The organism is Marinobacter sp. tcs-11 (assembly GCF_002049515.1).
Lineage (GTDB): Bacteria > Pseudomonadota > Gammaproteobacteria > Pseudomonadales > Oleiphilaceae > Marinobacter > Marinobacter nauticus.
Genome location: NZ_LLYU01000002.1, coordinates 115,344 through 172,822, shown reverse-complemented (window position 1 = coordinate 172,822; position 57,479 = coordinate 115,344). Strand labels below are relative to the sequence as shown.

The following is a 57,479-nucleotide window of genomic DNA, read 5'->3' as shown; positions in this document are numbered from 1 at the left end:
AATTTGTTGGGGAAGCAGACATCCTGGTGGCCGCAGTGGGCAAACCGGGCATCATCAAGGGCGAGTGGGTCAAACGCGGCGCCACCGTCATTGATGTGGGCATCAACCGGATGGATGATGGCAAACTCTGTGGCGATGTCGATTTTGACGCTGCAGCAGAGCGTGCGGCTTACATCACCCCGGTACCGGGCGGCGTCGGCCCCATGACCATTGCCACCCTGCTGGAAAACACCCTTTACGCCGCCGACGTGCTGCACGCCGACACCTGACGCGCCATCCCACGAACTCTTCGTCAGCGGGGGCAACCCCAATAAAAAACCCCGCCGAAGCGGGGTTTTTTATGGACGGGCGTTTTACTGCCCGTATTTGGCCTTGGCCTTCTGACGGTAAGCGTGCAGCAGCGGCTCAGTGTAACCGGCCGGCTGTTCGCGACCCTTCAGAACCAGATCCACAGCGGCCTGGAAGGCGATGCTGTCATCAAAGTTCGGAGCCATGTTGCGGTATGCCGCATCACCAGCGTTCTGCTTATCAACAACCGCAGCCATGCGCTTCATGGTTTCCATGATCTGCTCTTCAGAGCAGATGCCGTGGTACAACCAGTTGGTCAGCAGCTGCGAAGAAATACGCAGTGTCGCACGGTCTTCCATCAGGCCCACATCGTTGATGTCAGGCACCTTGGAGCAGCCCACACCCTGGTCGATCCAGCGTACAACGTAGCCAAGGATACCCTGGGCGTTGTTGTCCAGTTCCTGCTGAATGTCCTCGGCGCTCAAGGACGACGGATCCTCCATCACCGGCACAGTCAGGATGTCGTCCAGAGACGCGCGCTGACGGTTGGCCAGCTCTTTCTGCACATCAAACACGTTCACCTGGTGGTAGTGAGTGGCATGCAAGGTAGCGGCTGTCGGAGACGGAACCCAGGCGGTGTTGGCACCAGCCTTCGGATGACCGATCTTGGCCTCCAGCATGCCTGCCATCAGATCCGGCATGGCCCACATACCCTTACCAATCTGGGCAACGCCAGACAGACCGGCTTCCAGGCCGATGTCCACGTTCCACTGCTCGTAGGCGTTGATCCAGGCGGCCTGCTTCATCGGCCCCTTACGGATGAAGGGACCCAACTCCATGGATGTATGAATCTCATCACCGGTGCGATCCAGGAAGCCGGTATTGATAAACACGGTGCGCTCTTTGGCCGCGTGGATGCAGGCCTTCAGGTTCACCGTGGTGCGACGCTCTTCGTCCATGATGCCCACTTTCAGGGTGAAGCGCGGCAGACCAAGAGCGTCTTCAACACGACCGAAGAATTCATTGGTGAACGCCACTTCTTCCGGGCCGTGCTGCTTGGGCTTAACAATGTACACAGAACCCTTGGTGCTGTTCTGGAATTTGCCGTCGCCCTTCAGGTCGTGGATGGCGATCAGGGACGTTACCAGGCCGTCCATCAGACCCTCGGGGATTTCGCTACCATCCTTCAGCAGAATGGCCGGGTTAGTCATCAGGTGACCAACGTTACGAACGAACAGCAGGCTGCGGCCCTTGAGGGTCAGCTCGCTGCCATCGGCGCCAGTGTAGGTGCGATCGCCATTCATGCGACGAGTCATCATCTGGCCGCCCTTCTCGAAGGACTCTTCCAGATCGCCCTTCATCAGACCAAGCCAGTTCTTGTAGGCGACAACCTTGTCATCAGCATCTACCGCGGCAACGGAGTCTTCGCAGTCCATGATGGTGGTCAGGGCCGATTCCATCAGAACGTCTTTAACGTGGGCACCGTCATCCTTGCCGATCGGATGGCTGGCATCGATCTGGATTTCGAAATGCATGCCGTTTTTCACCAGCAGAACGCCGGTGGGAGCATCGGCAGCGCCGGTGTAACCCACAAAACCGGCCTCGTCTTTCAGGCCGGTCACGTCACCATTCTGAAGTTTAACCGCCAGCTTGCCGCCATCGATGTAGTATTTTGCGGCGTCTTTATGGCTGCCGGAAGCCAGAGGCGCAGAGCCATCCAGCAGGTTGCGGGCCCACTCAATCACCTTCGCGCCACGAACCGGATTGTAGCCACGACCTTTCTCAGCACCATCTTCCTCAGAAATAGCGTCAGTACCGTACAGGGCATCGTACAGGCTACCCCAGCGGGCGTTAGCCGCGTTCAGGGCGAAACGGGCATTCATGACCGGCACTACCAGCTGCGGGCCAGCCATGGTGGCGATTTCCGGATCCACATTGGAGGTGGAGATTTTGAAATCCGCCGGCTCATCTACCAGATAGCCGATGTCTTTCAGGAACGCCTTATACTCGGCCATGTCCAGTTTCTGGCCCTTGTGCTCGCGGTTCCAGGTATCCATTTTTTCCTGGATTTCGTCACGCTTGAGCAGCAGCTCGCGATTGCGCGGAGCGAGCTCGTTCACGATCTTGTCGAACTCGGCCCAGAACTTGTCAGCGTCAATACCGGTGCCCGGAATCGCTTCGTTATTTACAAAATCGTACAGATTCTTGGCGATCTGGATGCCGCCAACTTGAACGCGTTCTGTCATCGTTGCTTGCCTCAATGGGTTTGTAGTTCCCGACTCCCCTGATGGCGCCTGAAAGCGCGGGGACGTTCTGATTAGAGCGCCGCATTGTACGTGAAATTCCCTACAAGGTCATTCCCACCGGTACAATGCGACATTGCGCGAATCAACTCAGTCCTGGCTCCGGCGCCAGGTGGTTCCTTCTCGGCTGTCATCCAGGATAATGCCCTTCTCCAGCAGATCATCGCGAATGCGATCAGCCTCCGCAAAGTCTTTGGCTTTGCGGGCATCGGCACGGGCCTGAATCATGGCCTCGATGTCCTCGGCGGTCAGCTCACTGCCGGTATCCGCCTGAAAGAAGGCTTCCGGGTTCTGCTGCAGCAGACCGAGCACAGCACCCAGCCGCACCAGAACGGCCGCGCTGCGCTTGGCGGCTTCTTCATCACCTTCCCGGCGGTAATGATTGATGTCATTCGCCACTGCATGCAGCACGGCAATGGCGCCAGCAGTATTGAAATCATCATCCATTACCTCGGCAAAACGACGGTCGTGGTCCGTTTCCGCTACATCCGCTTCTTTCGCCGGCACGATACCCCGCAGGGCATGATAGAGCTTGGTCAAGGTTCGCCCGGCCTCCGCCAGGTTGTCTTCGGAGTAATCCACCTGGCTGCGGTAGTGGCTGGACACCAGGAAATAGCGAACCACTTCCGCCGGGTACTTTTCCAGAATCTCGCGAATGGTAAAAAAGTTGCCCAGCGACTTGGACATCTTTTCCTTGTTCACCCGAATGGCGCCAGCATGCATCCAGGTGTGCACAAAGGTGTGGCCAGTGGCACATTCTGACTGGGCGATTTCGTTTTCATGGTGAGGGAACAGCAGATCCGGCCCGCCACCGTGAATATCGAAGGTATCACCCAGGCACTTGGTGGACATGGCGGAACACTCAATATGCCATCCGGGGCGCCCTTCGCCCCACGGCGACTGCCAGCTCACCTCGCCTGGCTTGGCGGCCTTCCAGAGCGCAAAGTCCGCAGGGCTGCGCTTGGCTTCCTGCACATCCACTCGAGCACCGGCTACCAGATCTTCCAGCTTTTTCTTGCTCAGTTTGCCGTAATCCGGGAAAGACTCCACGGCAAAGTACACGTCGCCATTATCGGCAGCGTAGGCGTGGCCACCGGCGATCAGCTTCTGGATCATGGCAATGATGTCGTCGATAAAGGCAGTCGCCCGAGGCTCATCATTGGGTGACAGCACGCCGAGCTTCGCCTCATCCTCGTGCATGGCCCGGATCATCCGGTCGGTCAGGTCGGTATACACCTCACCGTTTTCATCCGCCCGGCGCAGGATCTTGTCGTCGATATCGGTAATGTTCCGCACGTAGTGTACGTCGTATCCGCGATGCCGCAGGTACCGAGTCACCACGTCAAACGCCACCAGCACCCGGGCATGGCCCAGATGGCAATAGTCGTAGACCGTCATGCCGCACACGTACATACGAACCTTGCCAGGCTCCAGGGTTTTGAACGCTTCCTTTTGCTGTGTCAGCGTATTGTAGATACGCATTACTTGCCTCCCTTACCCCAGGAATCCCGCAGCGTTACGGTACGATTGAACACCGGCTTGCAAGCTTTTTCAGTCAGTTCCTGGTCGCAGAAAAAGTATCCCTCGCGCTCGAACTGGTACGGCAGATCGGTGCGGGGCTGAGCCAGACTTTTCTCAACGCGGGCACCTTTGAGAACGACCAGAGATTCCGGGTTCAGATGATCCAGAAAATCGCCTTCCTTGTCGCTGTCCGGAGACTCGTGGTTGAACAGGCGGTCGTACAGATTGATATCCGCCTCCACGCTGTCGCTGGCCGACACCCAGTGAATCACGCCGTTGGGTTTGTAGCCCTCTGGGTTCACGCCCAGGGTATTCGGGTCGTATTCGCACTTGAGCTCGACAATCTCGCCGCTGTCATCACGCACAACTTCTTTGCAGGTCATCACGTAACCACCGCGCAGCCGCACCGCCTGTTCCGGGGCCAGCCGCTTCCACTTGCGTGGCGGCTCTACCTCGAAATCTTCCCGGTCAATAAACAGGGTCTGACTCCAGGTCACTTCCCGCTCGCCCATATCCGGATTCTGTGGATGCACCGGCAGAGTCAGGGTCTCCGTCTGGTCAGCCGGGTAGTTGGTCAGGGTGACCTTGAGCGGACGCATCACGCACATGGCACGAGGCGCACGGTTATTCAGATCTTCTCGGATAGCGTGCTCCAGCATACCGACATCCACGGTGCCACCGGCCTTGTTCACGCCGATCATGTCGCAGAAGTTGCGAATGGACTCCGGTGTGTAACCACGACGGCGCATGCCGGAAATCGTCGGCATCCGGGGATCGTTCCAGCCGTCCACCACGTTTTCATCCACCAGCCGCTTCAGTTTGCGCTTGCTGGTAATGGTGTAGTTCAGATTCAGCCGGGCAAATTCGATCTGGCGCGGATGACAGGGAATGGTGATGTTATCCAGCACCCAGTCGTACAGTGGCCGGTGATCCTCGAATTCCAGGGTACACAGGGAATGAGTAACGCCTTCCAGGGCATCGGAGATCGGATGGGTAAAGTCGTACATCGGATAGATGCACCACTTGCTGCCGGTCTGGTGATGATCCGCGTAGCGAATCCGGTACAGAATCGGGTCCCGCAGGTTGATATTCGGGGATGCCATATCAATCTTGGCCCGCAATACCAACTCACCGTTCTGGAACTTGCCGTCGCGCATGTCCCGGAACAGCTGCAGGCTTTCCTCTACCGGGCGATCCCGGTATGGGCTGTTCTTGCCGGGCTCTTTCAGCGAACCCCGATATTCGGCCATCTGCTCCGCATTCAGGGCACAGACATAGGCCTTATCTTTCTGAATGAGCTCTTCGGCAAAGGCATAGAGCTGATCAAAGTAATCCGACGCGTAACACACCTCGCCGGCCCACTCGTAGCCCAGCCACTCCACGTCCTGCTTGATAGCGTCGATATACTCCTGGTTTTCCTTTTCCGGGTTGGTGTCGTCAAAGCGCAGGTTGCACACACCGTTAAAGGTTTCGGCAATGCCGAAGTTCAAACAGATCGATTTGGCATGACCAATGTGCAGATAGCCATTAGGCTCCGGGGGGAAGCGGGTGACCACCTTGCCGGTGTGCTCCCCTTTGGCGATGGCGTCTTCAATCAGGCTCTGGATAAAATTGTGGGCTTTCTTCGACTCGGCGCTCATACAATCTCTGTTAACAGGGAATGAATCATGGGAGCTGTCCGGATGCTCCGTTTAAACCGCCTATTATACTCACAAATCCATGCCGGACTCATGCACCGGACGAAACTCTTGAGTACAATAGCCACTTTAAACATTCCGATCCCCAAACACAGGAAACCCTGATGATTCTGCTGCAGACAAACTTCGGTGATATCAAACTGGAACTGGACTACGAGAAAGCCCCGGAAACCGCTAAAAACTTCGAACAATACGTTCGCGACGGTTTCTATGATGGCCTGATTTTTCACCGCGTTATCAGCAACTTCATGATTCAGGGCGGCGGCTTTGAGCCTGGCATGACGCCGCGCAAAACCCGCGAACCTATCCAGAACGAGGCTGACAACGGCCTGAGCAACATGGTCGGCACCATTGCCATGGCCCGCACCATGGACCCCCACTCCGCCACCGCCCAGTTCTTCATCAACGTTGAGAACAACGGTTTTCTGGACCACACCGCCAAGAACGCAGAGGGCTGGGGCTACTGCGTATTCGGCAAGGTGGCCGAGGGCATGGAGACCGTCAACAAGATCCGCGCCGTTCGCACCACCATGCGCGCCGGCCACCAGGACGTCCCGTTTGAGGACGTAGTGATTGAAAAAGCCGAGGTTCTGGAGGACGCGTGACCACGCTGTTTATCTCGGATCTGCACCTGGAAGAATCGCGCCCGGATATTACGGGTGCGTTTCTGACCTTCCTCAGAGACAAAGCCTTGGGCGTTGAGCGTCTATACATTCTTGGCGACTTTTTTGAAGCCTGGATTGGAGATGACGAGCGAACCCCGCTGCAGGAACAGGTAGCGGCGGCCTTGCGGGAGGTGCGGGACACAGGCACCGATATTTACCTGATGCACGGCAACCGGGACTTCCTCATTGGCGAAGATTTCTGCGCGCGCGCCGGCGCCACCCTGCTGGATGATCCGACGGTAGTGGATCTGTATGGCACACCCGCCCTACTGATGCACGGTGACAGCCTCTGCACGGCCGATGTGGAATATCAGAAGTTCCGGGCCAACATGCGTAACCCGCAAACGGTGAAGATGCTTCTCTCCCGCCCACTCAAAGATCGTCAGCTGATGGCACGGCAACTGCGGGAAATCTCCATGGCGAAGAATCAGGGCAAGGCTGAGACCATCATGGATGTGACCCCCGAGGAAGTGGTGAAAGAACTGGAGGCCCATGATGTTCAACTGATGATTCACGGCCATACCCACCGTCCTGCCATTCATGAGCTGGAAGCCAATGGCAAGCCCGCACGCAGGATTGTATTGGGAGACTGGGATAAGAATATCTGGTGGCTGAAAGCTCGCCCGGGGCAGGAACCCGAGCTGCTCAAGAGGCCTTTGTAGCCATCGTGTCGGTGATGGGCTCCCGGTAGGTTTCCAGCCGTTTTAGCCAACCGGGCAGCCAGCGCTCCCGCTCAATCGGATTTTCGGCATTTCGGGCGCGGCGGGTCAACACCTCCCCCGCCGCCACCCGGAACGCATCAAGGGTCGATTGCCCCGGCTCCGGATCCATGGCGAGGAGCACCTGCAACAACCCCCAACCCTCACCTTTGTAGCGCTCGGATTCAGCAAGCCCTTCACCTTTGAAATTGACATAATCCATCAGTGCATAGACGCCACCCGGGGTAGCGCTCAACTCCTCAAGATAACCCTGAACAACTTTCTGATGATGATCGGGAACCTCATCCAGAATAGTGCCCAGCGACTCCTGGGCGCGGCGAAAGATGAATTCTGCCTGCAAACCCTGAGTGCCTGCCAGAAACTCCCGAAGTTCGGCAACGCGGATCGAATCCTGCATCTGCATAAAGGCCGCGCGATCCGGCCAGGGAGCATCCAGAGGATCAAGCCCGCGCAACCAGTCCGGCACCGACGCCTGTCGCTGACTCATGTAGGCAATCAACTGCGGAAAGCTCTCGACAAAACGGCCCTCAACCCCCTCCGGATACCAGATGAAGTGTCCTATACCCAGGGACGGGAAGGCTTCCCCCTCGTTCCAGTGCACCAGGCACTGGAACCGCCCCGCACACTCATTCTGGAAAATCCTCTGGCCGACCCAGTCCAGTTGAGCCGGCTCCAGGGCCTGGGAAATATCCACACCCGAAACCGCCCGCCGGGAGGAACCCGAGGGATCATCAGGCGCACCCTGCTCTTCCCCGGAATCACAGCCGGCCAGCAGCAGAGAGCCTGCCAGCGCCATCGCCAGACAAGAAAGCCTTGAGGTCACAGCTCCTCCATTGACGGCACCACTACGCCGTATCCTTGACCTTATGTTCAGCCAATTCTGCCTTGATGGCCTCAGGGATGGGAACAGACTTTTCATTTTCGTAATCGAAGTGAATCAGTGTCGCGACACCACGGGCGATCTGCTTGCCATCCTGCCAGGCCTCCTGAACCACCTGGAACGAGCTGTTACCAATGTTGCCCACGCCGGTTCTGATCTCAACGGGCATGTGCCAGTAACTCTGGGCCAACAGGTCGATCTCCAGCCGGGCAATGATCAGCGGCCAGGTTTTTACGTCCAGCGACGGGTGGAAAATCCGAAATATCGGAGTACGTCCCTGCTCGAACCAAACCGGCAGGGAGGTATTGCTGATATGACCAAGCGCGTCTGTATCACTGAATCGAGGCTGAATGTCGAGGGTAAACATGGGCATAGTCCTGCTATGAAAGAGCGCAAACTATACACACAAATTTTGTCGCAAAAAAAATCCTGTGGCGTTAACCACAGGATTTTCCGCTAGTACTTTAGTCGCAGTTACTGCTCCACAAAAGCCCGCTCAATCACATAGTGGCCCATGTCGCCACCACGGGCTTCGCGGAAGCCCATGTTATCGAGAATGGCACAGGTGTCCTTCAGCATGCTCGGGCTGCCACAGATCATGAAGCGGTCCTGCTCCACGTCGAAATCCGGCAACCCCAGATCCCGTGTGATCTTGCCGGTTTCCATGGCATCCGTCAGACGACCCTGGTTGCGGAAGGGCTCCCGGGTCACGGTCGGGTAATACACCAGCTTGCCACTGACCATCTCACCAAAGAATTCGTTCTCCGGCAGTTCTTCAATCTCTTGCTGGTACGCCAGCTCGGAGATGTAGCGCACACCGTGGGTGAGAATCACCTTGTCATAGGCTTCGTAAACTTCCGGATCCTTGATGATGCTCATGAACGGTGCCAGCCCGGTGCCGGTGCTGATCAGCCAGAGATTTCGGCCCGGCAGAAGATTGTCCAATACCAGCGTACCCGTTGGCTTGCGGCTGACCAGAATCTCGTCACCCACTTTGATCTGTTGCAGGCGCGAGGTCAGCGGGCCATCAGGAACTTTGATAGAGAAAAACTCCAGCTCTTCTTCATAGTTCGCACTGGCAATACTGTAGGCGCGCATCAACGGTTTGCCATCTGTCTCCAGACCGATCATTACAAAATGACCGTTCTTGAAGCGGAAGCCGGGATCCCGACTGGTCTTGAAGCTGAACAGCGTATCGTTCCAGTGGTGCACACTGGTTACGGTTTCTTTCATCAGGTTGCTCATGGGAGCCCTCGCCTATTAACGTCAGTCCATCAGGAATTGAGAATAGTTTAACCTTTTGCTTGAAATCGACAAAACGGGCTGTTTTCATAAGGCTATTCGATTTTTCCGATAAACAGCTTCCACCGGAAGAGACCCTATGAAATACAGCTTTCGTCAGCTCGAAGTTTTCCTGGCCGCCGCCCATTTCCAGAACATCACCCGGGCTGCCGAATCGCTGGCCATGTCCCAGTCCGCCGCCAGCAGCGCCCTGAAAGAACTGGAGAGCCAGTTCGATATCCAGCTCTTCGACCGCGTGGGCAAACGGCTGCAATTGAACGAACTCGGCCGACTCTACCGGCCCAAGGCAGAGTCCCTGCTGGCGCAGGCCACGGAACTGGAACAGGCGTTCAGTAAACATTCAGAAGTCGGCGCCCTGAAAGTCGGCGCTACCCTGACTATAGGGAACTATCTGGCCGTGGGCGTGATGGCCAAATACATGAATACCCCTACCCGCCCGAAAGTTTCACTGGAGGTGGCCAACACCAGCTCCATAGCCCGCCGGGTCCGGGACTTCGAACTGGATATCGGTCTGATTGAAGGCGAGCTACAGTCCCCGGAGCTGGAGGTAATTCCCTGGCGGGAAGACGAACTGACGGTATTCTGCTCTCCGTCACACCCCCTGGCCCGAAAACAGGCTCTGACCGACGAGGACCTTCGTCAGGCGGTCTGGATTATGAGGGAACCGGGATCTGGCACGCGGCAGAGCTTCGAACGGGGGATGCACGGCCTGTTGCCAGACCTCAACATCCTGCTGGAACTGGAACATACCGAGGCCATCAAACGGGCCGTCGAGGCGGATCTGGGCATCGGATGCCTGTCCAAAGTAGTTCTGGCCGACGCTTTCAAACGCGGTAGCCTGGTCCCCCTGAGCGTCCCCGACTATCGGAAATTCGACCGTCAGTTCTACTTCATTCTGCACAAACAGAAATACCGCAGCGCCGGAATCGCCCGCTGGATGTCACTTTGCCAGGAGCTTCAACCTGCCAGAACCGGGCCGCTGTGAAAGCGGAACTCGGAATCCGGAGATTCAATCAGCTTTTGCTCGATGGCCAGGAACTGCACAACGCGTTCATCCACCGGGCCACCATTGGCCTGCTCGGCCAGCGTCAGGTAATCCTGGTAATGACGTGCCTCGGATTTAAGCAGGCTGTTGTAGAACTCAGCCAGCTTTTCATCCAGCGAGGGAGCCAGGGCAGCAAAACGCTCACAGGATCTGGCCTCAATAATGGCGCCGACGATCAAGACATCGACCAGCCGCCCGGGATCCTCTGTTCGTACCGCTTCCCGCAGGCCGGCGGCATACCGTGCCGGTGACAGATGGGCATAGGTAACCCCCCGCTTTTTCATGATCGCCAGTACCTGCTCGAAGTGCCTCAGTTCCTCTCGGGCCAGACGCGACATCTTGTTGAGCAACTCGGTGTTGTCCACGTAACGGTACATCAGACTCAGCGCCGTGGACGCGGCCTTTTTTTCACAGTGCGCATGGTCGATCAGCAGCAGGTCCTGGTTTGCCAGGGCGCTGTCAATCCAGGTTTGCGGGGTACGGCACGGTAGGAAATCGTGAATTTCTTGCAGGGCGTCGTTCATATCGCGGTTCAGGCTGAAAATTCGGGAGGCCGGAGTATAGCGCACTTAACAGATTCCTCCGACCTCTGTCCAACTTAACTTTATAAGGGGTTTCCTATAGAATGCAGCGCCAGATCAAGGAGTCTCTGAATAAATCCTGAAACCCCATCAGTGATTTGAGGCGTTATTCAGAGGCTCCTGCGGCCTTTTCGCCAAAAAACTCCCGCCGGGCACCACGCCCACAGCGCGGAACATTCCAACTGATGAGGGTCCATATCGTGTTAGAAGCCTATCGTGAACACGTTGCCGAACGTGAAGCCCTGGGTATTCCCCCCAAGCCCCTGAACGCCGAGCAGACCGCCGCCCTGGTTGACCTGCTGAAGAACCCGCCGGCCGGTGAAGAAGAAACCCTGGTTTACCTGCTGGAAAACCGCATTCCGCCGGGCGTAGACGAAGCTGCCTACGTTAAGGCTGCATTCCTGTCTGCCATCGCCAAGGGCGAAGCCTCTTCCCCGCTGGTCAGCAAAGAATACGCTGTGAAACTGCTGGGCATGATGCAGGGCGGTTACAACATCGAGACCCTGGTTGAGCTGCTGGACAACAGCGAGTTGGCCGAACTGGCCGGTGAGCAGCTGAAGAAAACCCTGCTGATGTTCGACGCCTTCAACGATGTGAAGGAAAAGATGGACGCCGGCAACGCCGTTGCCAAGTCTGTGGTTGAGTCCTGGGCCAACGCCGAGTGGTTCACCAACAAGAAGAAGGTTCCCGAGAGCACCAAAATGGTGGTGTTCAAGGTGACCGGCGAAACCAACACCGACGACCTGTCTCCGGCCCCGGATGCCTGGTCCCGCCCGGACATCCCGCTGCACGCCCGCGCTGCCTATAAAATGGAACGTGACGGCCTGAAGCCGGAAGAGCCCGGCGTAACTGGCCCGATGAGCCAGATCGACGAAATCAAATCCAAGGGCCTGCCCGTTGCCTTCGTTGGTGACGTAGTGGGTACCGGTTCTTCCCGTAAGTCTGCCACCAACTCTGTTCTGTGGTTCTTCGGTGAAGACATCCCGGGCGTGCCGAACAAGCGCGCTGGCGGTGTCTGTATCGGTAACAAGGTTGCCCCGATCTTCTTCAACACCATGGAAGATGCCGGTGCTCTGGTATTCGAGGCCCCGGTTGACGACATGAACATGGGCGACGTCATCGAAATCCGCCCGTACGAAGGCAAGATCCTGAACGAAGCCGGTGAAACCATCTCCGAGTTCAAGTTCAAATCTGATGTGATCCTGGACGAAGTTCAGGCCGGCGGCCGTATTCCGCTGATCATCGGCCGTGGTCTGACCAACAAGGCCCGCCAGGCTCTGGGCATGGGCGCTACTGACATCTTCCGTCTGCCGAAAGATCCTGAAGCTGGCGACAAGGGTTTCACCCTGGCCCAGAAGATGGTTGGCAAGGCATGCGGTCTGCCGGAAGGCAAAGGCGTTCGCCCGAACACCTACTGTGAGCCGCACATGACGACCGTAGGCTCCCAGGACACCACTGGCCCGATGACCCGTGACGAGCTGAAAGACCTGGCGTGTCTGGGCTTCCAGGCAGACCTGGTGATGCAGTCCTTCTGTCACACCGCCGCTTATCCGAAGCCGGTTGACGTTGAAATGCAGCACACCCTGCCGGACTTCATCCGCACCCGTGGCGGTGTTTCCCTGCGTCCGGGCGACGGCATCATCCACTCCTGGCTGAACCGCATGCTGCTGCCGGACACTGTGGGCACTGGTGGTGACTCCCACACCCGTTTCCCGATGGGCATCTCCTTCCCGGCCGGTTCTGGCCTGGTGGCCTTTGCCGCTGCTACCGGCGTTATGCCGCTGGATATGCCGGAATCCGTTCTGGTTCGCTTCAAAGGCGAAATGCAGCCTGGCATCACCCTGCGTGACCTGGTACACGCCATCCCGCTGTACGGCATCAAGCAGGGCATGCTGACTGTTGAGAAGAAAGGCAAGATCAACGAATTCTCCGGCCGTATTCTGGAGATCGAAGGTCTGGAGCACCTGACTGTCGAGCAGGCGTTCGAACTGTCTGACGCCTCTGCCGAGCGTTCCGCTGCCGGTTGTACCATCAACCTGTCGGAAGACTCCGTGGCTGAGTACCTGCGCTCGAACATCGTAATGCTGCGCTGGATGATTGCTGAAGGTTACGGCGATCCGCGTACCCTGGAGCGTCGCGCCCAGCAGATGGAAGAGTGGCTGAAAGATCCGAAGCTGATGCGTGCTGATAAAGACGCGGAATACGCCCACGTGATCGAAATCGATCTGGCTGACATCAAAGAGCCGATCGTGTGCTGCCCGAACGACCCTGACGATGCCAAGTTCCTGTCCGAAGTGGCTGGTGACAAGGTAGACGAAGTGTTCATCGGTTCCTGCATGACCAACATTGGTCACTTCCGTGCCGCTGGCAAGCTGCTGGAGCAACACAAGGGCGCCCTGAGCACCCGTCTGTGGATGTCTCCGCCCACCAAGATGGACCAGCAGCAGCTGATGGAAGAAGGCTACTTCAACACCTACGGCACCGCCGGTGTTCGCACCGAGATGCCGGGCTGCTCCCTGTGCATGGGTAACCAGGCACGTGTAGCACCGAAGTCAACGGTCCTGTCTACCTCTACCCGTAACTTCCCGAACCGCCTGGGTGATGGTGCCAACGTGTACCTGACCTCCGCGGAACTGGCTGCTGTGGGCGCGGTACTGGGCAAACTCCCGACTCCGGCGGAGTACATGGAGTACGCCAAGGACCTGAACAGCATGTCCAAAGAGATCTACAAGTATCTCAACTTCGACCAGATGGAAGAGTACACCCAGAAAGCATCTGAGGCTTCCGTAGCCTGAGATCTTCTGAGGTAACCTACCTCTGATCTGAAAACGCCAGCCTTCGGGCTGGCGTTTTTTTGGTCCTGACACACAGGCCCGGCCACCCCCATGACCGGCGACACTCCATTGTTCAAGGACAAAAAAAGGGCTCCCGAAGGAGCCCCTTATTCAGTGCACGTGAATCATCACCGTTCGATGTGCTGGTACTCACCGGCATCGGAAGTGGCCAGAGTTACCACAACGATAGCGATAAACGCAGCAACGAAGCCCGGGATAATCTCATACACACCCGGGCCACCCATGAACTCACCATTCCAGCCCAGAGAGATCCAGATCATCACGGTGGCTGCACCCACAATCAGGCCAGCCAGTGCGCCTGCACCGTTGGTACGCGGCCAGGTCAGAGCCAGAATGATCAGCGGACCAAAGGCAGCACCGAAGCCCGCCCAGGCGTTACTGACCAGCCCCAGAACCTGGGAATCCGGATCAGACGCGATAAAGGCTGCCACCAGGCCAACCGCCACAACACAGGCCCGGCCAACATTGACACACTCTTTATCCGTGGCTTCCTTGCGCAGGAACAGACGGTAGAAGTCTTCGGTCAGCGAGGCGGAGGAAACCAGCAACTGACTGGAGATGGTACTCATGACTGCCGCCAGCAGAGCGGCGTACAGGAAACCGGTAATCAGCGGGTGGAACAACAGATCTGACAGAACAATGAAAATGGTTTCCGGATCAGCAACGTCCAGGCCATTACGTACAGCGTAGGCACGGCCAAACACACCCAGCGCGATCGCGCCAATCAGGGAGATGCCCATCCAGGACATACCGATATTACGGGCAGTCCCTACCTCACCCACGGTACGGATAGCCATGAAACGTACGATGATGTGCGGCTGGCCGAAATAGCCGAGCCCCCAGGTAACCGCCGACAACCAGCCAATCACCGTGAGCCCTTCCGTCCACGACAGGAGCGTTGGATCCACACTGTTCAAGGTCTCGGAAGCCTGGGCGAAACCACCACCGCCTTCGCCGAACAGCACTACTGCAGGCATGATGACCAGAGCGAGCATCATGATGCAGCCCTGCACGAAGTCCGTCATGCTCACCGCGAGGAAGCCGCCAACAACGGTGTACGCCAGCACCACACCCAGGGTGATCACAATACCGGCGGCGTAGTCGCTCATGCCACCGAAGTTAAAGATACCAGCGAAGGCGCTTTCAAACAGCTTGCCGCCGGCAACCAGGCCAGAGGCGGTATAAACCGCGAAGAACAGCACGATAACGATGGCGGATACTGTGCGCAGCGGCAGAGCCTTGGTTGGGAAACGGTTGGCCAGAAACGCCGGGATGGTGAGTGCATTGCCATAATGCACGGTCTGCTCCCGCAGCCGGGGTGCAACCACAACCCAGTTGATGAAAGCACCAACAAACAGACCGATACCAATCCAGGCCGAGGCCAGACCGGTAACATAGAGGGCGCCGGGCAAACCCAGCAGCAACCACCCACTCATATCTGATGCGCCGGCTGACAACGCCGCAACTTTAGGACTGAGGGCACGGCCCCCCAGCATGTAATCCTCAGCAGTGGCTGATGATGTGCGCATGGCCCAGAGGCCAATTACGATCATCAGGGCGAAATACGCAAATAGACTGATCCAAACTCCAATAGCCATATGGCTCCTCCGGTTTTATGAGTCGGATAAGATCCGCTCGATTGGCACAACACCAGATCAAAGATCGGCACTGTGTGCCGTTTTTTTGTATGTCTCGGATTCGTCAGACCTGTAGCAAGAATCAACTTGCCGGGATTCCTCATTGAATATAGCTGATCGCCAGATCTTTGCGACCAGCCAGCTCAGCTCCGGAGCCTCGGTCCTCGGGCGATATAAATTAGTATTACTACGGATTCGAGGCTTACAAAATCCTACGATTATTTTGCAGAATCCTACGGGACTGACGTCAAAACCTACGAATCCACGCCTGAATCAGGCCACATGTTCATTCAGTTGTAGCCTGGAAGGTGTAATGCCCCGATGTTTTCTGAGCGCGTTGGTCAGCGCACTCTGCGATGAAAAGCCGGTGCGATAGCTGATTTCAGAAACCGAAAGCGAGGTCGAGGAGAGTAGTCCAACCGCCTGATCGAGGCGGGTTTGCAGCAGAAACTGATGCGGCGTAGTCCCGGTAACCTGCCGGAAAATCTCATGAAACCGGCTCACACTCAGGCATGCGACACCGGCCAGATCCTGGACGGTTATCTTGCGGTGAAGATTGCCGACGATATAGCGGCGGATGTCCTCGGGATTGAGACTGTTTCTGTTACTGGAAACGGGGGGGCGGTCGACGATGCGCTCAGCCATGCAATGGAGAATACTGGCGGCGAGGTGCTGATGCAGCGCCCGGTTATCCGGTGAACGGTCGAATTCACCGGCGGCAAACTGGACCAACCCCTGAATACGGTTATCCATCTGTACCGTACGCGGCTTCTCAAACAGCCGCATCAACTTGTCGTAGTCCGAGTGCAGTGGTGTCGACAGTGCTGCGCAGAAGGGATCAACATTGATGACCAGCACGTGGTTTTGCTGATCACCACAATAATCGTGGCGCGCCTCTGTAGGTACCAGACAGGCTTTCCAGGTGTCGAGGCAGGCACCGGATCCATCAATGCTCAGCTCCGCCTGCCCGCGCACACCGACCACGATCTGGTGGTGTTCATGGTGATGCTGTTGGGCAGCCGTGGGTAGCTTCAAAAGTTTCGCGTTGAGCATTACTACTGAAAGCCGTTATCGAGAATGTTCCTCAATTAAAGCAGAACATTACAAAAAGTGCACGAAAACACCGGGATTCGCCAGCGATCTGTCTGCTGTCAGTCAGAAACCGGCAGTTTTGCCAATGCGGTCAGGAGGGCTGATACACTCTCGGATACCTGCTCGAGGGGTAAGGCGGCGTTTACCACATGGTAGCGCCCGGGCATTTCCGTCGCGCGCTCCAGATAGGTTTCCCGTATCCGCTGAAAAAATGCCTGCGCCTCCCGCTCAAACCGGTCAAGCTCACCGCGCTTTCGAGCACGAGCCATACCGGTTTCCACAGGTGCATCCAGCAGAATAACGTGGTCCGGACGCACCTCACCCTGAACCAGAGCCTCCAGCAACGCAATCCGTTCTCGGGCAACGCCACGACCACCACCCTGATAGGCGAAGGTAGCATCGGTAAACCGGTCACAGAGAACCCACTTACCGGCGGAAAGTGCCGGGAGGATTCTGTTATGGAGGTGCTGAGCCCTGGCGGCAAACATCAGCAGCAGCTCGGTGGTTTCGTGTACTGACTCCTCTCTGGGGGCCAGCAACAGCTCACGGATGCTTTCTGCCATAGGGGTGCCACCTGGCTCACGGGTCACAATGTAATCAATACCAAGCCGTTCCAGGGTTTTCGCAGCGTTATCCAGCTGTGTTGACTTGCCAACCCCTTCGGTACCCTCGAATGTAATGAATCGCCCTCTGGCCAAAATCATTGCTCTCCGTTACTGCTGGTTTCTGAATCCGGGGCCGGGAATGAACGGTAATCTTCCCGGCGGTTCAGCTGGAACTCACGCACGGCTTTCTGGTGCTCGGCAAGCGTACGGGAAAACTTGTGACTGCCATCCCCCCGGGCGACAAAGTACAGGGCATCGCCGTCATCCGGATGCAACGCGGCATGAATGGATTCTCGTCCCGGTAACGCAATAGGCGTTGGCGGCAGGCCATCAATGCGATAGGTGTTATAGGGCGTCCAGGTACGAAGGTCACTACGGCCAATCCGGCCCCGGTACTTGTCACCCATGCCATAGATGACGGTTGGATCCGTCTGCAGGCGCATCCCCTTCTGCAGGCGCCGGACGAACACACCGGCCACCTGTTGTCGCTCGCCGGCCACTCCGGTCTCGCGCTCCACAATCGAGGCCATGATCAATGCCTCATAGGGACTATCATACGGGAGCCCTTGCTCACGGTTCTGCCATTCTTCCTCAAGGACCCCGGTCATGATGTTGTAGGCGCGCTTGAGAACATCGAGATCGGTTTCACCACTGTGAAACAGGTAGGTATCCGGGAAAAACCAGCCTTCGGGATGCTGCCCTTCGGCTCCCAGAGCCGCCATGATCTCCTCATCCGTCCAATCGGTGGTCTGCCTGGTGAGCCTGTCGGTGCGCGCCAGCGCTGCCCGCATCTCGGCAAAGGTCCAGCCCTCGATAAACTGCACGGACCAGAGTTTTACCTTGCCTTCCACCATCAGGTTGATCATGTCGACAGGGGTCATGCCAGAGGTGAACTCGTAGTCTCCCGCCTTGATCAGGGTCTGCTCTGGGTTCAGGCGCCCGTGAATTCGCAACCAGAGCGGGTCATCCACAAACCCTTGCGTAGCCAGCTCCCGCGCCACTTGGCCAAACGCCGTGCCGGGCTCGACAGAAAACAGGGTCGGCTCGTCAAGGACAACCGGGGTCTCAAGTGTTTTCAAACCCTGCCAGAGCCAGAGACCACTGCCGGTAACCGCCAGAACAGCAAGAGCAACAATACCTACGAGTAGCTTTTTGAACACGCGCATCAATCCGGTCGCTTATGAGGATCGCAAATTGTCGCAAGCCGGTTGCCCACAGGCAAATCAAGGCCCGCCAGATTGCGAACCGGAACAACTCCAAGCACGCTGTTGGTCAGGTACAGACCCTGGCATTCGCGGCCCAGCAGGTCCTCCACCTGCAGCTCACATTCCCGGAAAGGCTCACCCGCGGCATGCAGGCATTCGATCACTTTTCGGCGCATCACACCGGAAACCGCCAACGAGGCCGCCGGAGGCGTTCTCCAACCATCTGGGCCATGCAGAAATAAATTGGTCCGGGTACCTTCAACCACATGCCCTGCCGCGTTGGTCATCAGCAACTCAAATGTTGGATCCTTCATTTCCCGGGCCGCCATAACCTGCTCCAGCCGATTGAGGCTCTTGATGCCAGACAGGAGTGGATTGACCGTCAACGGTACCCGGGAGAAGTCCACCATGACCCCGGTTTCGGGCGGCAGCGGAGGAAGAACGGAATGGAACAGATACAGATGAGGGCTGACATCAGCTGCCGGCCGATACCCGCGGCCACCGCTGCCACGGGTTACCACCAGCTTGAGCACCCAGTGGCTGCCGCCATGAATGGCCCCATAGCGCTGCATTGCGCCGGCAACCGCAGACTCAAGTTCGGGCCGACTCAGAGAAATACCCAGGCGCCCGGCATCCCGCACCAACCGGTCAAGGTGATAGACCAGCAAAGGCGCGGAATCCCCGTTCACCCTGATGGTTTCGAACAGGCCATCTCCATATGCCAGCCCCCGGTCACCAGGGAGCAGGCAGTCGTCGTCTGCCCAGTAGAGCTTCAACACCCGGGCTCAACCCTCGTAGCGGCTGACGATCAGGGTCCCGTTGGTGCCGCCAAAGCCGAACGAATTCGACAGCGCGACCTTCACATCGGCATCTCTGGATTTGTGCGCCACAAAGTCCAGATCACAACCTTCATCCGGATGATCAAGGTTGATGGTAGGCGGCAACACCCCGTCCCGGACTGCCAACACCGAGAATATAGCCTCAACGGCACCCGCGGCGCCCAGCAGATGTCCGGTCATGGATTTGGTGCTACTCATGGCCAGTCTTTCCGCATGGCTGCCAAACACCGATTTGACTGCAGCCACCTCAGCCACATCGCCAACCTGAGTAGAGGTTCCATGGGCATTGATGTATCCGACCAGATCCGGGCTGATGCCGGCATCGCGGATGGCATTTCGCATGGAGCGCGCCGCGCCCTCACCATCGGCCGGGGGGGCCGTGATGTGATGGGCGTCATCACTCATGCCAAAGCCGATGACTTCGCCGTAAATGGTTGCTCCTCGCGCCCTGGCGTGTTCCAGCTCTTCCAGAACCACAACGCCGGCGCCATCACTGAGTACAAAGCCGTCACGGTCACGATCCCAGGGGCGACTGGCCTTTTCCGGCTCATCATTGCGGGTCGACAGGGCCCGGGCGGAGGAAAATGCCGCCACGCCGCTGCGTGTGGTCGCCATTTCAGAGCCGCCGGCCAGCATGACATCGGCATCGCCGTAGGCGATGGTTCTGGCGGCATAGCCGATATTGTGTGTTCCGGTGGTACAGGCGGTCACGATCGCAATATTCGGCCCCTTGTAGCCGAAACGGATCGCCGCATTACCGGAAATCATATTGATGACGGATGCCGGCACAAAAAACGGCGAAACCTTGCGCGGGCCGGCCTTATCCATCTGAAGAACGTTCTTTTCGATGTATTCCAGGCCACCGATACCTGAACCTATGGCAATCCCTACCCGCTCCTTGTCGAGCTTGCTGTATTGCTCAAGGCCGCTGTCATCTACCGCCTGCTGCGCTGCAATCAGGCCATAGTGAATAAAGGCATCCAGCTTTCGCGCTTCCTTGCTGGACAACCAGGGCTCGATATCAAGATCCTTGACGGCACCGCCAATGCGAGTGGTGTACTCGGACGCGTCAAAGCGGTCAATCAGTCCGATGCCACTGCGTCCGGCACGAATGGCTTCCCAGGAAGACGTCACATCATTCCCCACCGGAGAAAGCATACCCATTCCCGTGATGACAACCCGTCGCTTGCTCATATCCCCAATCACCCGATTGTTCCGTCTCTGATGGTTCACTGCTGGCCAATGTCCGACCAATAAAAAAGCCGTCCTTCAATAAGCCCAAAGGACGGCTTTTGCCTGGCTATCTGATTCGCAGGGTATCAGGTGTGTGCGACAATGTAGTCGATCGCGTCCTGAACGGTGCCCAGCTTTTCGGCCTCTTCGTCAGGAATCTCGGTCTCGAATTCCTCTTCCAGGGCCATAACCAGCTCAACAGTGTCCAGTGAGTCAGCGCCAAGATCCTCTACAAAAGAAGATGTGTTCTGAACTTCGGACTCTTTCACGCCCAACTGCTCACAAACAATCTTCTTAACGCGCTCTTCAACTGTACTCATAATGTCCTCACTTTATGTGTCAACCAAGCAACTCTATGGCTGCCAGTTTAGTTTAAACCCTACCTGCAAACAAGCAGGGATTCTGTCAAACATGTTGTGCGACAAGGGGTTGCACACCAGCCCGGAACGGACTTAACCCATGTACATGCCGCCATTCACATGAATGGTTTCTCCGGTTACGTAAGCGGCGCCGTCCGATGCCAGGAAAGCCACCACAGCGGCAACCTCCTCCGGCGACCCCAGGCGACCAGCCGGTATGATTTCCAGCATAGCCTCACGCTGCTTATCGTCCAGTTTTTTGGTCATGTCTGTGTCAATAAAACCAGGTGCCACGCAGTTCGCCGTGATACCGCGATTAGACATTTCCTTGGCCAGGCTACGGGTAAAACCCTCAACACCGGCCTTCGCCGCACAGTAGTTGCCCTGCCCGGGATTTCCCATACCAGCAACCACTGAGCTGATATTGATGATTCTGCCCCAACGGGCTTTCGCCATACCACGCAATACCGCCTTGCTGGTGCGATAGACGCTGGACAGGTTGGTTTCCAGAACCTCAGACCAGTCATCGTCTTTCAAGCGCATCAGAAGGTTATCACGGGTGATGCCGGCATTATTGACCAGAATCAGGGGCGCACCTGATTGCTCGGCAAGCTGCTTGAGGCCAGCCTCGATGCTCTCGGGCTCTGCCACATTCATAACAATGCCATAGCCACTGAAACCCGCTTCTTTCAGGCCATCGGTAATGGCCTGGGCCCCCTCGGCACTGGTCGCGGTACCCACCACTTCGGCTCCCTGCCGGGCAAGTTCATGAGCAATGGCTTTGCCAATGCCTCGACTGGCGCCGGTTACCAATGCAACTTTGCCTTCCAAAGACATAATTCACTCCGTGTAATCAGGACTGACCAAAGGCCTTAAGGGCTTCAGCCAGAGAATCAGGACTCTCGATGCCGTGAACCGGCAGAGAACGATCGATACGTTTGATCAAACCGGCCAGTACCTTGCCGGCGCCACACTCAACAGCCACACCCACCCCTTCGGTAGACAGCCGCTGTACCGAGTTTGTCCACAGCACCGGTGAGTATAGCTGCTTGAGCAGATTAGCTTTCAGCACCTCTGCATCCCTTGCAGGCTCAGCATTGACATTCTGGACAACGGGAATGACAGCATCGTTAAACCGAATATCCTCCAGGGCTTCAGCCAACTGTTCCGCCGCCCCCTTCATGAGCGCACAGTGGGAGGGAACCGAAACCGGCAACGGCATGGCCTTGCGGGCACCTTTGGCTTTGCAGGCTTCAATGGCCCTTTCAACGGCCGCTGCGCTACCGGCAATAACCACCTGGCCCGGCGCGTTAAAATTCACTGCGGCAACCACATCACCTTCAGCAGACTCCTCACACGCCGACACCACATCGGAATCCTCAAGGCCCAGAATGGCCGCCATACGCCCCTGCCCTTCAGGCACGGCATCCTGCATCAATTCGCCGCGCAGCTGAACCAGCTTCACAGCTTCGATAAAATCCAGGCTTTCCGCCGCCACCAGGGCGCTGTATTCACCCAGGCTGTGACCAGCAACAAAATCCGGCCGCGGGCCGTCTGATACACACCACTGCCGCCAAAGCGCAACACTTGCGGTCAGCAGCGCAGGCTGGGTAACCATGGTTTTGTTGAGCTCTTCGGCGGGGCCATGCTGGCAAAGATGCCACAGGTCATAGCCAAGAACGTTAGACGCCTCGTCAAACGTTTCGGTGATCATCGGCCACGCTTCAGCGGCAGCAGATAACATGCCGACTGACTGGGAGCCTTGTCCGGGAAAAACAAACGCTGATTTCATAAGCGGAATCTTATCGTCATTGAAGGGTTACTGAAGATTAGCCAATAGTACAATTCAGGCCAATTATCCGCGAATAAGGGCCGGGATGCGGGACGACTTTAGTCGCGCTCCGAACAATGAGGAGGGATCATAACATCAGATCATCGAGTCTTTCGTTGATCCTTCGTGGCACTTCCAGCTGAACTTCACGAACCGCCTGCCGGATCGCCGCCAGCATCGCCCGCTCATTGGCGTTGCCGTGACTTTTGATGACCACACCCTGCAACCCGAGCAGACTGGCGCCATTGTGCCGGGAAGGGTCCATCAATTGCAGAAGTCGCCCGATAATCGGCCTGGCCAGCAAGCCCACAAAACGACCGTACATGGAGCGTGTGAATGCCTGCTCCAGCAATTCGATCAACAGGCCGGCAACCCCCTCTCCGGTCTTGAGGGCTATATTGCCCACGAAACCGTCACACACTACAACATCGGCGACATCGCGAAAAAGGTCACTTCCCTCGACATAACCGATGTAGTTGATGGTGTCGCACTGGGCCAGCATGTGTGATGCGAGCCGGACCTGTTCATTACCCTTGATTTCTTCCTCACCGACATTCAGCAGTGCCACCCGTGGCTCGGACTGGCGGCAGATAGCGGATGCCATCAGGGACCCCATCAGGGCGTACTGGTAGAGATTCTCCGCTGTGGAATCGACGTTGGCCCCAAGATCCAGGACATGACAACGGCCACGCAGAGAGGGGATCAGCTTTGCGATGGCAGGACGTTCAATCCCGGGATACATCCGAATGATCGAGCGACCGAATGCCATCAGCGCACCGGTATTTCCGGCACTGACACAGCCCTGCGCTTCTCCGTCCCGCACGAGACTGAGCGCAATGGCCATAGAGGAGTTTTTCTTGTGGCGGAGGGCATGGGAAGGCCGCTCGTTCATACGAACGACGTCGGCAGCCTCAACAATGCGAATACGGGCATGCCCCTCATGCAACAAAGCCTCGAGCTCGCTCCGGATTCCCACCAGAACAAGACTCAAGGCTTCGTTTTCACGCACTGCTTCCAGCGCAGCATGGACGACAACCGCGGCACCGCGATCACCGCTCATAGCATCAATGGCAATGGTGACCGGCGTGTTCACCACTCGTCCATGCGGCACAGGTCAGAAGAAATTCCCGACGAATTACTCGTCGCGAGCCTCAACTACCTGCTTGCCACGGTAGAAACCGTCTGGAGATACGTGATGGCGACGATGAACTTCACCAGTTGTTGCGTCGGTAGACAGAGCAGCAGCACTCAGTGCGTCGTGTGAACGGCGCATGCCACGCTTTGAACGAGTTTTGCGATTTTGCTGTACAGCCATGGTTATGCTCCTGACCTATTTTCGAATACGTTAATGCTTTGTCGTCTTAAGTCCCGCCAGAACACTGAACGGGTTCTCTTTTCTTTGCTCTGTCTCGGGCTCTTCGGTAGCCTCGGGCACTTCGAGCGCTTCAAGATCTTCTTTTGCCGGACACTCTTCCCGCTCGTGGAGCGGAAATGGCGGCAGCACCAGAAGCAACTCGTCTTCCACCATTGCCCAGAGATCGGCGTTGAAATCCTCTACCAGAAATGGCTCCAACGCTTTCGGCAACCGCTGCGCCTGCTCATCACTGATGACCAGACCGAGATCAAAACGGGATTCCAGAGTCACCTGCATGTCACCCATGCAGCGCTGGCATTCCAGAATGACCGGCGCAGACAACTCACCCGACACTATCCGGCGACGCTCCCCATCCCGATAGAAAGACAGCTTTACGCTGCACTCACCATCTTCTGGCAGTCCCGGCACAGCTTCACGAAAACGAGAAAGCCCCCTGAAAGGAATCACCCCTTCAAGCGTTGTGTTCTGCTCTGCCAACTTGTTTGGGTCGACAGATCTGGGCAGTTCGACGATCGGCGCTTTGGACATAGGCGCGCAATTTTAGGGGCGAGACCCGCCTCTGTCAAAGACTTAATCGACTTTCTACCGGGCCTTTCGCCCGGAATAGGGGTATTTTACGATATCAGCCCGAAAGAACCCCCATATCCAACCGACCGGACCTGAAACCCTATGCTTCCTCCCAAGCTGCTATTGGCCTCTTCCTCACCCTACCGAAAGCAATTGCTGGCCCGGCTCGACCTTGCGTTCGACACTGCCAGCCCCGACATCGACGAAACACCCACTCCAGGAGAAGCAGCCGAAGCCCTGGCCGTCCGACTTGCAGAAAGCAAAGCAAAAGCTCTCGCCCCGCGCTTTCAGGACCATATCATCATCGGCTCTGACCAGGTGGCGGCATTACCGGATGGCAGCCTGCTGAGCAAACCCGGCCACTACGACACAGCAAAACAGCAATTGATGCGAAGCAGTGGCAACCGGGTGCGCTTTCTCACCGGTCTGGCCGTTCTGGATACCCGAAGCGGCAACCTTCAAACTCACTGCGAACCGTTTGAGGTGCACTTCAGGGACTTACAGGAAGAGGAAATTGAAGGCTACCTGCAGAAAGAGCAGCCTTACGACTGCGCGGGGAGCTTCAAGATGGAAGGTCTTGGCATCGCCCTGTTCAGCCGCCTTCAGGGCGACGATCCCAACAGCCTGATCGGCCTGCCGCTGATTGCACTCACCCGTATACTGAGAGAGCTGGGCATCAATCCATTGCTGGACTGATGCCCGAGGCAACTTATCGGAGCTCCAGTCGTGACTCCATCAACCGGGTTGCGACACCTTCACCAACGGCGACCCCCAGCTGATCCACAAACTTCTGAAAAGGAGAGCGGCTGCGACTGTAATCGACAAGCTCCTCTTCGCCCACCAACTGGCGCGCGACCCAGGATGAACTGCCCAGACCATCTACAAGCCCCAGCTCTACCGCCTGCTCACCACTCCAGACCAGACCACTGAACAGCCGGGGATCATCCGCCAGGCGATCGCCCCGCCCCTGCCTGACCGCTTCAATGAACTGCTTATGGGTGTTTTCAAGCACGCCTTGCCAGAACGCAACCTCTTCCTCCTGCTCCGGCGAGAACGGGTCCAGGAAAGCCTTGTTGTCACCTGCGGTATAAAGACGACGATCCACGCCAATCTTTTCCATCGCCTCAGTGAAGCCAAAACCACCGGCCACTACACCAATCGATCCGACCAGACTGGCCCGGTTGGCGTATATCTCATCGGCTGCTGCGGCAATGTAATAAGCGCCCGATGCACCAATATCAGAAATCACCGCGTAGATCTTCTTGTCGGGATATTCCTCCCTCAACCGCTTGATCTCATCATAGACATAGCCGGACTGCACCGGACTGCCACCCGGACTGTTAATCCGCAGCACAACCGCCTTCGAGCTCTCGGCCTCAAACGCGGCACGCAATGCCCCGACCAGGTTATCTGCACTGGCCAGCTCATCAGCAGCAATCGGGCCATTCACCTCTACCAGCGCGGTATGGCTTCCCACTGTGGCCCCGACGCCTTCTCCGAAGGGCGCACGAATCATGAACAGCAGCGCAAACAGATATCCGAACGTGAGCAGCTTGAAGAAAATACCCCAACGACGACTGCGCCGCTGCTCCGCCTGCAATGACATCACCAGCTTTTCAATCAGACGCCAATCACGCCCCGTCTCCGGCGGCATCGACGGCTTCCTGCTGCCAAACAAGCCACCTCGGGCGCCCCGGGCTTCTGACTCAACGGGCTTGTCGCCCCACTCCGACTGCTTATCCGAATCCCACTCGCTCATTCGTCTTCCTTACTTGCAACGTCCTGCTGTTAGCGCAGACCCAACACCTTCCGGAGGTCCGCCACTGAATTCACCACTGCATGAGGATCATAGGTCTCAAGCACATCACGCTTATGCACCCCCCACTCCACACCGATGGAGGGCATGCCAATACGCTGAGCCATCTCCAGATCGTAACGGGTATCGCCAATCATCACAGCCTCTTCCGGTTCATAGCCGTAGAACGCCAGGATTTCCTCCAGCATCAACGGATGCGGCTTGGACCGGGTTTCATCCGCACAGCGCGTGATATCAAAATGCGACCCCAGACCACTGGAGGTCAACGCCAATTCAAGACCCCGCCGACTCTTGCCAGTCGCCACCGAACACCCACGCCCGGAACCCCGGAGATCGGCAACCACATCGGCCATGCCGTCGAACACATTCTGGGGCGTGGTCACCTTCTTGAAGAAGTAACCGGCATAACCTTCACGAATACGAACCATCTCCTCACGACTCAGACCCGGATACAGCTTCTCCAGCGCCTCAATCATGCCCAGACCAATAATGTCGCGATAGGCCTCTCGCTCCAGTTCGGGATACCCCAGCTCCGTTGCCGCCTGGTGCAGGCTGTCAGCGATATGGTCCACTGAATCAATCAGCGTTCCGTCCCAGTCAAAAATAACGACTTTTACCTTCATCAAGACCGCTTCCCGCTTCGCTTGGTCAATTCTTCGAGCACCCCGGAAAAGGGCCCGTCGTATACTGCTTCCAGCCGCATGGGCTCACCCGAACCCGGAAGCGAAAACTCAAGAGCCCTGGCGTGCAACATCAAGCGCTGCCCACCAATGGCCCGGAAAGCTTTCAGGCTCGCATCATCCATATACTTGTCATCGCCCGCAATCGGATGACCCGCCCAGGCACTGTGTACCCGAATCTGGTGAGTCCTGCCGGTCACCGGCGATGCCTCAACAAGACTATACCCCTGAAATCGCTGCAAACAGGTAAACAAAGTCAGGGAACTCTTGCCCTCCTCACTGACCCGAACCCGACGCTCGCCATTAGGCATCTCAAAACGCAACAGCGGCTCAGCAACACGATCAACATTTTCCGGCCAACTGCCGACCACCAGAGCGTGGTAATACTTGCGAATCCGCTTCTGCCGCAGCTCATCCTGCAAAAACCGCAACGCGGAACGCTTTTTAGCCACCATTACCAGACCAGACGTATCGCGATCCAGACGATGAACCAGCTCCAGAAACCTGGCTTCCGGCCGGGCCGACCGCAACACTTCAATCAAACCGAAACTCAGTCCGCTTCCGCCATGAACCGCTATACCGGAGGGCTTGTTCACCACCAGCATTTCATCGTTTTCGAAAACGACCGCAGCCTCCATAACCCCCTGCACCCGACTGCCGGGCTTGGGCTGCTCCGCCCTGGCCTGCTGCACCAGCGGCGGAATTCTGACCACATCCCCCGGATTAAGACGGGTATCAGGCTTTACACGCCCCTTGTTTACCCGCACCTCACCCTTTCTGACAATGCGGTAGACAATGCTTTTGGGCACCCCCCGCAATCGTGCAAGCAGGAAATTATCCACCCGCTGCCCTTCCATATCCTCATCAACGGTAATCCACTGAACCTCTGTCGCCACCTTTCCCTGAACACGATCAGAACCCGCCTTCACAGCAGCCTTTCCGACTTCACGGACCTTCCCACTGGCGGGGCGACGACCCTTTGTCTTACGGGAATCGGGGGAGCGAGACATGTAAACCCTTGCGTTGGTAAATTGCGGCACCGTATGGCCGCCCCTGCATACCGGGACGGACGCAACTGAGGAGTTGCCTGCCCACGCCGTACCTGTTATATTCCGGCGTGCTCTGCCGTTTGTCTACGGCCTGACGAACTCTGGTCAGAAGCCGGAGCGGCAGCAGTATACCGATACTGATTAAGAGTTTGAACGCTGCAAAACCAATCATTAACGGATGCAGCGGGAAACAGACTCCCGGAATCACAGGCCAGACCGAGAAAGGCTGTTACCTGCTCCGGGAGAGGAAAACCGACTGGAAAACCGTCGGGCGACATCGCGAAGAATCATTGCCACGCAAACCCGGGCCGTCCAGCAAACCAATACGACGTGAGACCCAGGGGCTTGTGTGAACCTGAAACGGATATTATGCGTCAACAGACTCTCACCCTATTCGACCTCGACCTGCCCACCGGCAGGCGGGATGTCGGCGGTGGTCTCAGACACCCAGGATTGCACCCCATAAGGGTATGATCCGTCTGGCCGCCGGCCTGCCTGCTGTAAAGGGCCCGCGGCACGCACATCCTGCTTCGCTGATGCGAATCCCCCCGGTTTTCTGTCACCAACAAACGACAGGAACCCTTTCTTTCCATGAAAAGAATGTTGATCAATGCAACTCATCCCGAAGAGTTGCGCGTCGCGCTGGTTGACGGCCAACGGCTGTTCGACCTTGATATCGAATCCAGTACCCGCGAACAGAAAAAGGCCAACATCTACAAGGGCCGCATTACCCGGGTAGAACCCAGCCTTGAAGCGGCTTTCGTTGACTTTGGCGCAGAGCGCCATGGCTTCCTGCCCCTGAAAGAAATCTCCAAAGAGTATTTCAAGAAGTCGCCCGGGCAGATTGAGGGCAAAATCAACATCAAGGATGTTGTCTCCGAAGGCCAGGAAGTGATCGTTCAGGTCGACAAGGAAGAGCGTGGCAACAAGGGCGCTGCCCTGACCACCTTTATCTCCCTGGCTGGCCGCTACCTGGTGCTGATGCCCAACAACCCCCGCGCCGGTGGTATTTCGCGCCGCATTGAAGGCGAAGAACGGACCCAGCTGAAAGAAGCGATGAACGGCGTTCAGGTGCCGAAGTCCATGGGCATTATTGTGCGTACGGCCGGCATTGGCCGCACCACCGAAGAGCTCCAGTGGGACCTCGACTACCTGGTACAGTTCTGGGAAGCCATCACCCAGGCGGCCGGCGAGCGCAAGGCTCCTTTCCTGATCCATCAGGAAAGTAATGTGATCATCCGCGCCGTGCGCGATTACCTCCGCCAGGACATCGGCGAAGTCCTGATCGACGCCGAAAGCGTGTACGAAGACGTTCTGAGCTTCGTTCGTGCGGTCATGCCCACCTTCGAAAACAAGATCAAGCTGTACAAAGACGAGATCCCCCTGTTCAGCCGTTATCAGATCGAAGGCCAGATCGAAACGGCGTTCCAGCGCGAAGTGAAACTGCCCTCCGGCGGCTCGATTGTCATCGACCCGACCGAAGCCCTGGTGTCCATTGACATCAACTCATCACGGGCCACCAAAGGCCAGGATATTGAAGAAACGGCCCTGCAGACCAACCTTGAAGCGGCCGAAGAAATCGCGCGCCAACTGCGCCTGCGGGATATGGGCGGCCTGATCGTTATCGACTTCATCGACATGACGCCAGCCAAACACCAGCGGGAAGTCGAGCAGAAGATGCGTGAAGCGCTGGAACTCGACAGGGCCCGCGTTCAGGTTGGCAAGATCTCTCGTTTCGGCCTGCTGGAAATGTCACGTCAGCGTCTGCGCCCCTCACTGGGCGAGACCCGCAGCGAAGTTTGCCCGCGCTGTGAAGGCCAGGGCACCATCCGGGGTATCGAATCTCTGGCGCTGAGCATCATGCGCCTGATCTACGAAGAATCCTCCAAGGAGAAGACCGCAGAAGTACGAGCCATGGTGCCGGTTTCTGTGGCCACCTTCCTGTTGAACGAAAAACGCAAGCAGCTGGCCGACATTGAAGCCCGCCAGGGCGTAGCGGTTGTGGTCGCACCTGTGCCCAACATGGAAACGCCGCACTTCGAGATTCTGCGCCTGCGTCAGGACGAAACCTCTCCAGAGCATGTCTCCAGCCATCAGGTAGCTCAACAGTACAGCGAGCGTGAGGAAGAGGCAGCCGTAGAAGTTGCAAGTGCCGAGAAACCGGTGCGCGAACAGGCCGCCGTGAAAGCTATCCGCCCCTCTGCGCCAGCCCCAGCACCGACAGCCGCTGCGCCAACGGCTGCTGCTGAGCAGGAAGAAGGCCTGTTCCGCAAACTGGGCAAGAAGATCGCGTGCTTCTTCCGGGGTGAAGAACCGGAGCAGGAAGCCAACCGCGACACTAACCGGAACCGGAGTGAAGAGCGTCGCAACCAGGCCCGCCAGGATCGCCGCAAATCCCGCGTTGCCCGCGATGACCAACGCACCGGCGGCAACCGCAGCGGCAATGATCGCCGTCAGGGTAGCCAGCAGAACCGTGGCGATGACAACCGGGGCCGCAATCGTGGTGGCCGTGGTGACGATCAGAATCGCGGTGAACGTGGTGGCCAGAACCGTTCCAACCGGGACGACCGCTCTGGCGACAGCAAGGGCAATGACAACCGCCGGGACAACCGCAAGGACTCCCAGGGCCGCGGCCAGAACCGGAACCGTCCCCAGCGCGACCAGAAAGGCCCGCAGGACAACCGGGAACAGCAGGAATCCCAGAAGGGACCTTCCAACGACAAGCAGGGCGGTGACGACAAGCAACGCAAACCACGCCGACAACGTAACCGGGGCGGCTCGCCCGCCGAGACTCCGGCATCAACGCCAGCAGAACGCAAAGCGGAACGCAGCGAGAAGCACCAGAAAGATACCCAGCCGGAAAAAGCGGCTGACAAGACAGCTCCTGTGGACGCTAAAGCCAGTGAGTCGCGCGTAGATAAAGCCGAGCAACCGGCCGCAACAACGCCGGAAACCAAAACTGCGCCAGAGAGCCGCAAGCCTGAACAACAGGAAATGGCCGAGAAGCCGGAGACCAAAACCGAACAGGCCGAGCAGAAAGAGGCTCCCTCAGCAGAAGACAAGCCTGAAGCAAAGGATGAGAGCAGCCGCAAAGAGAAGTCTGACGGCCGCAGAGGCCGCAGCTCAGGCCGCCAGCGCAAGCCTCGCTCTGCGGATAGCGCTGAAAAATCCGGTGCTGCCGAAGACAAGGGTGACAAGGAGAGCTTGCCGGCAGAAGCCGAGCAGAAACAGGCCGCCAAGCCTCAGCGTACCGAGCAGGTCACCGCAACAGAAGCCGAGCAGCCTGCAGAAAAGGCCAGCGCCGAGCCTGCCAAAGCCGAAGACAAAGAACCGGTCAAGGCAGAGGCCAAGGCACCCCGGCAAGCCAAGGCTGACTCACCGAAGGCGTCTGAGCCGGAAACCGGCGCGGCTTCTGATCAGAAGGCTGCCGAGGATAAAGCCGACAAGGCGCCGGAACAGAAAGCCGAGGCCGCTAAAACCGAGCCTGAAGTAGATACGGCGCCGGAGAAGCAGGCCGGATCCAGCAGCGAAAAACCCGCTGACAAACCGGAGCAGCCTGCAGAGCCCGTAAAAGCCGAGCCAGCTCCGGCCAGCGAAAAGCCAGCGGAGCAGAAAGAAGAGACTCAGGAAGCCAGTGCATCGGAAGCTATCCCGGTGACTCCGGGCCGGGCCTATAATGACCCAAGGGAGGTCCGCAAGCGCCAACGCGCGGCCGAAGAAGCCAAAAAGGCAGAAGAGGCCAAGCAGGCCGGGAGCAACTGATCATGCTGAGCAACTCGGACATCGAAGCGCTGGAAGACATTCTGTTCGCAGAACCCTGGGGAGATCATGCCCTGGACTTTTTCGGGTTCCATGGCGTGGTGTGTGCCAGCGTGATCGGGCCGGTCAGCCTGAAGGCGGAAGACCTCTTCCGCCTTGCCACAGGCACAGATCAGTTGCCGGATACCGGCATTCCCGACACGTTTACCCATTGTGTAAATGAGCTTGCACGGGATATGGCCCACGCCCTGGATATGGGCCAGCCACTGGAGCTGCCGGAGCCAGAAGACGGCGACCCGATGAATGCTCTGGAAAACTGGTGTGCGGGCTTCGTCGATACCTTCCTCGAGCATGAGGAGGCCTGGCTGCAGGCTGCGGATGAGGATGAAGTCGCTGACCTTATGGTGCCGATGCTGACACTGTCTGGCCTGTTTGAGGACGAGGACTTCCAGAAAGTCCGGAATGACGAGAAGCTGTCAGCCAAGATGGCAGAGGCCATCCCGGACTCGCTGACCGACCTCTACCTGTTGTTCCACGCGCCGGATTGAAGCCTCAGGCCTCAATCGGTTGCCGAAAATGATGCCAGACGGGCTCCAGCCCCTCTGGCATTTTCATTATGCGCCCCAGCTCACACCAGGGAGCTCCCGGGAAGTGAAAATCACTGCCCTGAGAGGCCCAGAGTTTTTCCCGCCGCGCCAGCTCGGCCACAAAACCCAGATCGCCACTGGATTGGCCCGACACTGACACCTCAATGCCCTGCCCTCCGGCACGGCCGAAATCCGCAGTTAATGCCCGTAAACGGGTTGCTGTGAGACGATATTTCCTGGGATGCGCCAGCACAGCAATCCCGCCGGCCGCCACGATCCATTGCACCACCTCCGGCAACTCCGGCCAACACGCCTTTACATCTCCTGGCTTGCCAGTTCCCAGATACCGTTTAAATGCGTGCGCCACCTTGGGTACAACACCGTCTTCCACCAGAACTTCGGCAAAATGCGGGCGCCCGGGCACGTCCCCTCCGGCCACTTTCGTCGCCCGCTCAAGAAGCTGGTCTACGTTCAGGCGGCTTAGCCTGTCGGCGATCATCCGAGCCCGCTGCCAGCGGTTTTCGTTCTGGCGCTCAAGTGCGGCGAGAAACGCAGGATCACGTTCGTCAAAATCGAGCCCGACCACATGAATGGTATGACTGCGCCAGACACAGGAAAGCTCCACGCCGTTAATCAGGGACAAACCGGAACCTGACGCCGCACCTCTCGCCACCTCGAGACCTGCGATGGTGTCATGATCGGTCAATGCCAGATGGCTAACCCCCTGCTCAACGGCTCTGGCTATCAGGGCCTCTGGAGACAGCGCGCCATCGGATGCTGTGCTATGGCAATGCAGATCAATGCACGTTCTGGAGTCTTGGGGTATAGTCACGAACAATCCTGAATAACGAAACGGGCACCAGTGTATCAGCCTTCAGGCAGTGCCCCTAACCTCAGCTGATCACCGATCGGAGAACCCATGTATTACGCCATCATCAGCGAAGACATTGCCAACAGCCTGCCCCTGCGCAAAGAAGCCCGGCCTGCCCACCTGGCCCGACTGGAACAGCTCAAGGCCGAAGGCCGGTTACTGGTAGCTGGCCCCCATCCGGCCATTGATTCGCCCGATCCGGGCGAAGCAGGCTTCAGTGGCAGCCTGGTCATCGCTGAGTTCGAATCGCTGGAGAAAGCTCAGGCCTGGGCCGATGCCGATCCCTATGTCGATGCCGGCGTGTATGAAAAAGTAATCGTCAAACCCTACAAGGTAGTGCTGCCCTGAACAAAGCGGCCGCCAGCATGAGCGGATTGTAACGCTGTGGTGCTTGAATAGCGGCCACCTTGTGACAGAATTGCGGGTTTAAATCATCAGTAATATCACTATCAGGGAACGTACTCCGTGACACCGCTCCGTCTCCTTTTCAGCCTTGTGCTTATTGTCAGCTCCGTTTCCGTTGCGCAGGCGCGCACCGTCTGGGTCGATGATCAACTCTACCTGCCTGTGCGCTCGGGCGCCGGCACGCAGTACCGTATCATCGAAAATGCCCTCCCCAGTGGCACGCCGCTGGAGGTGCTGGAGACCGGTGACAATTACACCCGCGTACGCACGCCGAAAGGGACGGAAGGCTGGGTTGCGAGCCAATACCTGAGTAACGAACCGATCGCAGCTGATCAGCTTCATCGGGTCAGTCGTCAACTGGACGAAACCCAATCTGAGCTGGCTGAAGCTCGTCAGCAACTGGCCGCCGTTACCGAAGAACGAAATTCTCTGCAGAATGCCGAGAATAATCTTTCCAATCGGGCGGAAGACCTGCAAACTGAACTACAACGCATCAAGAATATTGCCGCTGACTCCATCAATCTTGAGCGTCGTAACCGTGAATTGCGCGAAGAAAACCAGAAACTGCGGAATGATCTGGAAGTACTGACAGCGGAAAATGAGCGTCTTGAGGCCAGCAAAGAATCTGATTTCATGCTTCTGGGCGCGGGCCTCGTGTTTGGCGGCGTACTGCTGGCCCTGATCATTCCCATGCTCAAACCGACAAGAAAAACCGACAACTGGGCGTAAAGGTGATGAAAGATTACTCTGAGAAGCGCGACTTCCATCGTATGCAGGTGAACAGCACCATCACGATTATCGGCAACGATGGTGAAATCCACACCGGTATCTGCCGGGATCTCAGTGCCGCCGGTATGCAAGCAGCAGTGGAACGACCGTTCAGGATTGGCGAGGAGCTGAGAACCCGAATGGAGTCCGCTGGAGATCAGTTCCCGCCCCTGGAGACGCTCGGCGAGGTGGTGCGTTGTGAGCCTGATGGTGATGGTTATCTGCTCGGGATCAACATCATAGAAGTAACCCAATAAAAAACGGCGGCCCAAAGGCCGCCGTTTTTGTCTGTGCCGAGGCCGCGGCTTAAACCAGCGGCTTCTCGGAGACGATGATGCCATTGTTATCGGCATACACGTACTGCCCGGGCTTGAACGTCACACCGTGGAAGGTCACCGGGATATTCAGATCACCGATACCACGCTTTTCAGTCTTGCGCGGTACGGTACCCAGGGCCTGAACGCCCAGATTAGTCTGTCCAATCTCATCTACATCACGGATGCAGCCATAGATGATCAGGCCAGCCCAGCCGTTTTCCGCGGCTTTCTCGGCCAGCATATCCCCCAGCAGGGCATTGCGCTTGGACGCGCCACCGTCAACCACCATCACGCGGCCGTTCCCGGGCAGCCCAACCTGCTCTTTCACCACTGAGTTGTCTTCAAAACACTTCACGGTCACGATCTCACCGCCGAACTGGCGCACGCCACCGTAATTATTGAAGCCAGGTTCGACCACCTGCACTTCCGGAAATTCGTCACACAGATCCGGAGTAATAATCTTGCTCACGTTGTCGCTCTCCTTTTCCCAAGTGTTGGTGATCAGTCGATCTTCTCGTCGGCCAGGAAGAACCAGGTATCGAGTACCGAATCCGGGTTCAGAGACACAGTATCAATGCCCTCATCCATCAGCCACTTGGCCAGATCCGGATGATCTGACGGGCCCTGACCACAGATGCCAATATACTTACCGGTTTTCTTGCAGGCCTGGATAGCGTTGGACAAGAGCGCCTTTACCGCATCGTTACGCTCATCGAACAGGTGGGCAATGATGCCAGAATCCCTGTCCAGACCGAGCGTCAGCTGAGTCAGATCGTTGGAACCAATGGAGAAGCCATCAAAGTGCTCCAGGAACTGCTCAGCCAGAATGGCATTGGCCGGCAGTTCACACATCATGATGACCCGCAGGCCGTTCTCACCACGCTTCAGGCCGTTTTCCGCCAGCAGATTCACCACCTGCTCAGCTTCGCCGACAGTCCGTACGAACGGCACCATCACTTCAACGTTGGTCAGGCCCATTTCATTGCGGACTTTCTTCAGAGCCCGACACTCAAGCTCGAAACAGTCGCGGAAGGTATCGGAGATATAGCGCGACGCTCCGCGGAAGCCCAGCATCGGGTTCTCTTCGTCCGGCTCGTACAGAGTGCCGCCAATCAGATTGGCGTACTCATTGGATTTGAAGTCGGACAAACGCACAATCACTTTCTTCGGAGCGAACGCCGCTGCCAGGGTGGAAATGCCTTCCACCAGCTTGTCCACGTAGAAATCCACCGGTGAGGCATAGCCGGAAATGCGCTTTTCCACGGTCTGTTTGATGTCACGGGGCAGACCGTCAAAGTTCAACAGCGCTTTCGGGTGCACGCCGATCATCCGGTTAATGATGAACTCAAGGCGGGCCAGGCCCACACCTTCATTGGGCAGCGCCTGGAAGTCAAAGGCTCGGTCGGGGTTACCCACGTTCATCATGATCTTGAACGGAATGTTGGGCATGGAGTCCACGGTATTCTCACGCAGCTCGAAGTCCAGAGCACCCTCGTAGATCATACCGGTGTCACCTTCGGCGCAGGAGACGGTCACGTCCTGACCATCCTTGAGCACCTCGGTGGCATCGCCACAGCCCACAACCGCCGGAATACCCAACTCCCGGGCAATAATGGCCGCATGGCAGGTACGGCCGCCACGGTCGGTAACAATGGCGGAAGCCCGCTTCATCACCGGCTCCCAGTCCGGGTCGGTCATATCGGTAACCAGCACGTCGCCAGCCTGTACCCGGTCCATTTCGTTAATGCTGGTGATGATCTTCACCGGGCCACTGCCGATCTTGTGGCCGATACTGCGACCTTCCACCAGCACTTTGCCGGTTTCCTTCAGCAGATAACGTTCCATCACATTGGCAGCTGCGCGGCTCTTGACCGTTTCCGGCCGGGCCTGAACGATGTAGATCTTGCCGTCATCACCATCTTTAGCCCACTCAATATCCATCGGGCGCTGGTAATGCTTTTCAATGATCATGGCCTGCTTGGCCAGTTCTTCCACTTCCGCATCGGTGATGGAAAAACGATTACGGTCTTCCTGCTCCACCTTCACGGTTTCAACAAACTTACCCTCACCCGGTTCGGAATGGTAAACCATCTTGATGGCCTTGCTGCCGAGGTTACGGCGCAATACCGACGGACGTCCGGCTTCCAGGGTCGGTTTGTGTACGTAGAATTCGTCAGGGTTTACGGCACCCTGCACCACAGTTTCACCGAGGCCGTATGAGGAGGTAATAAACACCACATCGCGGAAACCGGACTCGGTATCCAGGGTGAACATAACACCGCTGGAAGCGGTTTCACTGCGAACCATCTTCTGGATACCGGCAGACAACGCTACCAGCTTGTGATCGAAACCATGGTGCACGCGATAGGAGATCGCCCGGTCATTAAACAGGGAGGCAAACACCTCCTTCACCGAGGTACGAACCTGCTCCAGACCCACCACGTTCAGGAAAGTTTCCTGCTGGCCGGCGAAAGAGGCATCAGGAAGATCCTCGGCGGTGGCGGAGGAACGCACCGCGACAGCCATCTGATCGTTACCGGCCTGAAGCTTGGCATAGGCTTCTTTCAAGGCGTTATCCAGAACTTCCGGAAACGCGGTGTCGATTACCCACTGGCGAATCTGGGAGCCAACCCGCGCCAGTTCGTTAACGTCGTTGACATCCAGGGCATCCAGGGCTTCGTCAATGCGGTCTTTCAGGCCGTCGGTGGCCAGGAATTCACGGTAAGCATGAGCAGTGGTAGCGAAACCGCCAGGGACGGTAACACCAGCATTGGCGAGATTACTGATCATTTCACCGAGGGAGGCATTCTTGCCTCCAACCCGGTCTACGTCGGACATTCCCAGGTGGTCAAACCAGATAATGTAATCTTCCAAAGCGTGTCTCCCTTGAGTCTGTGTAGCGCGGAGTCTCGAATCTGGCGTGTATGATACTGTAAGCTGCGGAAATTACCTAGGGAGGCAACCAAAGACTCCCGGGAACAAGTTCAAACCAGACCGGATACGACCATGAAAAGAACGGCGTTTTTTATCTCTGATGGCACTGGCCTTACGGCAGAAGCGCTCGGCCATGCCCTTTTGGCGCAGTTTGAAAAAATCGAGTTTGAGCGGGTTACCGTGCCCTATATCGACGATGAGGAGAAGGCCCGGGATCTTGTCAGCCGCATCAACAAAGCGTCGGAAATCGATGGGGAACGGCCGCTGGTATTCGACACCATCGTTAATGGCGGCATCAGGGAAATCATCAGCCGGGCCGACGGCTTTATGGTAGATATCTTCGGAACCTTCCTGAACCCTCTGGAGCAGGAACTCAACTCGTCGTCCTCCTACTCCGTAGGCAAATCCCACTCCATCAATAACGCGGGCAGCTACGAGCGTCGGATCCACGCAGTCAACTTTGCGCTGGACAATGACGACGGTGCCCGCACCCGGCATTACGACGAGGCCGACCTGATTCTGATCGGAGCATCCCGCAGCGGTAAAACGCCCACTTGCCTGTACCTGGCCCTGCAGTATGGCATCAAGGCCGCCAACTATCCGATTACCGAAGAAGATCTGGACGACCAGAAGATGCCCGCCGCGCTCCGGCCCCATAAGGAAAAACTGTTTGGCCTGACCATCGAACCGGAACGCCTTGCCACCATTCGTAACGAGCGCCGGCCAAACTCCCGCTACTCGTCGCTGCAACAATGCATGCATGAGATTGAAGAAATCGAATTAATGTACAAGCGGGAGCGGATTCCCTATCTGAATACTACGGCGTATTCCGTTGAGGAAATCTCGACCAGAATCATGGTGACAACGGGCCTGAAGCGGCACCGCTGAGGCAGGAAACCCGGCAGAGAGCCAATGGCCCTCTGCCAGTCAGATCAAAGTTCCTGAATGTCCATGCCAAGCCCTTCCACAACCGCACGGTTGTCGGGGCTTGTCACCACGGCCACATTGGCCTTTTCAGGCGCAAGCCAGGTCTTGGCCACGCGCTTAAGCTCGTCCAGAGTGACACCAAGAACCCTCTCACGGAAACGTGCGCGCTGCTCCGGCGTACGCCCGAACAGCCTGTTGTGGTAAGCATGGCGAGCCGCTCCGGCTGGCGAGCGGGGGCGGTCGAGTTGGCCGATCACACCCAGGATAGCCTCTTCCAGAGCCTGGTGCTCATGCGCTTCGCTGTACAACCAGTTCAGCGCTGCATCGAAGTCATCCAGGGTTTCCGCAAGGCGTGGATCGCGATAGGAGAAGAACCGGAAAACACCATTCACGCTGTCCTGGCCGGCGCCACCACCGTAGGCCCCGCCTTTTTCACGGATGGCCCGGTGCAGATAACCGTTCCGGAGAAAGCCTCCCAGTACCGTCAGCGCAGCCGCATCGGGATGATCCACCGCAACCGTCGGGTAGGCTTTGGCACAGAAATTGACCTGGGTAGATGTCAGCCAGGCCTCCCGGGTGTTGTAGCTGACCGGCTCCATGGACCAGTTACCCTCACCCTCTGCAGACACTCCGCTCCAGCAAGTGCCCAACTCATCCAGCATGGGCGACAACTGGTCGTCCTCACCAATCAGCAGGAACTGGCGGTTCTGGCTGCGAATACGGTTGTGCAGCGCGGCCAGCTTGCCACAGAAATCGGCCAGGCCGGCTTCATCTTTGAGCTGCTGATCAAGCTCCTTGGTACCACGAATTCCAGCCAGACCACCCAGACGGTACGACAACCAGGCACCGGAACTGACGCCCTGAGCCGCTGCGCCCATGGCCAGGGCATGCCCGCTGCCCGTCACCGCCTGCTCACGGCGAGCCCGGATCTGGGCAATGATCTCACGAACACGCTCTTTTTCGTCAAAACGGGCCCCGGTGTAGACATCCTTCAGCAGGCGGGTCAGCGCTTTGCTGTTGCGGCTCAGCGCCTTGCCACTGAAAATCAGATAGCCGGTCATGGCCTGAACATCATCAATCTGCCCCTTGGCAGTAAAAGAAGCGCCGATGCCGCCAGATTCCGCAGAAATACGATCCTGCATTTGCAAGTAATCCAGCTCTCCACACCCCACTTCGGAAATCAGAGTGGTGTAATAAGGCAACAGCAACAGTTCGTCTTTGCTCAGAGCCGGCAGCGGTAGCACCACCTGCTGATACACCAGGCCATTAGTGCCTCGGGAATAAACGGTCGCACCGGTTTCGGCATCGTACCGTCCCTCCGGCTCCGGCATCTGCAGCGGCACATCATCCAGCCCAACCTTGGGCAGTATGGAATCATCATCCTTGCGCATCTGGCGCTCTTCCAGTGCCTGAGCACGCTGCACAATATGGCTGATATCATCGTCGGACAGCTCCGCCTTGCGCCGGGCAAGGGCATCCTTGATGGCCTGCTGACGACGGCCTTCGAGTTTTTCATCCGGGCGCAAAGTCAGGGTTACCCGGTGCGGGTTCTCCAGCAACTTGCGCCGGATCAGCCCGGGCACATACTCGGGATCCTTGATCTTTTCCCTCAATGTCGCCAATACCGGCTCGAGATCCAGCAGTTCCACCGGATCACCACCATGAACCATGGGGGCAATCGCGCTCATGATCAGTTGCAAGCCGTAGGGGAACTGGTCTCCGGCAATCTCCCGCTGGTGCAGTTCCAACTGATGCAGGATGGCCTCGAGGCGCTCCTGGCTGACACCGTCATCCACCACCTTCTGCAGCGTAGACTCAATCAGCTGTTCCAGATCCGCCCTGCGCTCCGGCTCGCTGCCCTCAATACCGCAAACGAAGGTCATTTCCCGGTTGGAATCCTCCAGCCCGCACATGGGAGACGGCGCATGGCCCAGGTCTGTGGTTTCCAGCGCCCGCATCAACGGCGATGCGCTGTTTTCCAGCAAGACGGCAGACAATAACTGGCCTTCAAGATTTTCCTGCAGGTCGAAGCTGTGGCCCAGCAACCACCCCATCACAATGTGGGTCTTGTTGTCGGTGCTCTCACCTTCATTTACCGCATAGCCCTGCTCTACCCGGACCGGCGCGAACATGCGCTTCTCGTCTTTCACCGGCAGTTCAATATCCAGCCGATCGAACCGTTTCAGCGCCAGCTCTTCAAACTTCTCGTGGTGTTCCCGGGCCGGGATATTGCCGTAGGTCGCAAAAATCGCATTGCTCGGGTGGTAGTGGTGGCGATAGAACTTCACCAGGTCGTCATAACTCAGATCGACAATATGGTCCGGCTCGCCGCCGCTGTTGTAGTGATAAGTCGTGGTCGGGAACAGATGGCTGGTCAGGTTCTGCCAGAGCTGGGAGGTAGGTGCACTCATCGCCCCTTTCATCTCGTTGTAGACCACACCCCGGTAGACCAGGTCGCTGGATGGGTCATCCGGCTTGTCAAATTCCAGGCGATGACCTTCCTGTGCAAAATCCAGCGGGTCCAGCTTAGAGAAGAACACGGAATCCAGGTATACCGACAGCAGATTGTCGAAGTCCTTTCGGTTCATGCTGGCAAAGGGATAAGCGGTCCAGTCGCTGCTGGTGAACGCATTCATGAAAGTGTTCAGGGAGCGGCGAATCATCATGAAGAACGGATCACGCACCGGATAACGCTCACTGCCGCACAGGGCGGTATGCTCCAGGATGTGGGCGACACCGGTCGAATCCATCGGGAATGTTCGCAAGGCAACGAAGAATACGTTCTCGTCGTTGTCCGCTGCCAGGTGTAGATGGCGTGCACCGGTCTTTTTGTGGCGATACTCCTCAACCTCAAGGTTCAGGGTGCCGATCCGGTGACTGCGAAGTTTCTCAAAAGCCGGATGGATTGCGTTGTCAGTCACTGCAGCCATTAAAAAATCCTGTGTATAGAACAATTGGAGAATTACAGGGTAACACGTAGTATCGGATATCATGCACGGAACGGACTCAACAAGGTAGCCTGCCAATCCATGACAGACCGCAGCCCAGACAAATCCCACATCGACGCCCCTGAAGTTGCCGCCTGGTGGGCCGAACGGCGCCAGTATCTCGAGCGAATCCGCAAAGTTCCCGAGATTCGACAGCGATTCTGGCGGGAAGTTGCTATCTACCTGTTACGGCGTGTGCTGTGGTCTTACGGCTTCTTCCCCATTTTCATTGCCTTCTGGCTGCCCTTTGTCCTGGCCAGCTTCAACCCGGTAGTCATGGCCGGTGACCTGATCCCGCTGCTGCAGGAGTTCGTCAACTCCAATCCGGAGGAACAGGCCACGACCATCAGCACCCTGACGATCGCCTGGCTGTCGATCGGCTCCTTTTTCCTGATATTCGATTTTGTTCTGACCCCGTTCCGGTCTCCCTATCAATATGAAGCCGATGTTTACATGAAGTCCTGGGAGCAACTTAACCATGATCGGCTTCCGGACAAAATGTGATACGACCGGCATTCTGATCAAGTTCAGACACTTTCTGTTACATAACGTTGCAGACAGTGGTTAAGATGAATCCATAACAAAGCATCCGGAACACTTGGATCAAGAGGTTTTGTCATGGTCGATTTCAGGCCGCTGCTGTTTATCAATGCACTTGCGCTCATGCTTCTGGTTACTGCCGGATTCGCATCGGTTCGCAAGGATCTGGATACCACCGACACCACAGCTCCGGCTCTGGCGCAAACCGTGGAGCATGCCATCGCGCCGGAAACCTCAGCCGCGACAGCACCCACAACCCGGATTGAAGCCGAAACACCGGCACCTGAGGCTGAAGAGCCGCTGTTTGCTGATACCCGCGAGACACCATTGGCAGACACTCCGGAGACGCCGCAGCCCGTCGACAACGCGCTTCCGGCCACCGGCGAACAGACCGAAACAGCAGCAAACAGCGAACCGTTCACCGTTGAACCAATGCCCGAAAACCCGGAAATGCTGGCCATGGCCGAACCGGTTTCGGCTATGCGTTCCCAACGCGACGTGCCGGAGACAAAACCGGCGCCCGAGCCTCCGAAAACCGGCACCCTGGTGTTACGCTCCAACGTGGTAGGCGATCAGGTTACGATCAACGGTAAATCCTATGGCGCCACCCGCCTGGACCTGGAGCTGGACCCCGGCCGCTATGACATCACCATCGAAAAGCCAGGATACCAATCCTGGAGCAATTCAGTGGCACTGGAAGCCGGCGACGAACTCACGCTGGTCGGCAAACTGGAAGCCTTCACCACCGTAAGCTACAGGAATGGTGAATGGCGCGGCGGCGTCACCACTGGTGATGGCACCTGGGAAGATAGCTCCGGCCTGCGTTATGAAGGCCACTTCGTGGACGCCGAGTTTGATGGTTCCGGTACCGCCTGGTACGCCGATGGAAGCCGCTACGAGGGCGACTGGAAACGGGGCGAGCGGCACGGTGAGGGGCGCTGGCGCTCCGCAGACGGCACGACTTATACCGGCCAGTTCCAGAACGATCAGTTCCACGGCAAGGGCACGCTTACCCTGGCCAACGGCGACATATTGACCGGAAACTGGGAGGAGGGCCGTATGAATGGCCATGGTTCCCTGACCACCGCCGATGGCATGCTGTACGTTGGCGGCTTTCGGAATGATGAATTCCACGGCCAGGGCGCCCTCACCTACCCGGACGGACGCTCCTACGAAGGCGAATTCTCCAACGGCGAATTTCATGGCAAGGGCTCGGAAGTCTTTGCTGACGGAAAGAAATACGATGGCCAGTACATGGAAGGCAAGTTCCACGGCAAAGGCCTGCTGCGCAACCCTAACGGCAGCTCCATCGAGGCCACTTTCCGCCATGGTGAACCCTATGGACAGGTTCGCCTGACAACCGCGGCCGGCGAAGTGTTTACCGCCCGCACCACGGAACCCGGTGTCTGTTATCGGGAAAAGAGTTATCGGGCAACCCAGTGCCCGCAACTGGAAGGCTGGTAATCACCCGGTCGCAGCACCCACGCGTTTGCAGTAACAGGTTGAGGTAGTGACATGGCAATCAAAAATGCTCTGCTGGTGGACGACTCCAAAGTTGCCAGGTTTGCGCTAAGCAAACTGCTCGAGAGTCGGGACATGGAAGTGAACATGGCGGGATCAGCAGAAGAAGCGCTGGATTTCCTGAAGAGCCACGACCGGCCAGACGTGATCTTTATGGATCACCTGATGCCCGGCATGAATGGCGTGGAAGCCACCAAGGCCATCAAGAACAACCCGGAAACGGCCGGCATTCCGATCATCATGTGTACCTCCAAGAAATCCTCTTCCTTTATGGAGGAAGCGCGCAACTTTGGTGTGTACAACATCCTCACCAAGCCGCCTCACAATGAAGGTCTCAGCCTGATGCTGGAGCAGCTGGCCAGTGATGTCGAGCAGGGGAACGTGCCAGACGCACCTGTTGAAATGAATGGCCATGACCTGCAAGAGCCAGATGACGAACCCATGGACTTCCCGGAGGATGCCTCTGTGCAACTGTCGCCGAAAGCGGAAAGCGGCCTGAACGGCCACAGCGCCACGAACGTCGTACCTCTGACCAGCGACCTGATTGAGCAGATTGCCCGCTCGGCGGTCAAGACCCACATCAACAACCGGCTGCATGAGCTGCTCAGCTCCCTTTTCGACGAGCAGTTCGATCACCTCAAGCGTGCGCTGGATGAAACCCGCAGCAAGCAGGAAGCTACGATCGAGGAGCGCCTGGAGTCACTCAGCAAGATGCTGGATGAACGCACCCGCAACCTGCGAGATGAAGTGGCGGCCGAAGTGAACCTGAACCTGGGTCGCGAACTTAGCTCACTGAAAAAAGAGCTGTCCAAAAACGCCGGGTTCACCTCCGAGCACATGGCAGAACTGAAGGATCACATTACCAGCGTACAAACCATCGATACCGAGTTCTGGCAAACCCTGCAGTCGGAAGCCATTCAGCAGGCCCACGAGATTTCCCGGGAGACCGCCGAGGACATTGCCCAGCGCACCATCGATCTGTACGTGTCTCAGCAGCGCTCGGCCAGCTCGCGCATCTATACCGTTGGCCTGGCCATCAGTCTGGGTATTTTCAGCGTAGGAATCGCCTGGTTATCCGGCCTGTTCGGCTAATTGCCCACGGACCAGCTGCCAGTCCTGAGGGGTGTCAACGTCCTGTTGCACCCCGGCTATGTCAACCGGGCAGGCTCCGGCCCGGTTCAGAACCGCCCCAGCCCCCGCATCGCCTTCCAGCGATAACAGATCCTCCCAGAGCGCTTTTGGAATCCAGGCTGGCACTCCTACCCGCTTGCCATAACTGGCTGCCCAGGGCACATCTGGCTGCCGCCGGGCATTTTCGGACAATCGCCTGAGCCCTTCCCTATCCAGCAAGGGCTGGTCTGCCAACACCACAAATACGCCCAGAGCAACGGGAGAAAGCGCCTGCAGGCCGGCAATCAACGACGTCGACAAGCCCTCCCGCCAGCGCTCGTTAACTACCCAGCGCGCCGGTTGCCGATCGCAGCGAAAACGCACCAGAGGGTAACCTGCGCCAGCCACCACCCACGTCTGCGTCGATAGCTGCCGCGCCTGACCAATGGCGTGCCCCAGCAATGAAGCGCCATCAGGCAGTTTCAAGACCTGTTTGTAGCGCCCCATTCGTCTCGCTTGGCCAGCTGCCAGCACTAATGCCGGAAACTGCGGATCCTTGCTGCTATGATTCGCGTTTATGATGCGCCCCCTGAAACTGCTGAATGCAGCGATTTTTGCTAGAATTCCGCCATCATGCAACCTGACCACGCCGGACCCTCCATGAACCATCTCTTTGTCGACAACCTCACTGTGATTGATTTCGCCTATCTGGATCCCGCTCGAGGCCTGGTTGGCGAAAGCTGGATTGCCGATGTGGTGCTGGGAGGAGAACTGGACGAACAGGGTATGGTCTTTGACTTCAGCAACGTCAAGCGCACCATCAAAAGGGTGATTGACGAACGCGTTGACCACCGGTTGGTGATTCCCCGCGGATACGAAGGCCTGCAATGGAGCGAGGACGCGCCCAACACCTTCCGCTGGGCGCTCACTGGCGGCGGCCACATCGAGCATAGCTCACCGGACGAAGCCGTTGTCTGGCTGTCCTCAGACAGGGTCGTGCCCTCTGCCGTGGCCGCCCTGTTGGAGAAAGAGCTGAAAGCCGTCCTGCCCGGCAATGTTATCTCCGTCGACATCAATCTGCGCGAAGAAGTCATTGAGGGCGCTTACTACCACTACGTTCATGGCCTGAAAAAGCACTTGGGCAACTGCCAGCGCATTGCCCATGGGCATCGCTCCCCGATCCGCATTGACCGCAACGGGCACCGGGCCTACGACCTCGAAGAACGCTGGGCGAAGCTCTGGCAGGATATCTATGTAGGCACAGAAGAAGACGTGGCTCGCCGATTCGTGGGCGAGGATGGCATTGGCTATATCACCTTCGAGTATGAAGCCAACCAGGGTGAGTTTGCCCTGACACTGCCTGAGCACCGCGTATACATGCTGGAAACGGACACAACCGTAGAGCTGATTGCCGCCCACATTGCGGACAAACTGAAAGCGGAGTTCTCCGGGGAGGAAATTCAGGTAAAAGCCTACGAGGGAGTGGGCAAAGGCGCTATTGCCATACGGGCCTGAACCGGCCACCCGGGATTGGCGTCCTAAACGGCGCGAATCCCGCCGACCATTCGTTCAGACACAAAAAAACCGCCCAAAGGCGGTTTTTTTGATGGCTATCCGGTGGACTAAACCGTCAAGCCTAATTGGCGTCCCCTAGGGGGTTCGAACCCCTGTTGCCGCCGTGAAAGGGCGGAGTCCTAGGCCACTAGACGAAGGGGACTAGAAATTGGTGGAGCCAAGCGGGATCGAACCGCTGACCTCAACACTGCCAGTGTTGCGCTCTCCCAGCTGAGCTATGGCCCCTCAACGGATGCGTATATTAAGGATCCGCCCTTGGGGCGTCAACACCCGATTCCGCTTTTTTTAAAGTTTTTTGAACATCCCTGTTCTCATCGTTCAATTAACCAACAAACCGCTCATCAAACACCCAGAGCGGCGTATTCCTTCTCTACTTTTTTGGTTTCTTTCTTGGAAAAGCCACCCATAACCTCAAGGGCATGACGCAAACGGGAGCGGGTCATGTCCGGGCCAAGCAACGCCATGGAGTCCATCACTGACCAGGAATTGGGCGTTCCGGCAATGGCCACAAAGATCGAGAACATGAAATCGCCCATCTTCAGGTCCATGGCTTTCGCCAACGCCTTGATGTCGGCAAAGATGGTGTCCTTGCTCCAGTGGCGCTGGGCTTCCAGTTTCCAAAGGGCAAACTGCAGCACGCGCTTGATCTGGCCTTCATCCAGTTTGTTATGGGCAAAGTCCTCCGGTTTCAGATTCAGCATGCCGCTGAACATGAACTGGGCCATTGGCGCCACATCGGAAAACACTTCTGCCCTACCCTTGATATGGGGCACCAGGGCTTTCAAGTCGTCCTGGTTAAACCACCACTGTTGCATCCGCGCCATGAACTGCTCGTCGCTCAGCTCCTCACGAATCCACTGGCCGTTGAGCCAACGCAGTTTTTCCACGTCAAACACGGGGCCACCCAGGGACACGCGCTGGATATCGAAGTTCTCGATCATCTCATCCAGTGTGAATTTCTCACGCTCGTCCGGCATGGACCAGCCCATACGGCCCAGGTAGTTGGTTACAGCTTCCGGCAAGAAGCCCATGCGCTCGTAGAAGTTGATGCTGGTGGGGTTCTTGCGCTTCGACAGCTTGCTCTTGTCCGGGTTGCGCAGCAGCGGCAGGTGACACAGCTCCGGCATGTCCCAGCCGAAGTACTGGTACAGCAGCTTGTGCTTGGGCGCGGAATTGATCCATTCCTCACCTCGTAGCACGTGGGTAATGCCCATCAAATGGTCATCAACCACGTTGGCCAGGTGATAGGTGGGCATCCCATCAGACTTCAACAGAATCTGACAGTCCACCTGGGCCCAATCGATCTCGATGGTACCCCGGAGCATATCCTGAATTTCACACACGCCTTCATCGGGCACTTTCATGCGGATAACGTACGGATCACCCGCATCCAGACGGCGCTTCACCTCGTCTTCCGGCAGCTCCAGATCGCCCTTGATGCCGGGATTCAGGCCCTGAGCCTTACGCTCTTCGCGGATGGCATCCAGCTCTTCCGGTGTACGGAAGCAATAGAACGCATGACCAGCGGTGACCAGGTCCTCGGCATACTGACCGTACATGTGCTTGCGCTCAGACTGGCGATACGGGCCGTGGGGGCCGCCAACGTCGGGACCCTCGTCCCAATTCAGACCCAGCCACCGCAACGCTGTCAGAATATCCTGCTCGGATTCAGCGGTACTGCGGGCCTGATCGGTGTCTTCGATGCGCAAAATGAACTGGCCGCCGTGCTGACGGGCAAAGCAAAGGTTAAACAGGGCCACGTAGGCGGTACCAACGTGTGGATCGCCGGTGGGCGACGGGGCAATTCGGGTGCGTACTGTCATGAAACCATCCTGAAAATAAGTGGCCGATTTATAAAGGGCGCATTATAGCGGCCATCCTGCGGTTTCGCATGGGCGGCTTTTGCATCCACGACAAATATTGTTATATTATAACGTTTCACGCACATGCAGGATTCGATATACCATGCCGCAGAAAATCACCCGCCTGGCCATTGCTCTCTCAGCCCTGGCTATCGCAACACCCGCCGCCGCAACCAATGTGGTTGCGTCCATTAAACCTGTCGAACTTCTGGTCAAAGCTGTCGCGGGTGACAGCGTGGAGGTATCAACGCTGGTACCACCCGGCTCCAGCCCCCATAACTACAGCATGAAGCCCTCTCAGCGGCGTGCCCTGGAACAGGCGGATGTCATCTTCTGGGTCGGCCCGGATATGGAAACCTTCCTCAACCGTCTGCTCGGTGGCAAGGAATTCGCTGGCCGGTCGGTGGCTTTCCTGGAAAGCGAAGGCGCTGAATCTGAGCACGACGAGCATCATGATGAGCACAACCATGAGCCTGAGCATGAAGAGCACGATGATCACGGGCATCATGACGAACCCGATGTCCATCACCACGATCACGGCGACGGCGAAGACCCACATATATGGGTAGACCCGATGCTGGCACTGGACATGGCGAAAGACATCCGGAATGTACTGAGCGAACTTGAGGGCGTAAACCCCGAGGAACTGAATGCCAACCTGGAGCGTTTTCAAACCGAACTGCTCAACAAAGAGCAGAGTATTCGAGCGAGCTTTGCCGGCCTGGATGACATCAGCCTGTTCGCCTATCACGATGCCTTTACCCGCTACGCCGAGCACTATGGGCTGACGCTGGAAGGCGTTCTGACCCTAAACCCGGAACTTTCCCCTGGCGCCCGACACATCGCCGATGTTCAGGCCAAGCTCGAAGCTGCCAATCACCCGTGCCTGCTGACCGAGCCCCAATTCAACCGCCAGTGGTGGCGTTCCATTACCGAAGGACTGAACGTCACCTTCAGCACCTGGGACCCGCTGGCAACTGACATTGAATCGACACCGTCAGGCTACATCGAGTTTCAGCAATCTGTGGCCGATGCGGTTCTCAAATGCTTACCAGAGCAGGCTCAGTAGTACCGGAATAGAGACCATCGCCAACAGGGTTTGCCCGCTGATGATCCCTGCCATCAGCGGCGCATCCCCACCAAGCTGGCGCGCCAGAATGTAGGCCGACGTGGCAGTAGGCAAGGCTGCCAGCAGCACCGCCACTTGCACCAGCAGCCCCTCCAGCCCGAACATCCAGGCCAGGCCCGCCGTCATCAGGGGAAACGCCACCAGCTTCAGAGCCGACGACACCATAAACGGTACCGAACCGCCACGCAGGGCACTGAGCTGCAAGCCAGCTCCCACGCACATCAACCCCATCGGCAGCGCCAGATTACTCAACGGCTCCAGTATGCCCGCCAGCAAGGGATGAAACCCCACCTGGAAATAGCTCCAGAGCACACCAATAACCGAGCCGACGATCAACGGGTTGGTGACAATCGCCCGAATCACCGCCGCCAGATTGATTCGCTCTCGTCCGGCCACCAGTGCGAACATCAGAATACACAGCAGGTTCAACAGCGGTACCATAATGGCCACGGCGATGGCCGTGAGCGAGAGCCCATCATCGCCCAGGAGCATGCCACCCGCGGCCAGGCCCACATAGGAATTGAAACGGATAGCCCCCTGGTATACCGATGAAAACACCGGCCCGGACCAGCCCCAGAGCCACTGCGCAGCCACCAGCACCAGCGTCATCGCCAGCAGCATGGCGATAATCAGCATCGCCGTATCACCGTAGGCCGAAGGAGGCAGCCGGGCCTGCCCAAGCTTGAACACCAGCATGGCAGGAAACAGCACGTAATAGGTGAAGCGCTCCGCACGGGGCCAGAAATCACCTCCGGGAAAATCCACGCGGCGCAAGCCATGGCCCAGCATGATCAGCACGAAGACAGGAATCAAAGCCTGAACCACCATTGGCATCACCACCTCCCGACAACCAGACACCAGCCCGTTCACAGGTGCAAGACACTAGCACAGATCTTCGGCAAGTTCGCAGTTGCCATTTTGCTCACCCGGGGGTAGATTCAGAGCTTCTTCAACTCGAAAGGCGAAGTGCAATTCCCGTGAACATTCTGCGTTCAGGCAATTACACGATATCTCTGGCACTGCGGTCCTCCTTCGGGAACACCGGCAGGGCTGCCATCCGCCTCTGATTTCGCTGAATCCACTCTCTTCCCGTCCGGATTCAGCGCCTAACCAACAATCGATTGTTTACCTGGAGATTCCTATGGCTGAATTGCCACCTATCACTGTTGCAGAAGAAGATTACAACCGCCTCAGCACCTTGCTTGAGCGGGTCGCCGGCCAGTCTGACGTAGCCGATGGGCTGGAAGACGAACTCAGCCGTGCCGACATGAAACCGCTGGCCGACATGCCAGAGGGCGTGGTGACCATGAACTCCCGAGTGCGCTTTCTGAACGAAGACACCGGCGAGGAGCACGAAGTGGCGTTGGTATACCCCCATGAGGTAGGCGACGCCGATCACAAAGTCTCGATACTGGCACCGGCCGGCGCCGCCATGCTGGGGCTGAGCATTGGCAGCAGTATCGAATGGCCCATGAAAGGTCGTAAGCCCATCCACCTGAAAGTGATTGGCGTTACCCGAAACCCATAAGCACTTTCCTTTACAAATATCAGGACTTGATATTTCTCCAAAGGCAGAGCGGCCTCCGGTGGTAGCATTTCCCCAATGCTAACCGACAGATCAGGAGGCCGTATGGCAGAGCAGCACCACGAAGACTGGGATCCCAGATCAGCCGAGGTTCAGAAGGACCAGATCCGCGCCTACGATGCCATGCGCAAGGAATGCCCGGTGGCCTGGAGTGATTACCAGCAGTGGACGTTGTTTCGCCATGCCGATGTCATGCAGGTACTGGAGGATCACCACACCTTCAGCAACGCCGTCTCCGCCCACCTGTCCGTACCGAATGGCATGGACCCGCCCGAACATACCCCCTACCGCAAGGCCATCGAACCCTATTTTGCGCCGGAGCCCATGGCGCGCTTTGAACCGATATGCCGGAAGGTGGCCCGGGCGCTGGTACAAACCCTGGACAAAAACAAGCCGCTGGATGTGGTCAACGCGCTTAGCCGCCCCTTTGCGTTACAGATTCAGTGCGCGTTTATGGGCTGGCCAGACAGCCTGCATCAACCACTGGCCGAGTGGGTGATGAAGAATCACCGGGCAACCCTGGCCCGGGACCGTGCTGCCATGGCCGATGTTGCGGAAGAGTTCGACGGTTATATTCGGGAACTGCTGGATACCCGCCGTCAGGCCGGTGACCAAGCGCCCGACGATGTCACCACCCGGTTACTGCGGGAGCAGGTCAACGGCAAACCCATGAGCGACGAAGAACTCGTCAGCCTATTGCGCAACTGGACGGTCGGCGAACTGGCCACGATTTCCGCCAGCATCTCGATACTGACCAACTATCTGGCCCACCACCACGAGTTGCTGAACAACCTTAAGACCGCGCCAGAGCAGCTCCCCGAAGCCATTGACGAAATCCTGCGAATGGACGCCCCACTCATTTCCAACCGCCGAGTAACCACCCGAGAGGTCGAGATAAGCGGCAGAACCATTCCCGCCGGCGAAAAAATCACCCTTCTTTGGGCATCCGCCAACCGGGACGAAGATACTTTCGGCAACCCGGACCAGTTCTGCCCGCACCAGAACGCCCCGAAGAACCTGCTCTATGGCGCCGGCATTCATGTCTGCCCCGGCGCGCCCCTGGCAAGAATGGAACTCAGGATATTCATGGAGGAGCTGCTGAAGCAGGTCGAAGCCATCGAGCAGACGGACGGCGAACAGCCAGAGCGGGCGATGTTCCCCACGGGTGGATTCCACTATCTGCCGCTGGTGTTCCGCTAAACGGTCTTGCCAGAAAAAACAAAAGCCGCAACGGAGAAACTCCGGTGCGGCTTTTTCAAGCCCGGGTATCAATCTTCGATAAACACCAGGCCTTCGTCTGAGCCCGCGGCTTCCAGACGGCCCAGAGGCTGCAGATCCAGCCCGTGTTCTCGGGCTACCGCTTCAAAGGCTTCCCGGCTATCTTCTGCCACGCTGACCATCAAGCCACCGCTTGTTTGTGGATCGCAGAACACCAGCTTGTCGGCATCGGTCATACCAGAGATAGCCTTGCCGAAGGCCGCCGCATTGCGGTGGGTACCACCCGGGATGCAATCAGCATCTATATAGGGTTTCAGGTTGGGCAATACCGGCACGGCTTTGCGGCTGACCTTTGCGATCAGCCCACTGCCCCGGCAAATTTCCAACAGATGCCCGGCAAGACCAAAACCAGTGACATCAGTCATGGCATTGACACCGTCCACCTCGGCAAACGCTTCCCCAACCTTATTAAGGGTCGCCATGCTCTCCACCGCCACGGCCAGATCTTCCGGGGTAACCTTACCTTTCTTGGAAGCACTGGTGAGAATGCCGACGCCCAGTGGCTTGGTGAGATACAACATATCGCCCGCCTTGGCGGTGTCGTTGCGGATAATACGGTCAACAGCCACCTGGCCGGTTACTGCCAGCCCGAAAATCGGCTCCGGTGAGTCAATGCTGTGGCCACCAGCCAGAGCAATACCCGCCTCGGCACACACTGCGCGACCACCATCGATCACCTTGGCGGCAATTTCCGGTTCCAGCTCATTGACCGGCCAGCCCAGAATCGCGATGGCCATCACCGGCTTTCCGCCCATGGCATAGACATCGCTGATGGCGTTGGTGGCAGCAATGCGGCCGAAATCAAACGGGTCGTCCACAACCGGCATAAAGAAATCGGTGGTACTGATAATGCCAAGGCCGTTACCCACATCGGCAACTGCGGCATCATCGCGACTGCTGTTGCCCACCAGCAGGCGTGGATCGTGAAATTCAGGAGCATCAGTGTGAAGGATGCGGTCCAAAACGTCCGGAGCAATTTTGCAGCCACATCCGGCACCGTGGCTGAACTGAGTCAATTTAATAGACAAAGCGTCTTCCTTCTTTTGGGTGAGCAACTCGGTTACGTCAGAATACGCAACAGTCTACAATGCAGCTCATTCTCCGGCCACCAAATACCCGAGAGCCCAACTTCTGAATACTTATCTTCGATAAAGGATAAATAGACTTTATCCGCCCGAGGGTATAATGTTTACAAAATCCTTTGCAGGGGATAGACGTGAAAATCACTTCACCAGAAATGTTGGCGCAAGCCCTGAAGAATATCCGGAAAGAGCGTCAACTCAGCCAAAGCACGGTTGCGGATAGTGTTGGCGTGAAGCAGGCGACCATATCTGGATTTGAGAACAGGCCGGAAGCATCCCGGGTAGAAACCCTTTTCAAACTGCTTACAGCCCTTGACCTGGAACTGCATTTGAGTGAGCGCAACTCAAAACAAGCTGAGTCCGGTTGGGATCAGGAGTGGTGAAATGTCACAACTACTGGTAGCGCTAAACGGGATAGAAGTTGGTATCCTGGAAAAGGCTCGCTCAGGAGCAATGACCTTTCAATATCTCCGGGAGTGGGTAAACCGACCTGGTGCCCGTGCCATTTCACTATCTTTACCGCTCACCCTTTCGCCTTACAAAGGCGAAAGGGTGTATAACTTCTTCGATAACCTGCTACCAGATTCCGATACCCTTCGAACGCGTATGCAGGCCCGATTTCGTGTCGCCAGCAACCATCCATTCGATCTACTCGCCAGCGTTGGCAGAGACTGCATAGGCGCCATCCAGCTCTATCCCAATGGGACGACGCTTCCATCCACTGAACAAACCGTAGCGATACCACTCAGCAACCAAGAGATCGAACACCTTCTGGAGGGCTACCAAGATGCCCCTCTGGGCATGAGCAAGGATCACGATTTCCGCATTTCTCTGGCCGGTGCGCAGGAAAAAACCGCATTATTGTGGCACCAAAACCAGTGGCAACTTCCACAGGGAGTAACCCCCACCAGCCACATATTCAAACTACCGATTGGTTTTCTGGAGCACAGCAACATAGATCTGCGCGACAGCAGCGAAAACGAGTGGCTCTGTCTCCAGATTCTGAAGGCCTTTGGACTGCCCACCGCCAATGCGGACATTGCGCACTTTGGTCGCAAAAGTATCCTGATTGTTGAACGTTTTGACCGGAAATGGTCCAGCGATGGCTCGTGGCTTATGCGCTTGCCGCAGGAAGATTTGTGCCAGGCATTGGGAGTCCCGCCCGGCCTTAAATACGAAAGCGATGGCGGCCCCGGCATTCAGCAATGCATGAAGCTGCTGGAAGGCTCCCAGAATGCCCGTCACGACCGGGAAACCTTCTTCAAAACCCAGCTAGTGTTCTGGCTACTTGCCGCCATCGACGGACATGCAAAGAACTTCAGCCTGTTCATTGAGCCTGAATCGGCCTACCGAATGACGCCACTCTACGATGTCATATCAGCCTTTCCACTCATGGCAAAAGGAAGCTTGCCGCCGGCAAGGATCAAAATGGCCATGTCGCTAAAAGGCCGCAGTCGCCACTATCATTGGAGCAGAATGCTTACCCGACATTTCCTGTCAACGGCAAAGGCCGCCGGTTTTTCGCCAAAGCGGGCTACAGCCATGATGCAGGAAACGGCAGTCAACACTGATAGCGTCATCAAATCCGTCAGCGCATTACTACCCACAGAGTTTCCCGACAAAGTCGCCGGTCCGATTTTCGCAGGCCTCAGGGAACAAGCTCAAAAACTGTTGTCGGACCAAAAGACATTTTGAGTCACAAAATGTCCGCGGCTCCATCCAATACAATTCAGCGACGAACAGGAACCACCATGACCACCCCAGACAACCAAGGCCCCGCTACCCGCATCATCCACAATCGCCGCCACAAGGATGCCTTCGGCAGCCCCTACTCGCCGGTTTACAACACCACCACCTACCGGTTTGAAAACACGGCAGACTTGCTGGATGTGATTGAGGGGCGAAGCGACGGCAACCTGTACACCCGCTGGGGCACCAACCCGAGCATTCAGGAACTGGAGCAGGGGCTGGCCGGGCTGGAAAACGCAGAAGCGGCCCTGGGGTTTGCCTCCGGTATGGCGGCGATTTCGGCCACTCTTCTGGCTCATGGCCGTAACGGCATTGTGTGCGTGGGCGATCTGTATGGCGGTACCCAGGAACTGCTGAAAAATCACTGCCAGGCGCTTGGGATTGCCGTCACTTTTCTGTTCCGTGAAGAGCAGGACCAACTGGCGGAAACACTGAACGAACCGGGCAAGCTGGTCTATTTCGAAACCCCGGCCAACCCGAACATGGCGATCCTGGACATTCGCGCCATCGCTGAAACAGCCCACCAGCACGGCGCACTGGTGGCGGTGGACAATACGTTCGCCAGCCCCATCAACCAGAAACCGCTGGAACTGGGCGCAGACCTCGTCTTGCACAGCGCCACAAAATACCTGGGTGGCCACAGCGACCTGACCGCCGGTGCCCTGATGACCTCTGCAAGCCTGGCAAAACCCGTGGTCGCCTGGCGCAAGAACCTGGGCCAGCTGATTGCCCCGGAAACCGCCGCCCTGCTCTCCCGCAGCTTGCGCACGCTGCCATTACGAGTGCGCCAACACAACGAGAACGCCATGGCAGTCGCTCAAGCGATGGAACAACATCCGAAAGTCACCAAAGTACACTACCCGGGCCTGCCTTCATTCGAAGGCCACGAACTGGCGAAACGGCAGATGACCGGCTTCGGCGGCATGCTCAGTATTGAAGTGAAGGGTGGCCAGCAGGCAGCCGAAAAAGTGGCGGATTCCCTGAACGTCTTTCTGCTCGCTACCAGCCTGGGCGGCGTAGAAAGCCTGGTAAGCCAACCAAGCGCCACCAGTCATCACGGCCTGAGCCGGGAAGAACGCCTCAAACGGGGCATTGGCGATGGCATGCTGCGCCTGTCCGTTGGCCTGGAGGATGCGGAAGACCTGATCGCCGACCTTAATCAGGCACTCTCCTGAGGTTTGGATCGCTTCATCGGCTCACCAGAAAGTCGGCAAACTTGCGGGTAAGCGTGCCAGGCAAAAGCTTGTTCGTGAACCAGAGCCCCCTGGCCCGCCAACCCGGGATAATCATAAACCGGCGGCGATCGATACCTTTACGTATTTGCGCCACAGCAACTTCCAGAGGCAAGGTGCCGGCCATCAGCTTCAGCGCTTCGGTTTGCCTGGGGCGGTTCAGGCGCTCAGCCTCCACCATTGGCGTTTCCACTTCCGGAGGGCACACCACAGACACATCAATGCCCCGCGTTTGGCTATTGACGCAACGGGGGGCCGGCGTGATGCCGCCATCGTCCTATTTCCCGGGCCACGCATTTATGAAACACTCTGCCCCTTTCACGGACTCTCACAGAACAAAGGACGCAACATGGCCGTAAAATCCGTTGCCCTGGTGGCGCACGACAACAAGAAAAAGGAACTGGTAGATTGGGCGAACGAAAACCGCACCCGGCTTGCCCCGCTGCGCTTGTATGCCACCGGTACCACCGGCCGGCTGCTGAGTGAAAGCCTCGGGCGAACAGACCTCAACTGCCTGCTGAGCGGGCCTTTGGGTGGCGACCAACAAATCGGCGCCAAGATTGCCGAGGGCGAAATCGACCTGCTGGTGTTTTTCTGGGACCCTCTCGAGCCTCAGCCCCACGACCCGGACATCAAGGCTCTGCTGCGCATAGCCGCCCTCTGGAACATCCCCGTTGCCTGCAACCGGGCCACCGCAGAGTTCGTGCTGACCTCTGCCTATATGACAGACGACCAGCACCAGCCACAGAAGCCGGACTTCTCGGAATACACTGGTCGCAAAGTTCAGTAACTGAAAAAAACAGGCATAGACAAGAATTGGAACTAGTATGTCGATAGGCCCTTCAATGGAGCAGAGGGGGAATAGCGTGCACCTTAAAAACCTGTTTTGTGCAGGGATTCTGGCCGGACTCAGCCAATTACCCGCTGCGCTCGCCGCGAGCGAGCGACCAGACGAAGTGCGCATTGCCGTTATAGACGACGTGCCCAGCACCACCGCCGCGGTCCAGATACTGGAAACCGCTTACCAGCGGCTGGACATCAACATGACCACCCTGGTCGCCCCTTCTCGCCGGGCGTTGCTGATGGCGGATAGCGGCAAACTGGACGGCGACCTGTT

Annotated in this window: 55 protein-coding genes and 2 tRNA genes (2 of these 57 cut by a window edge); 24 read left to right on the top strand and 33 right to left on the bottom strand. The window is 57.4% G+C overall.

What is annotated here, in order from left to right; all coding sequences use genetic code 11:
- A protein-coding gene (gene folD, locus ARC85_RS03480; RefSeq protein WP_121206792.1) for a bifunctional methylenetetrahydrofolate dehydrogenase/methenyltetrahydrofolate cyclohydrolase FolD crosses the window boundary here: on the top strand, positions 1-269 show its 3' end. Its footprint begins 592 nt before the window's first position; the window shows 269 of its 861 coding nt (coding positions 593-861); its start codon lies off the left edge, out of view; the stop codon is at positions 267-269.
- An 84-nt stretch (positions 270-353) separates the two neighbouring features.
- Here folD and ARC85_RS03475 read toward each other — a convergent pair whose 3' ends face one another.
- The 3 genes from ARC85_RS03475 to ARC85_RS03465 all read right to left on the bottom strand — a co-directional run bounded on the left by ARC85_RS03475 (position 354) and on the right by ARC85_RS03465 (position 5,752).
- Complete coding sequence (locus ARC85_RS03475; RefSeq protein WP_286714296.1) at positions 354-2,534, bottom strand: malate synthase G; 2,181 nt, start codon at positions 2,532-2,534, stop codon at positions 354-356.
- Between the two features lie 147 nt (positions 2,535-2,681).
- The gene (cysS, locus tag ARC85_RS03470; RefSeq protein ID WP_121206794.1) at positions 2,682-4,073 is read right to left on the bottom strand and encodes a cysteine--tRNA ligase; all 1,392 of its coding nucleotides are present in this window, start codon (positions 4,071-4,073) and stop codon (positions 2,682-2,684) included.
- A complete protein-coding gene (locus ARC85_RS03465; protein ID WP_286714295.1) occupies positions 4,073-5,752 on the bottom strand; it encodes a glutamine--tRNA ligase/YqeY domain fusion protein in 1,680 nt (559 codons plus the stop codon). Before ARC85_RS03465 ends, cysS begins: the two co-directional genes overlap by 1 nt.
- A 161-nt stretch (positions 5,753-5,913) precedes the next feature.
- On the opposite strand from ARC85_RS03465, the gene ARC85_RS03460 reads away from it, so the two are divergent.
- Together ARC85_RS03460 and lpxH are read left to right on the top strand one after the other, a co-directional pair.
- Positions 5,914-6,414, top strand: coding sequence for a peptidylprolyl isomerase (locus ARC85_RS03460; RefSeq protein ID WP_121206796.1), 501 nt, complete (start codon positions 5,914-5,916; stop codon positions 6,412-6,414).
- A complete protein-coding gene (lpxH, locus tag ARC85_RS03455; protein ID WP_286714294.1) occupies positions 6,411-7,136 on the top strand; it encodes a UDP-2,3-diacylglucosamine diphosphatase in 726 nt (241 codons plus the stop codon). Before ARC85_RS03460 ends, lpxH begins: the two co-directional genes overlap by 4 nt.
- Here lpxH and ARC85_RS03450 read toward each other — a convergent pair.
- The 3 genes from ARC85_RS03450 to ARC85_RS03440 form a co-directional block, all read right to left on the bottom strand.
- Positions 7,120-7,989, bottom strand: coding sequence for a hypothetical protein (locus ARC85_RS03450; protein ID WP_502688008.1), 870 nt, complete (start codon positions 7,987-7,989; stop codon positions 7,120-7,122). The two genes, lpxH and ARC85_RS03450, sit on opposite strands and share 17 nt — an antisense overlap.
- Before the next feature lie 49 nt (positions 7,990-8,038).
- The gene (locus ARC85_RS03445; RefSeq protein WP_273029905.1) at positions 8,039-8,440 is read right to left on the bottom strand and encodes an acyl-CoA thioesterase; all 402 of its coding nucleotides are present in this window, start codon (positions 8,438-8,440) and stop codon (positions 8,039-8,041) included.
- A 107-nt stretch (positions 8,441-8,547) separates the two neighbouring features.
- The gene (locus ARC85_RS03440; protein ID WP_011785332.1) at positions 8,548-9,318 is read right to left on the bottom strand and encodes a ferredoxin--NADP reductase; all 771 of its coding nucleotides are present in this window, start codon (positions 9,316-9,318) and stop codon (positions 8,548-8,550) included.
- A 136-nt stretch (positions 9,319-9,454) separates the two neighbouring features.
- Between ARC85_RS03440 and ARC85_RS03435 the strand changes: the two genes are divergently transcribed.
- On the top strand, positions 9,455-10,360 hold the full coding sequence (locus tag ARC85_RS03435; protein ID WP_014421143.1) for a LysR family transcriptional regulator: 906 nt from the start codon (positions 9,455-9,457) through the stop codon (positions 10,358-10,360).
- Here ARC85_RS03435 and ARC85_RS03430 read toward each other — a convergent pair.
- The gene (locus ARC85_RS03430; RefSeq protein WP_114435015.1) at positions 10,333-10,944 is read right to left on the bottom strand and encodes a MiaE family protein; all 612 of its coding nucleotides are present in this window, start codon (positions 10,942-10,944) and stop codon (positions 10,333-10,335) included. The genes ARC85_RS03435 and ARC85_RS03430 overlap by 28 nt on opposite strands.
- A 257-nt stretch (positions 10,945-11,201) precedes the next feature.
- Here ARC85_RS03430 and ARC85_RS03425 point away from each other — a divergent pair, with 257 nt between their 5' ends.
- Entirely contained in the window at positions 11,202-13,796 is a 2,595-nt protein-coding gene (locus tag ARC85_RS03425; RefSeq protein ID WP_153740319.1) for a bifunctional aconitate hydratase 2/2-methylisocitrate dehydratase, read from the top strand.
- A 167-nt stretch (positions 13,797-13,963) separates the two neighbouring features.
- Here ARC85_RS03425 and putP read toward each other — a convergent pair whose 3' ends face one another.
- The 12 genes from putP to ARC85_RS03365 form a co-directional block, all read right to left on the bottom strand.
- Positions 13,964-15,454, bottom strand: a complete 1,491-nt coding sequence (gene putP / locus ARC85_RS03420) for a sodium/proline symporter PutP (RefSeq protein ID WP_153740320.1) — start codon at positions 15,452-15,454, stop codon at positions 13,964-13,966.
- 312 nt (positions 15,455-15,766) lie between these two features.
- The gene (locus tag ARC85_RS03415) at positions 15,767-16,546 is read right to left on the bottom strand and encodes an AraC family transcriptional regulator (RefSeq protein ID WP_011785337.1); all 780 of its coding nucleotides are present in this window, start codon (positions 16,544-16,546) and stop codon (positions 15,767-15,769) included.
- 98 nt (positions 16,547-16,644) lie between these two features.
- A complete protein-coding gene (gene tmk / locus ARC85_RS03410; RefSeq protein ID WP_153740321.1) occupies positions 16,645-17,289 on the bottom strand; it encodes a dTMP kinase in 645 nt (214 codons plus the stop codon).
- Positions 17,286-18,356 carry an endolytic transglycosylase MltG gene (mltG, locus tag ARC85_RS03405; RefSeq protein WP_153740322.1) on the bottom strand — a complete coding sequence of 357 codons (1,071 nt, stop codon included), beginning with the start codon at positions 18,354-18,356 and terminating at the stop codon, positions 17,286-17,288. The genes tmk and mltG overlap by 4 nt, the downstream gene beginning before the upstream one ends.
- Complete coding sequence (gene pabC / locus ARC85_RS03400) at positions 18,356-19,174, bottom strand: aminodeoxychorismate lyase (RefSeq protein WP_153740323.1); 819 nt, start codon at positions 19,172-19,174, stop codon at positions 18,356-18,358. Before pabC ends, mltG begins: the two co-directional genes overlap by 1 nt.
- Before the next feature lie 6 nt (positions 19,175-19,180).
- Entirely contained in the window at positions 19,181-20,428 is a 1,248-nt protein-coding gene (gene fabF, locus ARC85_RS03395) for a beta-ketoacyl-ACP synthase II (protein WP_153740324.1), read from the bottom strand.
- Positions 20,429-20,553: 125 nt separating this feature from the next.
- Positions 20,554-20,787, bottom strand: coding sequence for an acyl carrier protein (gene acpP, locus ARC85_RS03390; RefSeq protein WP_008938713.1), 234 nt, complete (start codon positions 20,785-20,787; stop codon positions 20,554-20,556).
- A 132-nt stretch (positions 20,788-20,919) separates the two neighbouring features.
- The gene (gene fabG, locus ARC85_RS03385) at positions 20,920-21,663 is read right to left on the bottom strand and encodes a 3-oxoacyl-ACP reductase FabG (protein WP_011785342.1); all 744 of its coding nucleotides are present in this window, start codon (positions 21,661-21,663) and stop codon (positions 20,920-20,922) included.
- A 16-nt stretch (positions 21,664-21,679) separates the two neighbouring features.
- Entirely contained in the window at positions 21,680-22,618 is a 939-nt protein-coding gene (fabD, locus tag ARC85_RS03380; RefSeq protein ID WP_226597759.1) for an ACP S-malonyltransferase, read from the bottom strand.
- 127 nt (positions 22,619-22,745) lie between these two features.
- Complete coding sequence (gene plsX / locus ARC85_RS03375) at positions 22,746-23,750, bottom strand: phosphate acyltransferase PlsX (RefSeq protein WP_014421134.1); 1,005 nt, start codon at positions 23,748-23,750, stop codon at positions 22,746-22,748.
- A gap of 42 nt (positions 23,751-23,792) precedes the next feature.
- Positions 23,793-23,972, bottom strand: coding sequence for a 50S ribosomal protein L32 (gene rpmF / locus ARC85_RS03370; protein WP_011785345.1), 180 nt, complete (start codon positions 23,970-23,972; stop codon positions 23,793-23,795).
- Between the two features lie 30 nt (positions 23,973-24,002).
- Positions 24,003-24,560, bottom strand: coding sequence for a YceD family protein (locus ARC85_RS03365; protein WP_121206806.1), 558 nt, complete (start codon positions 24,558-24,560; stop codon positions 24,003-24,005).
- 141 nt (positions 24,561-24,701) lie between these two features.
- Here ARC85_RS03365 and ARC85_RS03360 point away from each other — a divergent pair, with 141 nt between their 5' ends.
- Positions 24,702-25,295: a Maf family protein gene (locus ARC85_RS03360; protein WP_121206807.1), complete on the top strand. Its 594-nt coding sequence runs from the start codon at positions 24,702-24,704 to the stop codon at positions 25,293-25,295.
- Between the two features lie 13 nt (positions 25,296-25,308).
- Here the strand turns inward: ARC85_RS03360 and ARC85_RS03355 are convergent, their stop codons facing one another.
- From ARC85_RS03355 to rluC, 3 genes are read right to left on the bottom strand one after another with little or no spacing between them, the layout of a single operon-like run.
- Positions 25,309-26,358: a S49 family peptidase gene (locus ARC85_RS03355; RefSeq protein WP_121206808.1), complete on the bottom strand. Its 1,050-nt coding sequence runs from the start codon at positions 26,356-26,358 to the stop codon at positions 25,309-25,311.
- Positions 26,359-26,387: 29 nt separating this feature from the next.
- Complete coding sequence (locus tag ARC85_RS03350) at positions 26,388-27,038, bottom strand: HAD family hydrolase (protein ID WP_023009931.1); 651 nt, start codon at positions 27,036-27,038, stop codon at positions 26,388-26,390.
- Positions 27,038-28,105, bottom strand: coding sequence for a 23S rRNA pseudouridine(955/2504/2580) synthase RluC (gene rluC, locus ARC85_RS03345; RefSeq protein WP_286714292.1), 1,068 nt, complete (start codon positions 28,103-28,105; stop codon positions 27,038-27,040). The genes ARC85_RS03350 and rluC overlap by 1 nt, the downstream gene beginning before the upstream one ends.
- A 630-nt stretch (positions 28,106-28,735) precedes the next feature.
- On the opposite strand from rluC, the gene rne reads away from it, so the two are divergent.
- Positions 28,736-31,906: a ribonuclease E gene (rne, locus tag ARC85_RS03340; RefSeq protein ID WP_286714291.1), complete on the top strand. Its 3,171-nt coding sequence runs from the start codon at positions 28,736-28,738 to the stop codon at positions 31,904-31,906.
- A 2-nt stretch (positions 31,907-31,908) separates the two neighbouring features.
- The gene (locus tag ARC85_RS03335; protein WP_014421126.1) at positions 31,909-32,451 is read left to right on the top strand and encodes a YecA/YgfB family protein; all 543 of its coding nucleotides are present in this window, start codon (positions 31,909-31,911) and stop codon (positions 32,449-32,451) included.
- Positions 32,452-32,455: 4 nt separating this feature from the next.
- Here ARC85_RS03335 and ARC85_RS03330 read toward each other — a convergent pair whose 3' ends face one another.
- Positions 32,456-33,322: a PHP domain-containing protein gene (locus ARC85_RS03330; protein WP_031210468.1), complete on the bottom strand. Its 867-nt coding sequence runs from the start codon at positions 33,320-33,322 to the stop codon at positions 32,456-32,458.
- A gap of 87 nt (positions 33,323-33,409) precedes the next feature.
- Between ARC85_RS03330 and ARC85_RS03325 the strand changes: the two genes are divergently transcribed.
- From ARC85_RS03325 to ARC85_RS03315, 3 genes are all read left to right on the top strand, one after another.
- Positions 33,410-33,709, top strand: a complete 300-nt coding sequence (locus ARC85_RS03325) for a YciI family protein (RefSeq protein WP_011785354.1) — start codon at positions 33,410-33,412, stop codon at positions 33,707-33,709.
- Between the two features lie 117 nt (positions 33,710-33,826).
- On the top strand, positions 33,827-34,495 hold the full coding sequence (locus ARC85_RS03320) for a TIGR04211 family SH3 domain-containing protein (RefSeq protein ID WP_153740328.1): 669 nt from the start codon (positions 33,827-33,829) through the stop codon (positions 34,493-34,495).
- Between the two features lie 5 nt (positions 34,496-34,500).
- Positions 34,501-34,791, top strand: coding sequence for a PilZ domain-containing protein (locus ARC85_RS03315; protein WP_153740329.1), 291 nt, complete (start codon positions 34,501-34,503; stop codon positions 34,789-34,791).
- A gap of 49 nt (positions 34,792-34,840) precedes the next feature.
- Here the strand turns inward: ARC85_RS03315 and rraA are convergent, their stop codons facing one another.
- Positions 34,841-35,320 (bottom strand): ribonuclease E activity regulator RraA, encoded by a 480-nt coding sequence (gene rraA / locus ARC85_RS03310; RefSeq protein ID WP_023009926.1) that lies wholly within the window; start codon positions 35,318-35,320, stop codon positions 34,841-34,843.
- A 32-nt stretch (positions 35,321-35,352) separates the two neighbouring features.
- Entirely contained in the window at positions 35,353-37,725 is a 2,373-nt protein-coding gene (gene ppsA / locus ARC85_RS03305) for a phosphoenolpyruvate synthase (protein ID WP_014421120.1), read from the bottom strand.
- A 132-nt stretch (positions 37,726-37,857) separates the two neighbouring features.
- Here ppsA and ppsR point away from each other — a divergent pair, with 132 nt between their 5' ends.
- Positions 37,858-38,673 (top strand): posphoenolpyruvate synthetase regulatory kinase/phosphorylase PpsR, encoded by an 816-nt coding sequence (ppsR, locus tag ARC85_RS03300; RefSeq protein ID WP_011785359.1) that lies wholly within the window; start codon positions 37,858-37,860, stop codon positions 38,671-38,673.
- Between the two features lie 44 nt (positions 38,674-38,717).
- Here ppsR and ARC85_RS03295 read toward each other — a convergent pair whose 3' ends face one another.
- Positions 38,718-41,642 carry an insulinase family protein gene (locus ARC85_RS03295; protein ID WP_199452191.1) on the bottom strand — a complete coding sequence of 975 codons (2,925 nt, stop codon included), beginning with the start codon at positions 41,640-41,642 and terminating at the stop codon, positions 38,718-38,720.
- Between the two features lie 99 nt (positions 41,643-41,741).
- Here ARC85_RS03295 and ARC85_RS03290 point away from each other — a divergent pair, with 99 nt between their 5' ends.
- The 3 genes from ARC85_RS03290 (at position 41,742) to ARC85_RS03280 (ending at position 44,852) form a co-directional block, all read left to right on the top strand.
- Complete coding sequence (locus ARC85_RS03290; RefSeq protein WP_113879016.1) at positions 41,742-42,203, top strand: hypothetical protein; 462 nt, start codon at positions 41,742-41,744, stop codon at positions 42,201-42,203.
- A gap of 114 nt (positions 42,204-42,317) precedes the next feature.
- A complete protein-coding gene (locus tag ARC85_RS03285) occupies positions 42,318-43,703 on the top strand; it encodes an MORN repeat-containing protein (protein ID WP_286714290.1) in 1,386 nt (461 codons plus the stop codon).
- A gap of 51 nt (positions 43,704-43,754) precedes the next feature.
- Positions 43,755-44,852 carry a response regulator gene (locus tag ARC85_RS03280; protein ID WP_286714289.1) on the top strand — a complete coding sequence of 366 codons (1,098 nt, stop codon included), beginning with the start codon at positions 43,755-43,757 and terminating at the stop codon, positions 44,850-44,852.
- On the opposite strand, the gene ARC85_RS03275 is transcribed toward ARC85_RS03280, so the two are convergent.
- On the bottom strand, positions 44,832-45,539 hold the full coding sequence (locus ARC85_RS03275) for a nucleotidyltransferase family protein (RefSeq protein ID WP_286714288.1): 708 nt from the start codon (positions 45,537-45,539) through the stop codon (positions 44,832-44,834). The two genes, ARC85_RS03280 and ARC85_RS03275, sit on opposite strands and share 21 nt — an antisense overlap.
- On the opposite strand from ARC85_RS03275, the gene ARC85_RS03270 reads away from it, so the two are divergent.
- Positions 45,531-46,385 (top strand): 6-carboxytetrahydropterin synthase, encoded by an 855-nt coding sequence (locus tag ARC85_RS03270; RefSeq protein ID WP_286714287.1) that lies wholly within the window; start codon positions 45,531-45,533, stop codon positions 46,383-46,385. The two genes, ARC85_RS03275 and ARC85_RS03270, sit on opposite strands and share 9 nt — an antisense overlap.
- Positions 46,386-46,511: 126 nt before the next feature.
- Here the strand turns inward: ARC85_RS03270 and ARC85_RS03265 are convergent.
- The 3 genes from ARC85_RS03265 to gltX form a co-directional block, all read right to left on the bottom strand.
- Positions 46,512-46,587 (bottom strand) — tRNA-Glu (locus tag ARC85_RS03265).
- Between the two features lie 7 nt (positions 46,588-46,594).
- Positions 46,595-46,670: transfer RNA gene (locus ARC85_RS03260), tRNA-Ala, on the bottom strand.
- A gap of 116 nt (positions 46,671-46,786) precedes the next feature.
- The gene (gltX, locus tag ARC85_RS03255) at positions 46,787-48,268 is read right to left on the bottom strand and encodes a glutamate--tRNA ligase (RefSeq protein ID WP_224848972.1); all 1,482 of its coding nucleotides are present in this window, start codon (positions 48,266-48,268) and stop codon (positions 46,787-46,789) included.
- 142 nt (positions 48,269-48,410) lie between these two features.
- Here gltX and ARC85_RS03250 point away from each other — a divergent pair, with 142 nt between their 5' ends.
- The gene (locus ARC85_RS03250; RefSeq protein WP_286714286.1) at positions 48,411-49,376 is read left to right on the top strand and encodes a zinc ABC transporter substrate-binding protein; all 966 of its coding nucleotides are present in this window, start codon (positions 48,411-48,413) and stop codon (positions 49,374-49,376) included.
- Here the strand turns inward: ARC85_RS03250 and ARC85_RS03245 are convergent.
- On the bottom strand, positions 49,356-50,270 hold the full coding sequence (locus tag ARC85_RS03245) for an AEC family transporter (protein WP_286714285.1): 915 nt from the start codon (positions 50,268-50,270) through the stop codon (positions 49,356-49,358). The two genes, ARC85_RS03250 and ARC85_RS03245, sit on opposite strands and share 21 nt — an antisense overlap.
- Before the next feature lie 307 nt (positions 50,271-50,577).
- On the opposite strand from ARC85_RS03245, the gene rnk reads away from it, so the two are divergent.
- Both rnk and ARC85_RS03235 read left to right on the top strand, forming a co-directional pair.
- The gene (gene rnk / locus ARC85_RS03240) at positions 50,578-50,964 is read left to right on the top strand and encodes a nucleoside diphosphate kinase regulator (RefSeq protein ID WP_014421109.1); all 387 of its coding nucleotides are present in this window, start codon (positions 50,578-50,580) and stop codon (positions 50,962-50,964) included.
- A 102-nt stretch (positions 50,965-51,066) separates the two neighbouring features.
- Complete coding sequence (locus ARC85_RS03235) at positions 51,067-52,221, top strand: cytochrome P450 (RefSeq protein WP_286714284.1); 1,155 nt, start codon at positions 51,067-51,069, stop codon at positions 52,219-52,221.
- 68 nt (positions 52,222-52,289) lie between these two features.
- On the opposite strand, the gene selD is transcribed toward ARC85_RS03235, so the two are convergent.
- On the bottom strand, positions 52,290-53,327 hold the full coding sequence (gene selD, locus ARC85_RS03230; protein WP_286714283.1) for a selenide, water dikinase SelD: 1,038 nt from the start codon (positions 53,325-53,327) through the stop codon (positions 52,290-52,292).
- A gap of 188 nt (positions 53,328-53,515) precedes the next feature.
- Between selD and ARC85_RS03225 the strand changes: the two genes are divergently transcribed.
- Genes ARC85_RS03225 through ARC85_RS03215 form a run of 3 tightly spaced genes read left to right on the top strand, consistent with a single transcriptional unit; the run spans position 53,516 to position 56,305 of the window.
- Positions 53,516-53,764, top strand: coding sequence for a helix-turn-helix domain-containing protein (locus ARC85_RS03225; protein WP_199452200.1), 249 nt, complete (start codon positions 53,516-53,518; stop codon positions 53,762-53,764).
- A 1-nt stretch (position 53,765) separates the two neighbouring features.
- Entirely contained in the window at positions 53,766-55,076 is a 1,311-nt protein-coding gene (locus ARC85_RS03220; RefSeq protein ID WP_286714282.1) for a type II toxin-antitoxin system HipA family toxin, read from the top strand.
- Positions 55,077-55,132: 56 nt separating this feature from the next.
- Positions 55,133-56,305 (top strand): trans-sulfuration enzyme family protein, encoded by a 1,173-nt coding sequence (locus ARC85_RS03215; RefSeq protein ID WP_286714281.1) that lies wholly within the window; start codon positions 55,133-55,135, stop codon positions 56,303-56,305.
- 13 nt (positions 56,306-56,318) lie between these two features.
- On the opposite strand, the gene ARC85_RS03210 is transcribed toward ARC85_RS03215, so the two are convergent.
- Positions 56,319-56,579, bottom strand: a complete 261-nt coding sequence (locus ARC85_RS03210) for a Rossmann-fold NAD(P)-binding domain-containing protein (protein WP_235853424.1) — start codon at positions 56,577-56,579, stop codon at positions 56,319-56,321.
- Between the two features lie 132 nt (positions 56,580-56,711).
- On the opposite strand from ARC85_RS03210, the gene ARC85_RS03205 reads away from it, so the two are divergent.
- Both ARC85_RS03205 and ARC85_RS03200 read left to right on the top strand, forming a co-directional pair.
- Positions 56,712-57,152 (top strand): methylglyoxal synthase, encoded by a 441-nt coding sequence (locus ARC85_RS03205; protein WP_014421098.1) that lies wholly within the window; start codon positions 56,712-56,714, stop codon positions 57,150-57,152.
- 76 nt (positions 57,153-57,228) lie between these two features.
- Positions 57,229-57,479, top strand: the start of a protein-coding gene (locus ARC85_RS03200) for a transporter substrate-binding domain-containing protein (RefSeq protein WP_286714280.1). The gene runs 493 nt beyond the window's last position; only the first 251 of its 744 coding nucleotides appear in the window; its start codon is at positions 57,229-57,231; its stop codon lies beyond the right edge, outside the window.

Bases quoted from the DNA above. Each gene is read 5' to 3' on its own strand.
- ARC85_RS03475 (WP_286714296.1), bottom strand. From the start codon at position 2,534: ATGACAGAACGCGTTCAAGTTGGCGGCATCCAGATCGCCAAGAATCTG.
- cysS (WP_121206794.1), bottom strand. From the start codon at position 4,073: ATGCGTATCTACAATACGCTGACACAGCAAAAGGAAGCGTTCAAAACC.
- ARC85_RS03465 (WP_286714295.1), bottom strand. From the start codon at position 5,752: ATGAGCGCCGAGTCGAAGAAAGCCCACAATTTTATCCAGAGCCTGATT.
- ARC85_RS03460 (WP_121206796.1), top strand. From the start codon at position 5,914: ATGATTCTGCTGCAGACAAACTTCGGTGATATCAAACTGGAACTGGAC.
- ARC85_RS03450 (WP_502688008.1), bottom strand. From the start codon at position 7,989: ATGGCGCTGGCAGGCTCTCTGCTGCTGGCCGGCTGTGATTCCGGGGAA.
- ARC85_RS03445 (WP_273029905.1), bottom strand. From the start codon at position 8,440: ATGTTTACCCTCGACATTCAGCCTCGATTCAGTGATACAGACGCGCTT.
- ARC85_RS03440 (WP_011785332.1), bottom strand. From the start codon at position 9,318: ATGAGCAACCTGATGAAAGAAACCGTAACCAGTGTGCACCACTGGAAC.
- ARC85_RS03435 (WP_014421143.1), top strand. From the start codon at position 9,455: ATGAAATACAGCTTTCGTCAGCTCGAAGTTTTCCTGGCCGCCGCCCAT.
- ARC85_RS03430 (WP_114435015.1), bottom strand. From the start codon at position 10,944: ATGAACGACGCCCTGCAAGAAATTCACGATTTCCTACCGTGCCGTACC.
- putP (WP_153740320.1), bottom strand. From the start codon at position 15,454: ATGGCTATTGGAGTTTGGATCAGTCTATTTGCGTATTTCGCCCTGATG.
- ARC85_RS03415 (WP_011785337.1), bottom strand. From the start codon at position 16,546: ATGCTCAACGCGAAACTTTTGAAGCTACCCACGGCTGCCCAACAGCAT.
- tmk (WP_153740321.1), bottom strand. From the start codon at position 17,289: ATGATTTTGGCCAGAGGGCGATTCATTACATTCGAGGGTACCGAAGGG.
- mltG (WP_153740322.1), bottom strand. From the start codon at position 18,356: ATGCGCGTGTTCAAAAAGCTACTCGTAGGTATTGTTGCTCTTGCTGTT.
- fabF (WP_153740324.1), bottom strand. From the start codon at position 20,428: ATGAGCAAGCGACGGGTTGTCATCACGGGAATGGGTATGCTTTCTCCG.
- acpP (WP_008938713.1), bottom strand. From the start codon at position 20,787: ATGAGTACAGTTGAAGAGCGCGTTAAGAAGATTGTTTGTGAGCAGTTG.
- fabG (WP_011785342.1), bottom strand. From the start codon at position 21,663: ATGTCTTTGGAAGGCAAAGTTGCATTGGTAACCGGCGCCAGTCGAGGC.
- fabD (WP_226597759.1), bottom strand. From the start codon at position 22,618: ATGAAATCAGCGTTTGTTTTTCCCGGACAAGGCTCCCAGTCAGTCGGC.
- rpmF (WP_011785345.1), bottom strand. From the start codon at position 23,972: ATGGCTGTACAGCAAAATCGCAAAACTCGTTCAAAGCGTGGCATGCGC.
- ARC85_RS03365 (WP_121206806.1), bottom strand. From the start codon at position 24,560: ATGTCCAAAGCGCCGATCGTCGAACTGCCCAGATCTGTCGACCCAAAC.
- ARC85_RS03360 (WP_121206807.1), top strand. From the start codon at position 24,702: ATGCTTCCTCCCAAGCTGCTATTGGCCTCTTCCTCACCCTACCGAAAG.
- ARC85_RS03355 (WP_121206808.1), bottom strand. From the start codon at position 26,358: ATGAGCGAGTGGGATTCGGATAAGCAGTCGGAGTGGGGCGACAAGCCC.
- ARC85_RS03350 (WP_023009931.1), bottom strand. From the start codon at position 27,038: ATGAAGGTAAAAGTCGTTATTTTTGACTGGGACGGAACGCTGATTGAT.
- rluC (WP_286714292.1), bottom strand. From the start codon at position 28,105: ATGTCTCGCTCCCCCGATTCCCGTAAGACAAAGGGTCGTCGCCCCGCC.
- rne (WP_286714291.1), top strand. From the start codon at position 28,736: ATGAAAAGAATGTTGATCAATGCAACTCATCCCGAAGAGTTGCGCGTC.
- ARC85_RS03335 (WP_014421126.1), top strand. From the start codon at position 31,909: ATGCTGAGCAACTCGGACATCGAAGCGCTGGAAGACATTCTGTTCGCA.
- ARC85_RS03325 (WP_011785354.1), top strand. From the start codon at position 33,410: ATGTATTACGCCATCATCAGCGAAGACATTGCCAACAGCCTGCCCCTG.
- ARC85_RS03315 (WP_153740329.1), top strand. From the start codon at position 34,501: ATGAAAGATTACTCTGAGAAGCGCGACTTCCATCGTATGCAGGTGAAC.
- ppsR (WP_011785359.1), top strand. From the start codon at position 37,858: ATGAAAAGAACGGCGTTTTTTATCTCTGATGGCACTGGCCTTACGGCA.
- ARC85_RS03295 (WP_199452191.1), bottom strand. From the start codon at position 41,642: ATGGCTGCAGTGACTGACAACGCAATCCATCCGGCTTTTGAGAAACTT.
- ARC85_RS03290 (WP_113879016.1), top strand. From the start codon at position 41,742: ATGACAGACCGCAGCCCAGACAAATCCCACATCGACGCCCCTGAAGTT.
- ARC85_RS03285 (WP_286714290.1), top strand. From the start codon at position 42,318: ATGGTCGATTTCAGGCCGCTGCTGTTTATCAATGCACTTGCGCTCATG.
- ARC85_RS03280 (WP_286714289.1), top strand. From the start codon at position 43,755: ATGGCAATCAAAAATGCTCTGCTGGTGGACGACTCCAAAGTTGCCAGG.
- ARC85_RS03270 (WP_286714287.1), top strand. From the start codon at position 45,531: ATGAACCATCTCTTTGTCGACAACCTCACTGTGATTGATTTCGCCTAT.
- ARC85_RS03275 (WP_286714288.1), bottom strand. From the start codon at position 45,539: ATGGTTCATGGAGGGTCCGGCGTGGTCAGGTTGCATGATGGCGGAATT.
- gltX (WP_224848972.1), bottom strand. From the start codon at position 48,268: ATGACAGTACGCACCCGAATTGCCCCGTCGCCCACCGGCGATCCACAC.
- ARC85_RS03250 (WP_286714286.1), top strand. From the start codon at position 48,411: ATGCCGCAGAAAATCACCCGCCTGGCCATTGCTCTCTCAGCCCTGGCT.
- ARC85_RS03245 (WP_286714285.1), bottom strand. From the start codon at position 50,270: ATGCCAATGGTGGTTCAGGCTTTGATTCCTGTCTTCGTGCTGATCATG.
- rnk (WP_014421109.1), top strand. From the start codon at position 50,578: ATGGCTGAATTGCCACCTATCACTGTTGCAGAAGAAGATTACAACCGC.
- ARC85_RS03235 (WP_286714284.1), top strand. From the start codon at position 51,067: ATGGCAGAGCAGCACCACGAAGACTGGGATCCCAGATCAGCCGAGGTT.
- ARC85_RS03220 (WP_286714282.1), top strand. From the start codon at position 53,766: ATGTCACAACTACTGGTAGCGCTAAACGGGATAGAAGTTGGTATCCTG.
- ARC85_RS03215 (WP_286714281.1), top strand. From the start codon at position 55,133: ATGACCACCCCAGACAACCAAGGCCCCGCTACCCGCATCATCCACAAT.
- ARC85_RS03205 (WP_014421098.1), top strand. From the start codon at position 56,712: ATGGCCGTAAAATCCGTTGCCCTGGTGGCGCACGACAACAAGAAAAAG.